Below are 57671 nucleotides of genomic sequence, written 5' to 3' on the forward strand. Positions count from 1 at the left end.
CCCGACGGCAGTATCGTATCCCCGTATTATGTGTATGAGTTCCCCGAATGGGTCACAGCCCTGGCCATTACAAAAGACGGGCAGGTGATACTGGAAAGACAATACCGTCACGCGCTGGGCCGCACCGATCTTGAATTACCCGGAGGCTGTGTGGATCGTACCGATGCTTCTTTCGAAGCCGCTGTTGCGCGGGAACTGCTGGAAGAAACCGGGTTTCGTTTTGAGCGGTTTGTGTTCCTGGGACAAACATCCGCCAACCCTTCCACCAATACCAACCTGATGCATATGTACCTGGCCACCGGCGGCGAAAAAGTGCAGGAGCAGGAACTGGATGCCGGCGAAGACATAGACATCGTACTGGTGAGTATGGACGAACTGGTGGAACTGTTCCGCAAACAGCAATTTATCCAGTCGATGCATATGGTGGCCATCAGCCTGGCCCTGCAGCATCTGGGGCGGATACATATTCAATAAGCCGGTATGCTGTGTTCAAACCGGCAATCAGCATCAGCCTCTAATAGTTCAGTTCACCCACAAGAAATACGCTGCCGCAAATAAGGATAAGGTCTTCTTTGTGAGCGCGGGCAAGCGCTTCCTGGTAAGCGGCGTTAACCGTGGGATATACATCACCGTGCAAACCATGCGCAGCAGCATGCCGCTGCAGGCTCGCCGCATCCAGGGCGCGCGGGATCTGTGCCTGCGTAAAATAATAGGTGGCATATTTGGGCAGCAGGGCCAGTGCGGCGTCGATGTCTTTGTCCTTTGCCATTCCGGTCACGATGTGCAGGTAGGTGTAATCGCAGAATTCCAGTTGCCGGATAAGCTGTTTTATGCCATCGGTATTATGCCCCACATCGAGCACCGCCATCGGGTGCTGCCGTATCACTTCCCACCGGCCATGCAGGCCGGTCAGTTTTTTTACGTGTGACAACCCGTGTTTCAGCTGTTCGTCGGTGATCTGCCATCCTTTCAAACGCAATTGCCGCAGAACTTCCAGCACGCCTACAATATTTTTCAGCTGGTAAATGCCCGTCAGGTCAAGCGAAATATGCTCATGGGTATCCTGTGTTTTATCGGCAATTTCCACCTGCAGCAGGTGCTGTTCGTTTCGCCAGTCGGCGATGTATTTTTTTTCTTCGGCAAAAACCAGCGGTGCGTTAACCGACAGGGCCTTGTTGCGGAACACCCCTTTTGTTTCCGGTACAACCTCGCTGACAACAGCAGTGATACCCGGTTTGATGATACCCGCTTTTTCAAAGGCGATTTTTTCCAGCGTATCACCCAGTATGTTCATGTGATCCCAACCGATATTGGTGATCAGGCTTAGTTCGGGTGTAATGATATTGGTGCTGTCGAACCTGCCGCCAAGTCCCACTTCGATCACGGCTATATCCACTCCCTGCTGCGCAAAATAATCAAAGGCCATGGCCACGGTGATCTCGAAGAACGAAGGCGATATTTCTTCGATCAGCGTTTGCATGCGCTGTGTGAAATCGATCACGAAACCGGGCTCGCACATATCACCGTTCACTTTGATCCGTTCCCTGAAATCTTTCAGGTGAGGAGAGGTGTACAACCCCGTTTTATACCCCGCCGCCTGCAGCACGGCCGCCAGCATATGACTCGACGAGCCCTTGCCGTTTGTTCCGGCGATATGAACCGATCTGAATCTGGTATGCGGGTTACCCAAAGCCTCGCAGAGGCGCAGCGTATTTGTCAGGTCTTTCTTAAAAGCATCCGCACCCACCCGGCTGAACATCGGCAACCGGGTGAACAGGTAGTCGAGGGTTTGGGGATAGTCCATGGTGCAAATTACTATCGAAAATTGAACGGAGGAACAGATGAACGGAGGAACAGATGAGCAAGGAACAGGGGAGCAAGGAACGGATGAGCAAGGAACAGAGGAGGCAGGGGTGTTTAGCCGCGGAGTTTGAAATTAAATACCAGGGTGCCTGTCTGCTGGTCTTCGGTGCCGCTGTTGAGTTTGAGGCTACGGGCTTTGCGGAGGGCGATGGCGCGCATGCTCTGGTTGGTGGTGGTGGTGCCGCGTGGGTTTACCACTGCCGCAACCACATTGCCCGCACGGTCAACGGTAATGTCAACGGCCACTTTTGCGTTCTCGTTGAAATCATCTTCAAACGATGGCAGTCTGGTGATCCTCCTTCCATCCAGTCCGCTGCGTATGCTTACGCCGCCTGTTCCACCGCTGCCGCCATTGCCGCTGGCTGCATTGCCCCGGTAGCTGTCTGAATTGGGGTTGCCGTTGGGATTGCCTTGGTCGCCTTTGCCGCCCGCTATGCCCTGGTTTTTGACACCGTTATAGCTGTCTGCACGGTTGCCGCTTGTGGTGGTGCTGGTACCGCCCTTGAAAACCGCCTTGGGTTTGGGTGGCGCGGGCGTAGGGTTGACAACAGGTGCGGGATTGGTTTTCCTGGCGGTATGCGTGGGTTCGATAACCGGTTTTGCAACAGGTTTGTTTACGGGCTTATGAATGGCGGGGGCATCGCCATCGTCGTATGCATCGGCCTGTACCTTCTGCTCGGAAGACTGGGTGCTGCTTTTCGGTGTGGCGCTCTCGGTTTCCTGTGTGGCAGAAGGTTCGCCGGGACTCTGCGGAGCCACATCCCCCGAACCGGTTTCACTGTTACCGAGGTTCACTTCAATGCCTTCGCCAAAATCAGGAGGGGGTATGCGGGGCAGTGTCCACTGCAGAAAAAAGAATAACAGGAAGAGCAATACACAGATCACCGCCGTATACAACGACGCCTTCAGGTTCTTTTCCTTTTCAAAGCTGCCCGTCATGGAAACTTGGTTATTCATATCAAATGTAGCTGTTGAAAAAACACACCCCTACGGATGTTGAAAATTATGCCAAAGCCAGGCCGTAATCCACTTTTTGGGGTATAAAGCTTAGTTAAAAGGATGGTCTGCTGGTTTACCGGTGTTTTGGCCTATGGGGTTGCCATCTTACTTAATTCTTCACAAACACATCATACGCCAGCCGCAGCAAAGTGGCCGTAACGATGCATAAAAAGAATAGGCGGATAAAATGATTGCCTTTGGCGATGGCAAGACGGGCGCCGATGATGCCGCCCAGGCCATTGCAGACGGCCATGGGCAGGGCAACGGACCAGAGTATGGTGCCTTTGAGGAGGAACAGGGCGATGGACCCGCTGTTGGTGGCCATGTTTACGAGTTTGGCATTGGCGCTGGCATGCAGGAAATCGTAACCGAGCAGCGCGATAAAGGCAAGGATCAGGAAGCTGCCGGCACCCGGGCCGATAAAACCATCGTAAAAACCAATGACCAGGCTGATCAGGAATGCATACCACAGCTGCTTTTTCCGGGAATAGGGTTTGGTGGTATGCTCTCCGAAATTCTTTTTCGTATAGGTATACACCGCCACGCCGGCCAGGATGAAAAAGATAACGGGTTTCATAAAACGGCTGCTTACCATGGTCAGCAGGGCTGATCCCGCGAAAGCGGCGCCAAAAGCCGTGATACACATCAGCACCGCCGTTGGAAAATGCAGCCGAACACGACGGATGTATTGCCCTATGGCAAGACCGGTGCCGGTAAAAGAAGGGAGCTTGATCGTGGCGATGATGGTGGCCACCGGGTATTGGGGCAGCAGTACCAGCGCAGCCGGTGTTTGTATCAGACCGCCGCCGCCGGCAATTGCGTCAACTAACCCGGCGGTGAAGGCAAACACGCAAAGAAGCATCAGCGTAGAAAGATCCATGGTACAAAGACATTGAGGTTAAGGTACAGGATGCAGGAAGATCGGTCAGGTGGCGGTTTTCAGGCGGAACGAGGTGTTGGCAATAATCAGTCCGCCGATCACCAGCACACCGCTTACCAGGTGAATGGTGGATACTTTTTCACCCAGCAGCAGTACGGCTTCCCATACGCTGAAGACCGGTATCAGGTTTCCGAACAGTACGGTGGTGGCTGCCCCCAGTTTCTGTATGGCCGTATTCCAGCAAAGAAAAGAGATCACCGAAGCGCCGGCGCCCAGGTACAGTATAATGCCGATCAGCTTGGCATCCCATTGTGTAACCTGTCCTGCCAGGCTCTCCCAGACAAAAAACGGCAGCAGCATAACCGTTCCCGACAGAAAAACCGCAAACAGGAAACTGATGGTCGAGATTTGCTGCGGTTTCTTTTTGACTAGCACACTGTACACCGCAAAAGCAACCGCGCCCGCTATCACCCAAAGATCGCCTTTTGAGAAGCGGAAGGATGCCAGTATCTCCCAACGGCCGTTTGACAACAGCAGCAGGACACCGGCGATGCAGCATGCAAAACCGATGATCCGGGCAGGTGTCATACGTTCTTTCAGAAAGACCACGGCCATGATCGTGGAAAAGATCGGAGACGAAGTGGTGCCGATCAGCGCCAGGTTGATGGCACTGGTATAATGACCGGCAATGTATACACAGGTATTGAACAGCGCGACGCCGGTGAGTGCCGCCCAGAACACATATTTTTTGTACTGAAGGATATAGCCGGATTCTGCGCGGAACTGCTTCCAGGCAAGCGGCGCCATAATGACCGTAGCCGTAAGCCAGCGGTAAAAAGCCAGTCTCACCGGGCCGATATGTTGCGAAACGCCCCTGGCCACCACAAAATTTCCTGACCAGATAATCGTAGCGAGAATGGCGAGTCCTATTCCGAGATAGCGGTCGTTTTGTTTTACGGACATGGGCAAATATACGATTGGGAGAAATGGTAAAGGGAGCCGCTGGAGTATGTCTGGAAGGTGAGCGGGCCGGTGAAATAAAAAGGGACTTCGCAAAGAAGCCCCTTTCAGTATGGTTACCCGGACGGGAAATTACATGATGTCCAGGCCTTTTGCAAAATAAGTGCATACACCAGGCAGGGCGAGCCAGAACCACTGGCGGTAGAATACCAACAAAAGGATCATGATCGCCAGCCATAAAAAACAGAGGAACCAATATTTACCTGTAGATTTTTGCGCTTCCATGTATGCTGATTTTTGGCAAAGATAGGGGTGGGGATTGATTTTACCGAATGGATGACGGTCCGTTACGGCATTTTTTCTCTGAGTCAGGATAGCGGGTTATTTCTTTCCGGGTCGTGCTGCGCCATATCCGGCTTGCCGGTTGAGGCGGTGCTTTTATCGAAGAAAAGCATTTTAACCGCGAGCACCAGCATAACGATGGCGAATACCTTTTTCATTTTCGCGTCGCTGATCAGCAAAGCCAGTTTACTGCCAAACAAACTGCCCAGCACAAATGCCGCCGCCACGATGGCCACGTATTTGATATCGAGGTATCCCTGTTTATAATACTGCATCACGGCCAGTATGCCTACTGGCAACAGCAGTATTCCCAGCGATGTGCCCTGCGCCTGTTTCTGCGAAAATCCCATCAGCATAACCAGCGCGGGAACGATGATGATACCGCCCCCGATGCCAACAAGCCCGCTCAGAAAGCCCGCCGCCAGGCCGATCAGTACAAGCAGTAGAATAGTGGTGAGGTTCATGGGTGGTGGTTTAGATAGATGGATGGGTTGATGAGTTGATGGAATGATGAGAGCGATTACAGGTACAGGTTTACCGGTACTGGTTTTCGGCCGCGATCAGGCCATCAGCCTATTTGTCTCCGAATGTTTTCCGGTAATACAGGACCGCCTCTTCCACGATAGAGAGGGCCTGCGCCTTGTCGCCGATATCCTCCACTTTCACGGTCTTGTTCTCAAGTTTTTTGTATTCCTCAAAGAAATGCCGCAGTTCGTCAAAGAAGTGTTTGGGCAGTTCTTCGATATTGTTGTAATGGTTAACACCGGGGTCTGTGGCGGCTACTGAAATGATCTTGTCGTCAGGATCTCCGCCATCGATCATCTGCATCACACCGATCACTTTGGCTTCCATCAGCGTAAGCGGCTGTACGGGAAGGGAGGTGATCACCAGTATGTCCAGCGGGTCTTTATCGCCGCCATAACTCTGGGGGATAAAACCGTAGTTAACTGGATAGTAAAAGGAGGAATAGATCACCCGGTCCAGCTTCAGCAAACCCGAATCCTTGTCGATCTCATACTTGCACCGCGAACCCTGGGGGATCTCGATGATGGCGTTTACGACTCTGGGGGCATGATCGCCCGGCGGTACTCCATGCCAGGGATGTAATACAGTTTGTTGCATATGCTTATTTGGTTAACCAGTATCCGATCGCCACGCAAAGCAGTCCCAATACAATGGAACCGCCCGTGTACAGAACGAAAGCCTGGTATCGTTGCTGTTGTAAGAACTGCCAGTTCTCCCAGGCAAAAGCCGAGAACGTGGTAAAACCGCCGCAGATACCCGTTGCCAGGAACAGCCGCCAGTCGCCGAAGCCCTCCGTTTTTGCTGCATATCCCATCACCGAACCGATCACCAGTGATCCGAGCAGGTTTACCATGAGCGTTGCATACGGAAACGCACCATGCCGTATGGCAACCCCCGTCAGGTAACGGAGTATGCTGCCGATCATACCGCCCAGTCCCACCATCCATATATGTTTGAATAGCATCAGCGAACAGTTTTCAGATCGGTTATCGTTACCAGCCACTGCCGGTCAAGGCGTATCGCCATCAGCGAATCCGGTGTTTTGTCAAATGAATTGCTGTAAAAGATCAGGGTGGTATCGGCAGAGATTTCCCTTACCTCGTGCAGGTTGATCGATGCCAGCCTGTATTGCTGCCGCCCCTCCTTGTCTTTCTGCCGGTACAAACCTTCTATCAGGTCCAGTTTTTCCCTGTTCTTTTCTCCGGGAGCAAGATAAAATGCCGCTTTCTGAAAATCGCCCCATAAACAGGATTCAATAAACTGTCTTCCCGCATCCAATGCATTCTCTGCAGGAAGGTGTTTCTGCTTTGACCCGCAGGCCAGGATCGTTATCAGTAAAATAAAAAGAAATAGGCGCATACGCTGTTACGAAGTTACACAGTCACCGGTGAAAACCATCATCCTGCTGTTGTATAATAAAAGTTTTTGCGATACCCGCTTTACCCTAAATTACTGTTTATGGATGATGCTGCCGGTTATTCTTTTCTGAAACCGGCACGGCGCAGTTGGCTTTAGTGCGCTGACACCATTTTCAGTCCCACGATGGAAGCAATCAGCGTGCAGATAAAGAACAGCCGCCAGAAATCAGCCGGTTCTTTAAAAAAGATAATGCCGATGATCACCGTACCCACGGCGCCTATACCCGTCCATACCGCATAGGCCGTACCCAGCGGCAGTGTCTGTGTGGCACGGTACAGCAGGTACATGCTCAGCGTAAGACAAACAAAAAATCCGCCCAGCCACAGGTAGGAATCGGTGCCGGTGGTGGCCCTTGCTTTGCCGAGACAGGTGGTAAAACCCACTTCAAATAAACCTGCAATGACGAGGATGATCCAGTTCATGGTAGAAAATTTCGCTAAATAAGTGCATTGAGTTTGAGGTGCTGAAGCAGCAGAATGGTTTTTGCGTCTTTGATGCCGCCATTGGTTGTCATGCGCATGGCTTCGTCAAAAGCGATTTCCAGCACTTCGATGTGTTCGTGTTCCTCTTCCAGTCCGCCGCCTTCGGCCATCTTCATGGAGGCATTGTATTCGGCGATAAAGAAATGCAGTATCTCGGTAACCGAGCCCGGCGACATATACGCTTCGTACACTTTCCGGATGCCGGTTAGCCGGTAACCCGTTTCTTCCTCGGTTTCGCGACGGATGCAGGTTTCCGGGTCTTCCCTGTCGAGCAGGCCCGCACAGGCTTCCACCAGCATGCCATCGGTATTGCCGTTCAGAAAACTCGGCAAGCGAAACTGCCGCGTAAGGATCACCGTTTTTGATACCGGGTTGTACAGCAGAATGACCGCGCCATTGCCCCGGTCGTATACCTCGCGGGTATTGACCATGGGTTTGTCGTTGTTACTGTAACCGTAGGTGATTTTCTTCAGGCTGTATTTGTAATAGGAGAGAAGGGTTGTATCAAGGATATGAACATCGGTTACCATACTAATTAATCGGTAAGTAGGAATAATGAATGATACCGCAAAGGTACATTAATCCGTTGTCACGGAAGCGGAGCAGTCCTGCGGATACGATGCTGCGCGATCCGGCAGCCGATGGCGGTGCCGAGTGTGTTCAGCAGCACATCGTCGATATCCACAAACCGGTAAATGCCGCAGAGCCGCGATACCCATTGCGTGGATTCTATAATCACGGATACCGTCATGCCCGTCAGCACCACCCGCCGGAATCGCTGTATGTTTGAAAAAACCAGCGGCAGCAGCAATCCCATCGGTATGAACAGGATGATATTGCCCACGATGTTCTGCAAAGCGTGCAGTGTCACTGTCTGGTTGTCTACCCGGAGCATGGCTTTTACCTCGAGCCAGGTATTTTTTATGGGAACCAGGTTAACACCGCGTGTCCGCAGGTTGTTGTACCGTGCAAAAGGCATGGGAAAAACGGTTACCGCCGCAAGAAACACGGTATAGGCATACAGCAGAAAGTATTTCATCTCCTGTTGCCTGGGAAATCCGTGTTGTTTTCCCGACCGGAAAAACAACCTGATCAGTATCCAGCACGGAAGTGTACACAGGAAAAGCAGCAGCGCGGGTCTCAGGAATGCGGTTGGCATACCTGATAAAAATAATCATTCGGATCAATTTTTCAGCGGATGGTTTATAATTTGTACACCAGCGCCAGTCCTTTGTAATCCCTGCCGGCCTGCGGTACCAGGCTCAGGTTCCGGAAAGTTTTGCTGCGGTGCAGTTTGGGAACCAGTATGCCCGTGGCCATTCCGATACCATATCCCAGGATGATATCGCTGAGAAAATGCTGTCCTGCCTCGTAACGGAAATAGCTTACCAGCGCGGGTAATGCGGCCGCCGCTATCCATACATAGGGTTTTGCCTTTGAGTCGGGGTTGAAATCACTGAACACCTGCGCTGCAAAAAAAGTGGCCGAGGCGGTGGCGGATACATGTCCTGCAAAAAAAGAACGCTGCGAGTTATTGCTTACGCGGCGGTCGTACGGCGCTGCAGGATTGTATACCAGCGGTCTGCTGCGCGAAATGGCGCCCGCCGACAAAGTGTAGAGCGCCCCGCTGATGGCCATGGTTTCGAGGTACAGTGAAGTTACCTGGAAAAAATGGCTTCTTTGTTTCTTATCGATCAGCGAGGCCACCAATGGCGTGGCGAAGGAAGCAAAGAACGGCAGATAGCTGGCATCGTTTGCCTTATCGTTAAAATAACCCACATTGCCCCTGTCGAACCAGGGAACATTCGATTCTTTTTTTGCGGCCAGTTCGGTGGCGGTAAGTCCCGCTTTGTTCACGATCATATTATAGCCAAGCAGCGTAAGACCGATACTGCCGAGTATGATCGGCCCGTCTGCACGAAAACTGGTTTTGTAGGGCGAAGCATAACTGTCGTACCTGGCCGGTGCAGCAGAACGCGGCGGTGTTGCAGGAATAGCCGGTGGCGACAGGCTCTCCGAAGAAAGCAATGCAGCGGAATCTTTTGCACGTGAAGTGGTATCCTGCGCGTATATCAGCGAAACAACAACAAAGGAACCCATCAGCAGGGATAATTTTCGAACCATAGCGATTGTATTTTGTGTAAAAAAATACACAGTTCATAAGCTGTTGCCGTTCAGTACAAACAACCGAAGTGCGTGAAGGCTTATAAAAAGTATTTCAACACATATCCATGCAAAAGCGATACCCGCCGCATGCCTGTGCGTGGGCAATCACAGATGCGGGATTACTGTTCCGGCTGAATAAAAAGCGGATGTTGCTGAGATTTCTACAGGAATGTATTGCCCCTGACCTGACGGTGATGGGTGGCGTTCGGTTATTTTTCGGGCAGCAGTACCAGTTTTATCAGGTTGTTTTCATTGAGGAAGCTATTGGCTGTTTCCTTGCTTTTTTCCACTGAGAATGCGCGGATACGTTTGTCTGCCGTAAGTATCGATAACGGATCGTTGTTGCGGAAGAACTGCTGTTCCAGGCGGTACCGCCAGTAGCTGTTTTCTTTTACGCTGTTTTCCAGCGAACGGGTCTGCTCCGCGATCACTTTGTCTACGTTCTGCTGCGATACCCCTTCCTGTCTGGTGCGCCTGATCTCTTCGGTTACGATCGCAACCAGTTTATCAACATTTGCGGGTGCGCAGCCAAAAGAAACACCTATGCTGTAACTGTTCACCGGTTCGCGGCTTATTCCGCCGTTTACCGATACGCCGTACACGCCGCCCGCATCTTCGCGCATCAACTCCCGCAAACGGATGGTCATTGCGGCACATAGCTGCCCCAGCAGCCGGTCCTGGTCTTCCTGGTAAGCAGAAAGCGTTCCTGTAAAGAACAACCGTACGCTGGCTTTGTTCTCTTTGCCTTTGTAAAACAGTTTGCTGATGGGGCCTGCCGGGTACCGGATACCCACATCGCGCCAGCTATCGCCTGTGGCGGTCGCGGGTAAGGACGCAATGTATTTTTCCACCAGGGGTCTGATGCTGTCCAGGCTGAAATTGCCCACAAAGGTGAAAATGAACTGTCCCGCATTGCTGAACCGCTGGCGGTAGATACCGTAGGCTTTGTCGAGGTTGAGTCTGCCGATATCGTTTACCGTAAATGGTTTTCGCAGCGGATGGTAATTGCTCATGATATAATTCACGGAATCGCCGAACACAGAAGCCGGATCCTTATCCTTGTTCTGCAACTGGGCCTGCACCTGCTGCCTGATCACTTCAAACATCTGCGGGTCTTTCCTGGGTGCGGTAAAGCTGCCGTTCAGCAGTTCAAATGCCGTGGCAAGGTCTTTCTGCGTACTTCGTCCATTCAGTCCCTGCATATAGGTGTTGATACCCGGCCCCACAAAACAGTTCTTGCCGCTGAGCGCTTTCTGCATGGCCTGCATATCCATATCTCCCATACCGCCCGATGACACGATCATGGCGGCATTGGATGCGTTCAGGAAATCATCGCCATCGTACAGCGATGCGCCGCCCCAGCTGATGGCAGAAAATTCGATCTCGTCGTTCTTGAAATCGGTTGGCTTGAGTATCACCCGGGCGCCGTTAGACAATGTCCACTCGGTGGTATTGATCGCTTCGTATTTTTTTTCTGCAAGTGTCTTTCCGGCAACAGGGGCCACAGGCAATAACGGACTGCTGCTTATTTTGTCAATATACCTGTCGAGTTTGCCAAAAGGCTTGTTCAGTAAAGCAATAACGGTTGCCTGTGCGGGCAGGTTGTTTTTTTCCTTTTCGGGTGCGGTGATCACCACCGAACGGTCTGTGGTTCTGATCCAGTCTGCGATCAGACCATTTATCTCCTTAAGGGTAATACCGGGCAGGTATTGCCGGTACAGTGCGTATTCATAGGCGATACCGGGGATGGCTTCCCCATGCAGGTAATTGTTCACCAGTTCCTGTACATGTTCCGCAGATTTGGTTTTGTCTCTTTCGCGGTACCTATTTTCTATGCGCGACAGCATATTCTTCACGGCCCTGTCGAGCTCGCTCTGCTGGAAGCCGTATTGTTTTACGCGTTCGTTCTCGGTGAGCAAGGCGGTAAGCGATGCCTGTATTTCCCTGCCCGATTTGGCAACCGATAACAAACTGAATGCATCGAGGTTACCAATGAACTTTCCATAGCTGCTGCTGCCAAACAAAAACGGCGCCTCGGGCTTCTGGGCAATCTCGTCCAGTCTTGCACTCATCATTTCATTGAACAGACTGCGCACCAGGCTCTGCCGGTACTGTGTTTCCGTTTTGATAACGGGCAGTTCGGGTCTTGTGTAATATACCTGTATGATGCTGTAGGGCTGCTCGGGGTCGGTAAGTATCGCCGTCCGGGTATCGGTATGCGAAGGGATCAGGAACCGGGTTCTTTTTTTCGGCGCAATCGCTTTGGGTATTTTCCCAAAATGAGCCATGATCAGCTGCTCCGTTTCCGCCACATCAATATCGCCAACCACCACCACGGCCTGCAGATCGGGGCGGTACCAGTCTTTGTAAAACGAGGTCAGTGTTTGGTAGTGCGCCGTATCGATATTCTGTTTGGTGCCGATAGGAATCCTTTTCGCGTACTGCGATCCTTTGAGCAGGATGGGAAAATAACGGTCGCGCAAACGGGCGTCCGCACCACGGCCCAGTCGCCATTCTTCCACGATCACGCCTCTTTCCTTGTCTATTTCGGTATGTTCGAAGCTTACTCCCTGCGCCCAGTCCTCGAGTATCTGCATACCCTGTTTGAATACCAGCGGACTATCGGTGGGCACCTGCAGTTCGTACACCGTTTCGTCAAACGAAGTATAGGCATTCAGATCAGCGCCGAAGTGTACACCGCTTTTCTCGAGGAAATTGACCAGCTCATTCTTTTTAAAATGCGCTGTGCCGTTAAAAGCCATATGTTCTACAAAATGCGCAAGACCTGCCTGCTTATCCGTTTCGAGAACGGACCCGGCGTTCACCACCAGCCTCAGTTCCGCGCGGTTACGGGGCTCCAGGTTCCTGCGGATATAATAGGTAAGGCCATTGGCCAGTTTGCCGATTTTGATATCCTTGCTCACCGGCAGCGTTTTAGCAATGGTCTGCGCTTCTGTATGACTGATAACCGCCGCTGCGATAAATAACGTGAGAACGATGTATTTCATAAGAGTAATTGTGTCGCTTCATTAAACGGTGTCGGCAAAACAGTTGCTGCCGGAATACTATACATGAAATCCGAGATTGGCAATCAACGCAGCCGGTAGGGCGGGCAGTTTTCTTCTTTCGATCAGGTAGGTCGACAGTCCCGAAAGATCTTTGTATACATAATGTTTGCTGAGTGCGCCCTCGAGATAGCCTGCGCCCGATGTGTTGCCCGTCCCCACGCGCATGCCGATCATTCTTCTTACCATGATCAGGTGTTTGTGCCGCCAGTTGCTCATCAGGTGGTCTATCTCTATCAAGGCATCCAACACCTGGTACGAGGTCTGGAAAACGGGGAAATCGCGGTACAGCATAATGAACAGGGCTGCCCGCAGCGCCGCCGGCGAGAAATTGCTGCGCAGCAGATCAAGCTGTTCCGCAGCGTAGCCTTCGGGCTTTTTTTCAAAGAATACATAGTCAAAGTCGTGGATCTTGCTCTGTTCCCGCTCGGTAAGTCCGGAGAGATAGATATGGCGGTAATCGTTCCAGAAAGAATGACCGGTTAACGGGGATACCGAAGTGGCCGCATATTGTTGCCAGTACTCGTCGCGGAAGAATGGCATACGCTCCAGCCAGCGGTTCACCAGCTGCAGCAGGTTGGGTTTTGCCTCGGTTTGCGTAATGGTATGGTAGTCTTGCTGCGTAAACCCGCCTTCGTTGGTTCTTTTGTAATAGTCTTTCTGGTGACGCGCATCGATCTGCAGTCCCAGCTTGGCTTCAAGCAAACGGAACTGTTTGCTCTGGAAACCCGAGGAGGGTGTAAGCAGGTTGCGGAACTCGAGAAAATCGAGCGGTGTCATCGTATCAAGTATCTGTACCTGCTGGTTCAGCAGCTGCAGTATCTGTATCACCCGGTTGAGGCGGTGTCTTACCAGGTTAAGGTCTTCCGAGTTATCGTTGATCTGTTCTTTCGAAAAAACACCGGTCACGTAGTCCAGTTCAAAAAGGATCTGCTTAAACCAGAGTTCATAGGCCTGGTGGATGATGATGAACAGCATTTCATCGTGCGCAGGCTCATTGCCCTCGCGAAAACTCACCGGATGCTGCGCATCGAGTATCTTTTCTATCTGTAAATAACTTCCGTAGTATCTGGGTTCTTCCATGGCAGCAAAAATAAAATGTCAGGTGGGACCAAATGTAGAGATTCGGCAGCATTCATGTATGTAATCGTATAGTTAATATGTGTATCTTACACATTATTCAATCCTAATCATTGCCTGCCATGCAACTGAAACAATTCCTTCCGTATATGCTGCTGTTTGCAGCGTTTTCGTGTAAGAACAGTGACCTTCAGACAAACCCCGCCGATTCAACAGCCCATATAGACGGGCATCCCGCCTGGATCATGCAGGGTAATATCTATGAAGTGAATGTGCGCCAGTATACAAAGGAAGGCACTTTCCGCGCATTTGCGCAGCATCTTGACCGGCTGAAAGAAATGGAGGTACAGACACTCTGGTTCATGCCGATCAACCCCATCAGCAAGCTGGAGAGAAAGGGTACGCTGGGCAGTTATTATGCGGTTGCGGATTATACTGCCATCAATCCCGAATACGGGAATATGGAAGACTGGAAGGAACTGGTTCGCCAGGCACATGAAAAAGGGTTTAAGGTAATGATCGACTGGGTGCCGAACCATACGGGTGCGGATCATTACTGGCTGCAGAAACACCCCGACTTCTATGTTAAGGACAGCACGGGCAAACCCGTTTCGCAATTTGACTGGACAGACACCCGCAAACTTAATTTTGCCAATGCAGAGCTGCGCGATACGATGATGGCACAGATGAAGTTCTGGGTAACGGAAACGGGTATCGACGGGTTTCGCTGCGATTATGCCGTGGGACCGAGCCGCCAGTTCTGGAAAGAATGTGTTAAGCAGTTAAAAGCGGCCAAACCGGATATTTTCCTGCTGGCCGAAACAGACAGCGCCTGGCTGCACGATATGGGTTTTGATGCCACATATGCCTGGCCCGAATTCGGTATGATGAAACTGATCGCCGCGGGAAAACGCAAAGCTGCCGCCTTCGACAGTGTGCTGCATTTTACAGACAGTGTGCTTCCCGCCAACGCGCTTCGGCTGTTCTTTACCAGCAACCACGACGAAAACAGCTGGAACAAGGCCGATTATGCCACCATGCCCGGCGCTTCCCACGAACCTTTTATGGTGCTTACACAAACCATGAAACGGAGTATACCGCTTGTATACGGCGGTCAGGAAGAGCCGGTATTGCGTGCCATACCTTTCTTTGAGAAAGACAGCATGGGCTTTGGCAGGTACCTGCGCGCGCCTATGTACCGGCAGTTGCTGGCACTGCGTAAAAACAATCCGGCGCTGGCGGGTAATGCATCCTTCACCAAACTGGTTACCGATAAACCCGGCGAAGTGTATGGGTATTACCGCAGGGCAGGCGATCACCTGGTATGGGTATTGTTGAACCTGTCTGGCACCGCCCAGAAAGTTTCGATGGATAGAACCGGTATGTCGGCGATCGGAGCCGAAGGCGATTACCATTTGCTTGGTCAGAATGGTACGCTCAAAACCATACCGGCGTCTTACGACCTAAAACCCTGGGGTTGGGTGGTGATCAGCAAGTGATCTTCTGAGAGGGTATTGCCACAGATTACACAGGTTATTTTCTGTGCCAATCTGTGTAATCTGTGACAATTTTCTCCCATCCCTTCCTGTCCTTTATCTTTGCCGCATGAACCGTTCCGAACTCGTCTCGCGCATCCATGCTCAGAAAAATTATCTCTGTGTTGGGCTCGATACCGATATCACCAAACTGCCCAAACACCTGCTGTCAGGCCCTGATCCGGTGTTTGCTTTTAACAAGGCCATTATCGATGCCACCAAAGACCACTGTATGTCGTATAAGATCAACACGGCATTTTATGAATCGCAGGGACTGAAAGGCTGGGAGTCTATGGAAAAAACGGTTCGGTATATTCCCGATACGCATTTTAAGATCGCCGATGCCAAACGCGGAGATATCGGCAATACCTCTGCACAGTATGCCAAGACCTTTTTCGAAACACTGCCTTTTGACGCAATAACCGTTGCCCCGTATATGGGAGAGGACAGCATACGCCCCTTTCTTGCCTACCCCGATAAATGGACGATCGTGCTCGGTCTTACCTCCAACGCCGGCAGCAATGATTTTCAGCAGCTGACCCTGGGCGATGGTGCAAAACTCTACGAACGCGTGCTGGCAACAACCGCCTCCTGGGGAACCGCGGGCAACCTGATGTTTGTTGCAGGCGCTACACGCGCCAGTGATTTTGCCCATATCCGCACCATCATTCCCGACCATTTTCTGCTGGTGCCGGGTATCGGCGCGCAGGGTGGCAGCCTCGAAGAAGTGTCGCGTTACGGTCTGAACAAAGACTGCGGCCTGCTGGTGAATGCCAGCCGCGCGGTGATTTTTGCAGGCAGCGGGGAAGATTTTGCGGAGAAAGCAGGGGAGGCAGCCAAAGACTATGCCGGCGCAATGGCCAACTACCTTACCGGCGTTAGGGGTTGAGTACAGCACGCAAGCCGATTACCTGTGCAGCTGCAACTGCACGATGCGCGCAACTTTTTCGGCCCATACCATATGCGCTTTACCGGAATAATGCAGTTTGTCCGAAGCCAGCAGTTCCCTGTCGTTCGCGGCTTTCCTGGTATCCGCGGTGATATCGATAAAATGCGCGTGCATTTTTCCTGCCTCCGCTTCACAGATGCGGTTGAATGCATCGATTTCGGAGGCGATCCTGCTGCGGTCTTTTTTATCCGCAAAAGGCGTTATGCCCCAGTCGGGAACCGATAGTACGATCACCCGGTTGCTGAGTTCCCCCGCAAGATGGATGGCCTTGCGGAGAAGGAATTCGAAATCCGTTCTGAATTCAGCCTGCGGCAATCCCCTGTACTGGTTGTTCACCCCGATCAGCAGGGTCACAAAATCATAACTCTCATCGAGCCGGGTATGCAGGATATGTTCAGCCAGTTCAAAACTTGTCCAGCCGGTTTTGGCAACGATCTCGGGTGCATGAAAAAGCGATCCCTGCTTCCGCAACAGCTGCACCGCCTGGTAGGGAAAGCTCTCGTGCAGCGGCACGGATTCCCCGATCGTATACGAATCGCCTAACGCGAGATAGGAATAGTGGTGTTTGCTCATGGGCGGATGGATTGATAAACTAATGAGGCGGCCGTGCAGCCATTTACGCAAATCCCTTCAGCAGTTCATAAAAACGGTACACGTCTGTAAAACTGCAATACAACGGGGCAGGGGCTACGCGTATCACACCCGGTTCCCGGTAATCAACAATGATGCCATTGGCGATCATCCTGTCGTGTATCTCCCTGCCTTTTTCCCTGAAATACAAAGACAGCTGCGCACCGCGGGCCTCGCTGTCGGCGGGCGTGATGATCTCAAACGATAAGCCGGGCAACTGTTGCAGCAGGTATTCGAGGTAAGCCGTCAGCCGCAGGCTTTTCCTTCGTATGGCCTGCATACCCGTTTTGCCGAATAACTCAAGCGATGCTTTCAGCGCCACCATATTGAATACCTGGGCCGTGCTGATGTTCCAGCCGCCTGCATCGGGTTTGGGTACAAAACCTTTCTCCATTTTGAAACGGGTCTTTTCATCATTGCCCCACCATCCGCCAAGTCGCTGCATACCGGTATTGCCTGCATGTGTTTCATGAACAAAAACGCCGCCGGCAGCGCCCGGCCCTGCATTCAGGTATTTATAACTGCACCATACCGCAAAATCAACCTGCCAGTCGTGCAGCTGCACCGGCACATTTCCGGCCACATGCGCCAGGTCAAAACCTGCCACCGCATGCACACTGTGGGCCGCTGCCGTTATCGCCGCTATATCGTATAACTGCCCGGTATAGTAACTGATGCCTCCGAACAGCACCAGGGCAACGCTGTCGCCATATTGCCGGATAACATCGATGATATCCGGTGTGCGCAACAGTTTTTCGCCGTCTGCGGGATGCACTTCGACGACGGCGTCTGCGGGGTCAAAGCCATGATGCCGCACCATGGTTTCCACCGCATACTGGTCCGAGGGAAAAGCACCCGCTTCCATAATGATCCGGTAACGTTGTTTGGTGGGCCGGTAAAAACTCAGCATCATCAGGTGAAGGTTCACCGTCAGGGTATTCATCACCGTTACCTCGTTTTCTTTTGCACCCACGATACCTGCCATCACCGGCCGCATATAGTCCTGGTAATACAGCCAGGGATTGGCCCCGCCGAAATAACCACCCACCGCCATGTCTCTCCAGGTAGTCAACTCAATATCGATCGCCTGTTTGGTATGAATAGGCTGCAACCCAAGGGAGTTGCCGCAAAAATAAATCGCATCCTTACCGTTGTGCTGCGGAAAATGGAACTGCTGTTTGCACCAGGCCAGTGCATCCTTTTGATCGGCATCTTCGGCAAAGCCGGCGTCCGTATGAAAGATTTCCTGCATGGGTATGTTTGCTGCAATGTAAACAATCTCCGGCTGCAGGCAACCCTTCGCCGAATTTTTGACCGCCGGTTTTCCGTATAACGGTGTTTGCTTTATATTCACCCACTTAACACCAAAATAACTGTCATGAGAATTGCCTGTTTATGCTGTTTGTTCTTTGTGATTACCGCAACTGCACAGCATGCGCCTGTTATGAAAGCCAATTACCAGCAGGCCTCCCGTTTTGCACCGCGTAAACTGGATAAACTGATCTTCAGCACCAGCGTGGATGCGCACTGGCTGAAAAAAAGCGACCGTTTCTGGTATGTATACGAAACCACCGACGGGAAGAAATGGTATATCGTTGATCCGGCCAAAGGCGAAAAGAAAACACTGTTCGATAATGCCGATCTCGCCGCCAAGATCACCCGTATTGTGAAAGACCCGTTTGATGCGCAGCACCTGGGCCTGGACAGTATGCGTTTTGTAAAAGATGAGAACTGGATCCAGTTCGAGGTAAAAAGCACGCAGGAAATAGAGAAAAAAGATTCTGCCGCAGGCAAAAGAACAGGCCCGCCGGTGCGTGAGAGAAAAGTGTTCTATTTCGAGTACAATATCAATACAGGCGAACTGGTGGAACTGACCGATTTCAAAAAGCCAAAACGCAGACCCGGCTGGGCTTCGATCTCGCCCGACGGCAATACCATCGTATTCGGCCGCAACAACAACCTGTACTGGATGGATAAGGCCAATTATGAAAAAGCGTTGAAGAACGAAGACGATTCCACCATCGTTGACCGTGCGCTTACCAGGGACGGCGTTGAGTATTTCAGCTATTTTTCAGAGGGAAATCTTTCGGGCAACGGCGACAATAACGTGGATAAGGAAAAGAACCGGAACAAACGCAAACCGGCATTTATTCTCTGGTCGCCCAACTCCAGGCATTTTGCCATGACGCGTGTTGACAACCGCAGGGTAAAAGACCTTTGGGTGATCAACAGCATTTCCGATCCTCGTCCCACGCTGGAAACCTACAAATACTGGATGCCGGGAGAAAAAGACGCACCTGTTGACCATGTATACCTGTTCGATATAGCAGCAGAGAGCGGTAAAGAGATGCAGGTGTCTATGTTCAAAGACCAGAACATCAGTATCTGGGCCGATCCGGGTTTGGCAAATACAAGAGACGATGACTGGCGGCCTGCAAAATGGCTGGGTAATAACGATAAATTTTATTTCAGTCGCACCGGCCGCGATCTGAAGAAAGTGGATGTGTGCCTGGTGGATATCAAAACCGGCACGGTAAAGCCGCTGATAGAAGAACGCTTCAATACCTATATTGAAATCAGAAGGGTAGGACTGGTTAATGAGGGAAAGGAAATGATCCACTGGAGCGAGCGCGACGGCTGGGCGCACCTGTACCTGTACGATGAGAATGGCAGGATGAAGAACCAGATCACTTCCGGCGCATGGCATGTGGAGAACATACTCGGCATCGACGAGGCAAAACGCGTGGTGTATTTTTCAGGAAATGGCCGCGAACCCGGCGAGGATCCCTATTACCTGCATGCCTATCGCGTAAATTTCGACGGCAGCGGTTTGAAACTCCTGAACCCCGGCGAATTTGAACACGCCATGAGTGTGAACGATGCCAAAACGTTTTTTGTCGATAACTATTCGCGTGTAAACACCGTTCCGAAATCCGCTTTGTATGCAGCCGACGGGCGCAGGATCATGGATCTTGAAACCGCGGATCTTTCGTCGCTGTTTGCAACGGGATACAAGTTCCCGCAGCCCTTCAAACTCAAAGCCGATGACGGCATCACGGATATCTATGGGGTGGTGTACAAACCGATGGATTTTGATTCAGCCAAAAAATACCCGGTTATCGAATACGTCTATCCCGGTCCGCAGACAGAGGCCGTGAACAAGGCTTTTGGCAGGGGTATGGACAGGACCGACCGCCTCGCCAACCTCGGTTTTATCGTGGTGACAATGGGCAACCGCGGCGGACATCCCTCGCGCAGCAAATGGTACCATAATTTTGGTTACGGCAATCTCCGCGATTATGGCCTGGCCGATAAGAAAGCCGTTGCGGAACAACTGGCCGACCGTTATTCCTGGTTTGATGTAAGCAGGGTGGGTATTCACGGGCACTCGGGCGGTGGTTTTATGAGCACGGCTGCCATGCTGGTATACCCCGATTTCTTTAAAGCGGCAGTTTCCTCTTCGGGCAACCACGATAATTCGGTGTATAACCGCTGGTGGAGTGAGCAGCATCATGGGGTAAAGGAAACCATCGGCGACAAAGGCGATACCAGTTTTACCTATAATATTGAAAAGAACCAGGACCTGGTAAAGAACCTGAAAGGGCACCTGATGCTCTCCACCGGTGATATCGACAACAACGTGCACCCCGCCGGAACCATCCGCGTGGCCAATGCACTCATCAGGGCCAACAAGCGTTTTGATTTGGTGATACTGCCCGGACAGCGTCATGGATACGGTGATATGACCGAATACTTTTTCTGGCGCATGGCCGACTACTTCACCGAACACCTGATGGGAGATACAACCCCCAGACCGGTTGATATGGAACAGATGAACCGCGAGATAGAACAGAGCGGTGCAAAAGGCGGCGGAGCTGCAAGAAGAGCGCCGGAGGAGGATGATTACTGATTGTTGAATGGCTGTATGATTACATGACTGAATGGTTGATTGTTTAAGTCCCCAAAAACAATATAACCATTCAGCCATATAGCTATTGTCCCCTACAGCACCCGCACATTCCCGAAACTGCTCCTGATGCTGATTTTTGTACCGCCGCCTTTTCCGATGCTGCCGGTGTAATGGTGATTGGGAGAATAGTAAACTGCACGCATATGGCTGTTTTCTGCGCCGGTTTTTGTCTCTTTGATTGCGATGTCGTTCTTGCCGCTGGCGCTGGCATTATGGGTGGTGATATCGTAATCGGCCGAGAGGTCTTTGGCGGTAAGCAGGTACATGCTGGTATGATTGCCGCTGATATTGATCTCCTTCAGCGAATTGTCAATTGGCAGGTCGATGCTGTTGCAGAACTGGAATTCCGCTCTGGCAATACCGGATAGTTTGCTGATGTCGGCCCTGGAATATTTGAATACCAGCCGGCTGCTGTCGCTCAGGACGCCCGTCACCGCTTTTCCGAATTCAACCTGCAACACCTTCCTGTTGGAGAGATTACCGGTGGTGAGTGTGCCGTACCTGCATTGCAGTTCCACCACGCCTTTGTAATCGCCGATGGTCAGCGGGCCAAAGCGGTTTTCTGCATACAGCATGGGCGTGGAAGGCATATGCACCACCCAGTCGATACGCATTTCATGCCCACCGTTTTCCTCTGTCCAGCCGGTATTGCCATCGCCAAGCGTTGTCCGGAACTGGACACTGCCGTCTTTGCTTTCGTCCTGTATGGTTATCCTGTCGAGCATTTTCTGCGCAAACCCTTTGTCCTGTGCGCCAATGAAGATCCGGGCTTCCACTTTCACTTCGTCCTTATCCCAGGTTTCGATCGCCATCTTCCCGTATTTATTCATCAGCGCCACCATCTGGCTGCCTACGGGGTAGGATTTGCTGTATTCTTTCTGAAGGTTCACGGCCCATTCTTTTTTCTCCTGGGAGAACAGCTGGGTATTTGCCAGCAGCAACGCGGAAAGCAGGTATGTTTTGAAGCGGATCTGTTTCATAAGGTATTTGTTGTGGTTGTGAAGAAGAGTATTCCTTCCCCAAAAGGTTGGAAGCGCTGAAACAGTTATTTTTGGTATCCAAACACCTTATCTCAAAACGATTCCAATGGCTGCCAGAACCGATCAATTTCAATCGCCCGACTATTACCTGCTGGATGAATTGCTGACGGAAGAGCATAAACTCATCCGCGAATCGGTTCGCAGTTATGTCAAAAAAGAAATATCGCCCATCATAGAGGAATATGCGCAGCGCGCCGAATTTCCGCAGCAGATCGTACGGCAGATGGGCGACCTGGGCTGCTTCGGACCCACGGTTCCCGTGGAGTACGGGGGAGGCGGACTGGATTATATCAGTTACGGACTGATGATGCAGGAACTTGAAAGAGGCGACAGCGGCGTGCGAAGCACGGCCAGTGTGCAGGGCAGCCTGGTGATGTTTCCCATTCATGCCTATGGCAGCGAGGAGCAGAAACGCCGGTTCCTTCCCAAACTGGCAAGCGGCGAGTGGCTGGGCTGTTTCGGGTTAACGGAGCCCGATCATGGCTCTAATCCCGCGGGCATGCTCAGTAATTTCAGGGATGCGGGGGATCATGTGGTGCTGAACGGCTCCAAGATGTGGATCAGCAATGCACCTTACGCCCAGGTGGCCGTGGTATGGGCAAAGAACGAGGAAGGAAAAATACAGGGTTTGATACTCGAAAGAGGAATGGAAGGGTTTTCAACCCCAACCACCCACGGCAAATGGAGCCTCCGCGCAAGTGCCACCGGCGAACTGGTATTTGATCATGTAAAGGTTCCGAAGGAAAATATACTGCCGGGTGTTAGCGGGGTAAAAGGGCCGCTTAGCTGTCTCACCAAAGCCCGTTACGGCATTGCGTGGGGAGCGCTCGGGGCAGCGATGGACTGTTATGATACCGCATTACGCTATAGCAAGGAAAGGGTTCAGTTCGACAGGCCTATAGGCGGTTTTCAGTTACAGCAGAAAAAATTGGCCGAGATGATCACCGAGATCACCAAGGCGCAACTGCTGGTTTGGCGTTTGGGGGTGCTGATGAATGAAGGAAAAGCCAGCCCCGAACAGGTAAGCATGGCCAAACGCAACAGCTGCGAGATTGCCGCAAACATAGCCAGGGATGCCAGGCAGATGCTTGGCGGTATGGGTATCACCGGCGAGTACAGCATCATGCGTCATATGATGAACCTCGAGAGCGTGATCACCTACGAAGGAACACACGATGTTCACCTGCTGATAACAGGGATGGATGTGACGGGGTTGAATGCTTTCAAATAATCATTTGTTCTTCATTCTAATTGCTCAACTTTTAATTTCTTTTTGGTGAAACTTTTCCTACTCGGCATGATGGGTACCGGTAAAACCTACTGGGCAAAAAAACTGGCAAAGAAATGGAAGACCGGTTGTTATGATCTCGATTTCCTCATCGCATCCCACGAGGAGAAATCTATCGGGGAATTGTTTTCGGAAGACGGGGAGGACTATTTCCGTAAATCAGAAGCCAAAGTGCTGCGCTGGTTTGCCGAGAAAAAAAATTTCGTACTGGCGGTAGGAGGGGGCACGCCTTTCTATCATGAAAATATGAACTGGATGAACAAACACGGTGTTACGGTATGGATAGATGAACCGGTACCTGTATTGTTCGAGAGGTTGAAAGCAGAAAGGGCGCACCGGCCCGCCATAAAAGAACTGGATGATGCAGGGCTGCTGCAGTTTATCCAGGCAAAACTGTTGCAGCGGATGCCTTTCTACGAAAAAGCGCAATACCATTTACAGGGCGCAGATATCACCGATGCCGCATTCACCAAAATACGCAAAGAACATGCATAAATCATTTCTGGTAACCGCCGCCTTACTGGGCGCACTTTCCGTGGCGCTGGGTGCGTTCGGGGCGCATGGTTTAAAACAAATGCTGAGCGAACAGTCGCTGTCTGTATTCGAAACCGCCGTGCGGTACCAGTTCTACCATGTATTTGCGCTGGCCCTTACAGCGGTGCTGTATAAAGAAATACCCGTGAGAACAGTGGTATACGCAGGCCGACTTTTTATCGCAGGCATGGTTTTCTTCAGCGGTTCGCTGTACCTGCTGGTAGCCTTACCCCATCTCCGCTGGCTGGGCGCCATCACCCCCCTCGGCGGTATCTGCTTCATCACCGGCTGGATCGCCCTGGCAGCAGCCCTAGCCAAATCCAGGTAATTCCCCGACGATCGACATTCGATATTCCTTGTTCAATATTCATTATTCCCTGCTCCTCTGTTCCTTACTCATCTGTTTATCTGTTCCCTTCATTGGGGAAAACTGTGGCTTCTCCACCCAGTTTTGCACATAGGCGCCCGGGACTGTCTGCGGTTTACCGGTTAACTTATATTTGTTGACATGGCTAACAGACTCAGGAAGAAAACGCCACCACCACCTGATCCGGAGAAACTCACTGCAGACAAGCCAGCGGAAGTAACGGTGGTGGAAGTGGTAAAGGATGAACGCACCGCCAAAATAGCGGGGGCTGTATGCCTCTTACTCACTGTTTTCTTATTTGTATCACTCACCTCGTATTTGTTTACCTGGCAGGAAGACCAGGATAAGGTGCACCAATTCGGTATACGCATCTTTGCCACCGATGATGTGAGGGTAAATAACCTGCTCGGTGTTCTGGGAGCCTATGTGGCGCATGCGCTCGTATACAAAGGATTTGGCCTGGCTTCCTATCTTTTCTGCACCAGTTTTTTTGTACTGGGGGTAAACCTGCTGTTTGGTAAAAAAATATTCAGCCTTGTCCGTAACCTGAAATATGTGGTAACCGGATTACTGGTGATAAGCATGGCATTCGCTTTTGGCGCACGCGGGTCGGCTTTCTCCTGGGGAGGCGCGGTGGGTGAACTGCTGACGGAATGGTTTGTGAAATGGATCGGCAATGTAGGTACCGGCGCTTTGCTTGCCATGGCAGTGTTCGCCTATGTGATCTGGCGTTTCAATCCCGTGTTTAAACTGCCCGAATGGAAATGGGGAACTGATAAAAAAGCGGCCGAGGACGTTCGCATAAACGGGGACGATGAGCTACCGGTAAGACAGGAATGGAACGAGGAGGAAGAAGCAGCCGGTGAAGAACCGGACCCGGAATTGCCCGTCAGCAATAACCGGATGAAAAAAGACGGAAAAGGCGTGGTGGTCATCATGCCGCAGTCAGAAACCGGGGATGATCCGATGAACGAATTCGATATGGTGGAGAAAGAAGGCGGGGAAGAAGCGGACGACGAAGAACCTGATGAAGAAGCGGAAGAGGAACCAGAAGAGATCATGGCGCCGGCATTCAGCGAAGTGGTTGCACCGGTAAAAAACAGGGCTGCCGCATCTAACCTGGAACTGGAAATAAACGAATCGCCCGAGGAAGAAGAAGAGATACCGGCCGCTGTTGCGCCAGGCAAAATAGGGTCTAAATACGATGTTACGCTCGATCTGAAGGATTACAAATACCCTTCGCTTGACCTGCTCGAACAGCATGGCAGCGAAAAGATCGTACACGATCCGCAGGAACTGGAGACCAACAAGAACCAGATCATCGCCACCTTAAAGAACTACGATATCGCCATACAGCGTATCGCCGCCACGGTAGGTCCCACGGTTACCCTCTACGAGATCGTACCCGCCCCCGGTGTGCGCATCAGCCGCATCAAGAACCTGGAAGACGATATCGCGCTCAGCCTTGCCGCGCTGGGCATACGCATCATTGCGCCGATACCCGGCAAGGGAACCATCGGTATCGAAGTGCCGAACGTGCGCAAGACCGTGGTAAGTATGAAAACATTGCTGGGGTCTGAAAAATTCCAGTCGGCCGCTTTCTCTCTTCCCATCGCCATTGGAAAAAAGATCGATAACGAGAATTTTATCGTTGACCTGGCCACCATGCCGCACCTGCTGATGGCGGGCGCCACGGGGCAGGGTAAATCGGTCGGACTGAACGCCATCCTGGTATCGCTGCTGTATAAAAAACACCCTTCCCAGCTGAAATTTGTGCTGGTGGATCCTAAGAAAGTGGAGCTGAGTCTTTACCGCGTCATCGAAAAACATTTTCTTGCCAAGTTGCCGGGCGAAGAAGAGTCCATCATCACCGACACAAAAAAAGTGGTGAACACACTCAATGCGCTTTGTATAGAGATGGATAACCGCTACGACCTGCTGAAAGAAGCCGGTTGCAGAAATATCCGCGAATACAACGACAAATTCACGGCAAGAAAACTCAATCCCGAAAAAGGACACCAGTACCTGCCCTTCATCGTGCTGGTGATCGATGAGTTTGCAGACCTGATCATGACGGCGGGTAAAGAAGTGGAAATGCCGATCGCACGCCTGGCGCAGCTGGCCAGGGCCATCGGCATACACCTCATCATCGCCACACAGCGGCCTTCTGTCAACATCATCACCGGCACCATCAAGGCCAATTTCCCCGCGCGTATCGCGTTCAAGGTATCGAGCAAGATCGACAGTCGCACCATCCTCGATGCAGGCGGTGCGGAACAGCTGATCGGAAAAGGGGATATGCTGGTCAGCTATAACGGCGAACTCACCCGTTTGCAGTGCGCATTTGTAGACACACCTGAAGTGGAGAGCGTCTGCGAATTCATCGGCGACCAGCGCGGCTACCCACAGGCATTTTTGCTGCCGGAATATGTAGATGAAAAAGACCTCGAAGGCAGGGATTTTGACGCCAACGACCGCGACCCGTTATTTGAAGATGCGGCCAGGCTTATTGTGCAGAGCCAGATGGGGTCTACCTCGCTGATACAACGCCGTATGAAACTCGGCTATAACCGAGCCGGGCGACTGATGGACCAACTGGAGGCGGCCGGGGTGGTGGGTCCCAACCAGGGCAGCAAAGCCCGCGAAGTGCTGTTTAAAACCGATGGGGAGCTCCAGGAATTCCTGGATTCCTTTGGGTAGGCACGGTATTTTAGCCGATTATTAACAGGCTTAGGCCGGCATCTGCTAAACCATCCCTGTGATAATGCAGTCATACCCAATGGCAAACACTTATCTTTGCCGGCATTAAAAAATGAAAATGAAGAATGTATACCTGGGCTTGTTCCTGTTACTAGGCTTTTCACTGTCTGTCAATGCACAAAACGATCCTGCAGCCAAAAAAGTGCTGGATGCTGTCGGTGCCAAAGTAAAAGCGGCAAAAGGCATCAGCGCCACCTGCGTGCTGGCCTCCTTTACCAGCAAGGGAAAATCCAACGGAACACAATCGCTCAGCCTGCAGATGAAAGGAGAGAAGTATTTTGTGAAACAGGGCAGGACCGAGATCGTGTGCGATGGAAGGGATGTATACCGCTACGACGGCGATAAGACCATCACCAAATCATCGGTGGAAGAAAGCAGCCAGACCCTGAGTCCGCAGAAACTGCTGGCCGGCGCTTACGACCGCGACTTTACCTACAAACTGGTTTCATCCCGCGGCTCATTTCAGGAGATAGAAATGAAGCCCATCGACAGCAGGAAAAATTTTCAGAAAGTGAACCTGTTTATCGATAAAGCGAAAAACACTTTTGCAAAAGCAAGGATACTCGACAAAAGCAATAACGTAACCGAATTAAAGATCACCAAACTGAACCTGAACGCCAAAGTGGCCGATAACAGTTTTGTATTCAACCGCGCCAAGTACCCAAAAGACGCAGAGATACTCGATTAACCGATTTTGTTTTTTTAACTGATATAACCAAATGACAAAGCCCCGGCGAAGGGGCTTTGTCATTTGGTTTTAGAAAAGATGAATAGGATAGTCGGTCGGGTTAATTGACCTGCTTGTTAAAAACCTCGTGGCTTATCAATTTGCCCTTCCAAAAACGCTTATGGTCATAAAATAATAGCCTCCCTGACTGACAGACATATTTGGAAATGGTTGAATCGGTGCCGCTCGTGATCTTATACTTATGAAAACTTCTGTTGTATATCGTATCGCCGGTCTGCGTGATGTTGCTAAATATGAAATTCGTGTCGTTTCTGACTGCTTTTGTATAATAGCCAAAAACAAACTTTTTGCTCCTGTAATCACGAACCTCAGTCATTTCCGCCATTAGCTTTTCATATTGTTTGTTGCAAAAAGTCAATGTGCTATCTGGTGCCTGGTCATTGAACAGTATGGATATCGCAAGTAGTAATATAGATAGTAAAGACGACATAAACAATTTACTGAGTTTCCAATTTAGATGAATGCAACGTTTGATAACCAATTTGCACTGCCAGATAAACAATGATATCGTTATTTACCAGATTCAGTAGTTTTAAACATGAAACAACTCATTCTGTCTGTATTGCTTTTGTCAGGCATTGCGGCTCATGCACAGTTCTCTGTCCGGCTTGTGGTAACGAATGTAGCCACCCGAAAACAGGAAGCTATCTATGTAATGGGCAATTTCAACAACTGGAATCCCCAGGACGAGAACTATAAACTAAAGCCTTTTGTGGGAGGAAGGCAGGCCGTGGTACTCAAAAACCTGGCCGCGGGCACCTATGCGTTCAAATTCAGCAGGGGCGGACAGGACAGGATCGAAAGCACCGCCGACGGACGCGATATCAGCGATCGCATACTTGAGGTAAGCGCCGACGACGCAAAAGAGCTCAGTATTGCCGGCTGGAAAGACGATTACCCCGATAAACCCAAACCGTATACGGCCAGTCCCCAGGTGCGCATCATCGACACGGCATTTGCCATGCCGCAGCTGAACCGCAAAAGAAGGGTATGGGTGTACCTGCCCAAGGGATATGCCACATCCTCCAGAACCTATCCCGTTATGTACATGCACGACGGGCAGAATCTTTTCAACGAGCAAACCGCTCCCTACGGCGAATGGGGTGTGGATGAATGCCTGGACACCCTGCAGCAGAAAACGGGAAAGGAATGTATTATTGTCGGCATCGATAACAGCGGGGAACATCGTCTAACGGAATACAATCCCTACGATAATGCGGCCAACGGCAAAGGAGAGGGAGTGCAGTACCTGTCTTTCCTGGTCAATACACTTAAGCCCTATATCGATGCGAAATACCGGACAAAAAAAGGGCCTGAAAACACGTTTATCACCGGCAGCAGTATGGGCGGCTTTATCAGTTTTTATGCCCTGATCAAATATCCCGCCGTGTTTGGCGGGGGCGGTATTTTATCCGCTTCGTTCTGGATAGCGCCCGAAATATTTACAGACGCGGAAAACTACCAGCCGCCCAAAAACCTGGTGCCCAGGTTTTACCTGTACGCGGGTAAACTCGAGCCTGCCAATATGGTACCCAACAACGAAAAGACAGCGGCCATCATGCAAAAGAAAACCGGCGTGTACACCCGCGTGGTAACCGACCCGCTGGGCAGGCACCGCGAAACCACCTGGCGCCAGGAATTCCCCGCGATGTATCGGTGGTTGATGGGGGAGTAGTCTATTTGCCGCGTCCTTCAGGGGTGAATAAGGATATATTATTTTCTTTCGGAGGGGCTTTGGCACATCGTGTTAAAACTGTGGGTTAAAACCCAATAATATTTTTCTATAGACTCTTTGTCCACACCCTGAAGGGCGCGGCAATCTGTCTGTAGAAAATAAATCATTGCCGTCTAAGTTTATAAAACATGCAGGCACTGCAAATTTTCGTAGCTTGTAAGCGTAACCATCATCGTCATGAAATACAGTTTTTATCTCCTGGTAGCAGCCTGTATTTGCTCATTCACCACAGATAATCCCAAAGCCGCTTTTGAAAAACTAAAACAACTTGCCGGCGGTACATGGGTCATGCAGGGCAGGAGCAAACTTATCTGTGAGCAATGGAAGATAAAAGATAACAACACATTATCCAGCAATGGTTTTTCCATCCGCGCAAAAGATACCATCTGGCAGGAGCGGGTAGAACTTGTGCTAAAAAGCAACCATCTTTCCTATATCTCCGCTGTGGCCAATCAGAACGAGGGCAATGCTGTAGCATTTAAATACACGGGAGAAGACAATGGCGTATTTACTTTTTCCAATGCTGGTCATGATTTTCCCCAGCACATCAACTACGAGTTCATCAATAAAGATTCCCTTCACGCCTGGATCAACGGTAAACAGGAAGGTAAAGAAGCAAGGGTAGATTTTTACTATCGAAGGAAATGATGTGAAATGTGAAACGTCACTCCTTCAATCGCAAGGTCTGTATTCGGAAATAGTTCTCTTGCTTCTTCTAGGAATGCATCGAGTACTTCATACTTGCTGCTGAAATGTCCGATTAATAAACGGTTAGCACCGGCTTTTGCGGCAATGGTTGCAGCTTGTATGGTAGTGGAATGAAACCGCGCCAAAGCCCTTTCTTCCAGGTCTTTCAGGTAAGTGGCTTCGTGGTAGATCAGCGTTACGTTTTTTGTTTTTTCGGCGATCGGCTCGTGGTATTTTGTATCGGCGCAATAGGCATAACTCAGCGGCGGGGTATTGGCCAGCGTTACGGTTTCGTTACCGATCACCAGGCCATCCCGCTCATAATCGAACCCCTGCTTCAGCCGCTCAAAAAAAGCGGCGGGAATGCCCTGTGCCACGGCTTTGTCCTTATCCAGTTTACGGGGATTCTTTTTCTCGCGTACGATAAATCCCCAGCAGGGTATGCGGTGCTGGGTCTGGAAGCATTCCACGCTGAACCGGGGTTTGTCAACAAGCAGGCCTTCGCCGGACAGTGGATGAAAAACCAGTTCGAAGGGAAGATGGGTATCGCCCACTTTCAGCTGCAGTTGCAGGATGGCTTCCAGCCCGGCGGGTGCATAAATATGCAGTTCCTGCTCCCTTCCCAGCAGCCCCATGCTGGTTACCAGGCCGATCAGCCCGAAGTAATGGTCGCCATGCAGGTGAGAAATAAAGATATGGTTGATGCGGCTGCGCCTGATCTTATACCTGGACAGCTGCATCTGCGTACCTTCGCCGCAATCGATCAGCAATACCTGCTCGTTCAGCGTTACCGCCTGCGCCGTGGGATGCCGGTCATACGCCGGAAGGGCCGAATTGTTGCCTAGGATCGTTACACCGAACATGGATAGCGAAGCTAAGGAAGAAAGTTTGTAGTGGGTGGTCTGTGGTTTGCAGTCTGGGGGTGTTCTGAAGATCCTGTCATGATTTGTCGGATTAACCGGTTACGCTCTGCAAAACTCCCCTGACTCCGCGCCTCTGCGATAACCCCCCTTTTGCCTTAACCGCTGAGATGCAGAAGGCAAGAGATAACTGCCGGAAATTCGTTTCTCCAAATCCAAAATTTCCCCTACCTTTGCCGCCGATAAAAAAAGAAAGAAAAAATTCGGAGTCATTAAATTTTTCGAGAATGCCTTATTTAACCATTGAAAAAAAAGCGAGCATTTTTGCAGAGTTCGGCGGAAATGCAGCTAACACGGGTTCTATCGAAGGTCAGGTAGCACTGCTGACTGAGCGTATTACCCAGATTTCCAGCCATTTACAGGCCAATAAACACGATCATTCCACACAGCGCGGACTGATGAAACTGGTAGGTCAGCGCAAGCGTCTGCTGGCTTATATGCAGAAGCACAACCTCCAGGGGTACCGTGCTTTGATCGAGAAACTGGGTCTGAGAAAATAAGTCGAACACCATGACAGATGCTGTTCCCAACTGGTAATTTACAACGGTTGGGAACAGTTGTTTCTGTACGTTCCTGTTTTTTCCTTCTCATTACCTAACAGGGAAAAAGGCAATCCCCTTGCCATATCCCATATTACCAACTGTATGTTATCACAACCTATTAGTGTGAGTTTTGACCTCGGCGGCGGACGCCAGGTTAGCATAGAAACCGGCAAACTCGCCCGCCAGGCCGACGGCGCCGTTACGGTTCGCCAGGGAAACTGTATCCTGCTGGCCACTGTTGTTGCCAATAAAGAACCCAAGGAAGGACAGGATTTCTTCCCGCTTTCCGTGGATTACCAGGAAAAATTCGCTTCAGCGGGCCGTATACCCGGCTCTTTCTTCAAACGCGAAGCCAGGCTGAACGATTATGAAATTCTGACCAGCCGTCTGATCGACCGCGCCCTGCGCCCCCTGTTCCCCGAAGATTATCTCTGCGATGTGCAGGTGCTTGTCAGCCTGGTATCTTCCGACGACGAGGTATTACCCGACTCACTCGCCTGCCTGGCTGCCTCTGCGGCACTGGCTGTTTCGGATATTCCCATCAAGGAGATCATCAGCGAAGTGCGTATCGGCCGCGTGGATGGCAAATTCGTGATCAACCCCAGTCGCTCGGAACTCGCAAAATCCGACCTGGAATTCCTGATCGCCGCTACGGAAAAGAACCTGATGATGGTGGAAGGCGAATCAAAGGAATGTTCCGAAGCCGACCTCGTAAAAGCGCTGGAAATTGCACACGATGCGATCCGCGTTCATATCAGGGCACAGCAGGAACTGCGCGATAAAAAAGGAGTCGCCACCAAACGCGATTACAAAAAACCCGAACAGAACGAAGAGATCCAGGCAAAAGTGACCGCTTTCGCCAAACAAAGGATCTACGATATTTCCCGCAAAGGCTCTTCCAAACACGAGCGCTCAGACGCCATCAGCGCGCTGAAAGACGAACTGGTTGCCAGTCTTGGCGAAGAAGCCACCGATCTGGAGAAAAAACTCGCCAAAAAATACTACGCCGACCTGCAGTGGGAAGTGGTAAGGGATATGATCCTCGACGACCGCATCCGTCTCGACGGCCGCAGCCTCGACCAGGTTCGTCCTTTGGCCATGGAAACCGAGCCATTGCCTACACCGCATGGCTCTGCCCTGTTCACCCGCGGGGAAACACAGTCGCTGACTACCGTTACATTCGGTACCAAACTGGATGAACTGCTGATCGAAAGCGCAGCGAAATCCGACTACAGCAAATTTATCCTGCACTATAATTTCCCTCCATTCTCAACCGGCGAAGTGAAAATGATGCGCGGTCCGGGCAGAAGGGAAGTGGGTCACGGTAACCTGGCCCTGCGCAGCCTGAAACAGATGATGCCGAACGCGAGCGAATATGCCTACACCGTACGTGTGGTGAGCGATATCCTCGAGAGCAACGGTTCTTCATCCATGGCCACGGTTTGTGCCGGTTCACTGGCCCTGATGGATGCAGGCGTACCTTTCAAAAAACATGTGAGTGGTGTGGCCATGGGCCTGATCACCCGCGGCGATGGTAAATACGCGATCCTGACAGATATCCTCGGCGACGAAGACCATCTCGGCGATATGGATTTTAAAGTAACCGGTACACGCGATGGTATCTGCGGTGTGCAGATGGACATCAAAGTGGACGGTCTGAGCATGGATGTGATGCGTGAGGCGCTGGAGCAGGCGAGAAAAGGCCGTATGCATATCCTGGATGCGATGTACGTATGTATGCCGGAACACCGCGCCGATGTGAAACCGCATGCACCGCGCATGACCAAACTGATCATCGACAAGGAATTCATCGGTGCCGTGATCGGACCGGGTGGTAAAGTGATCCAGGAGATCCAGCGCGAAACAGGCGCCACCATCAATATCGAAGAAGTGGGCAATACCGGCGAGGTAAGCATCTTCTCTGCATCCAAAGACAGTCTCGACGCAGCCGTACGCTGGATCAAAGGCATTACAGCCGTTCCGGAAGTGGGAGAGGTATACGAAGGACCGGTAAAAGGCATCAAGGAATTCGGCGCATTTGTTGAATTCATGCCGGGTAAGCAGGGACTGCTGCATATCAGCGAAATCAGCTGGAAGCGCCTCGAAAGCATGGAAGGATTGTTTAAAGATGGCGATATAGTGAAAGTGAAACTCGTAGGACTCGATCCGAAGACAGGTAAATTCAAACTCAGCCGCAAAGCGCTGATGCCGAAACCTGACTTCAAACCCCGCGAAAACGCACCAAGGCCTGAAGGCGGTGAACCGCAAGGCGAGAACGCATAAATCCAAAGGCCCCCACGGTACCGTGGGGGCCTTTTACTAAACAGCAGTAAGTGAACCGGGTGAATTATATAGAAATCATATTGACCTGCCCGGATGAAGCGCAGCGGGCATTGCTGGTTGCCGGCTTATCCGAACTGGGATACGAAGGCTTTGAAGAAACCGATGACCAGCTCAAAGCCTATGTGCCGGAAAACCGGTTTGCGGAAAACGGTCTGCAGCAGTTTTTGAAAGAATATGACTTGCCATATTCAAAATCAGTCATCAGACAGCAAAACTGGAACGCCCTCTGGGAAGCCGGTTTCGAGCCCGTACAGGTAGACGATTTTGTGGGTATCCGCGCCGCATTTCACCCACCCATAAAAGGCGTTATGCATGAACTGGTCATTACCCCGAAAATGAGTTTTGGCACCGGCCACCATGCCACAACCTGGCTGGTGATGCAGCTGATGCGCGGGATCGATTTTTCCGGTGAGACCGTGTTTGATTTCGGAACGGGCACCGGTATCCTCGCCATACTGGCCGAAAAACTCGGCGCCTCGGAACTGCTGGCCGTGGATTACGACGATTGGTGTATAGAAAACGCCACAGAAAACCTGCTACTGAACGGCTGCCGCAATATAACCATTGAAAAACTTGACAATGCCGACGCCGGCAGGATATTCGGGATCGTTCTTGCCAATATCAACCGGCACATTGTGCTTGATAACCTGGGTGCTATCCGGCGCTCACTTGCCCCCGGGGGTGATCTGCTGCTGAGCGGGCTGTTGACGGCCGATGAAAATGATATCCTTTCTGCCTGCCGGGCACAGGATTTTCACCATGTGGAAACCCGCGAAAGGAATGGCTGGATCGCCATCCGCCTCAAGGGCTAAGCAGCAGACAGGAAATACATAGATAAAATTTTATATAATATAAAATGATGAATTTTCGATATTAAGAAATCATTATCTTCGGATTGGCTATCTTTGCCCCCAACTTCAACCGCCCCCTGATGAACGAATTGTTGCTCATTGTAATGGCTTATTTGATCGGATCAGTGCCAACGGCTGTGTGGATCAGCAGATCAGTTTTCGGTATCGATATACGCGATTACGGAAGCGGCAATGCCGGCGCCACCAATACATTCCGGGTACTGGGACCCAAATGGGGCACCATCGTAATGGTGGTGGATATCGCCAAGGGTGTGGCGGCCACATCGCTCTATGTATTTCTTCCTTACCTTGTTCACGACGAGTTACACCGCACCAACCTGATGATCGGCCTGGGACTTGCCGCGGTAATCGGGCATATTTATCCGATCTGGGCAGGATTCAAGGGCGGTAAAGGAGTGGCTACCCTGCTGGGTATGGCGGTGGCCATCCAGCCGCTGGTGGCGGTTTGCTGTATCGGCGTATTCCTGCTGGTGCTTTACCTTACCAGGTTCGTATCGCTCAGCTCCATCCTCGCGGGTGTTTCTTTTATGGTGTTCATTCTTTTCATCTTTAATGAGAAAGAAACCCTCTACCGCATCTTTGCCGTGCTGGTTGCCCTGATGGTGGTACTGACCCACCAGAAAAACATCGGCCGCATTCTCAAAGGCACAGAAAGCAAAGTGCCCATCTTCAAGCACAGAGACAGGCGCCGCCAGAGAAGAAGCGGAGAATAGGGAACAGGGGAACAAGGAATAATGAATTTCGATCGGAGTTTTCGATGGGTATTATTACAATTTAACAGATGATCGGATAGTTACCAATTACCTCGATATTCGACATTCCTTGTTCGATATTCGTTATTCACCCATTCACTCTCCGTTCCTTGTTCCTCTGTTCCTTGCTCCCTCCCTTTCTTCGGCACAGTTTTTTTATTTCCGTTTCTGATCATTACTTTAACCTAAAAGAACGGATATGAAACAATTTTTCGCGGTTCTCGCTTTTGCGGTGCTGGCTTTTGCCTGTTCGCGCAATGCCATTACGGGCCGCAGCCAGTTAAGCCTGGTGTCTGAAGCCGACCTGCAAGCCATGGCAGAGACACAATATGCAGACTTCCTTAGTAAGAACAGGGTCATCAGTTCCGGTGCGCCGGCGGATATGGTGCGACGTGTGGGCAGCCGTATCGCCTCCGCCGTGCAGCAATACTATCGTGATAAAAACATTCCGGCCGATGACCTCAACAATTATCGCTGGGCTTTCAACCTGGTTGAAAATCCACAGGTAAACGCCTGGTGCATGCCCGGCGGAAAAGTGGTGGTGTATACGGGGATACTGCCGGTTACCCAAACCGAAAGCGCACTGGCCATCGTGCTGGGTCACGAGATCACCCACGCAGTGGTGGGACATGGCCGAGAGCGCATGAGCCAGGAGCTGGCGGCGCAGGGACTGGGCGCGCTGGGTGGCGCGGCATTGGGTTCCAGCACCAAAGCTGCGGGTATTTTTAATTCGGTGTACGGTATCGGTGCGCAGTACGGGGTATTGCTTCCCTTCTCCCGCAAACAGGAGCTGGAAGCGGATCACTACGGACTGATATTCGCCGCTATCGCGGGATACGACCCCCGCGTGGCAATCGATTTCTGGACCAGGATGGCCAGCATGAAAAACGGCCAGGCGCCACCTGAAATACTGAGCAGTCACCCCAGCGATGCGGAGCGTATTCAGCAGATACGCGATATCATGCCTGAGGCGCTTACCTACTATGCAGGTAAATAATCCGGGCACGGATACAACAGAGATACAGGCCAAATGCGTATGTTTATGCATCCGTTTTTGGCTTTTTTATTGTTGATCCACTTGTTCCTGTATGAAATTCTCGGTTTTGCTGACCGGATGTCTGTTATCCGCTCGTCTTGTATCCTCGCAACCGTCGCTTGTTACGGAAAACGATCTTAACGAACTTGCCGCATCGGAATTTCTCTCCTTTTCAGCCATGAAAGATACCAGCCTGTCCGAGGCTGCGGCCCGTTTGCAGAAAATAAACGGCAGGCTGGTGGCTGCTGTTAGGGTGTATGCCAGGGAGCGGCGTTTGCCGCAGCTAAAAACCTTTACCTGGGAGCTGGTGCTGGTTGATAAAAAAGATATCAATGCTTTCTGTCTGCCGGGCGGCAGAATGGTGATAGGCGTACCCATGTTCCGCTGGGCCCAGAGCGAGGCGGCGCTGGCAGCAGTGATGGCGCACCAGCTGGCGCATGTGCTGCTTGGCCATGGAGAGCAGCGGCTCCGCCAGGCGTTGAAAGATATGCTTGGCGGCAGGCGTTTTGCAGAACTGCGTACCTCTAAGCCGGCCGATGCCCGCGATCTGTTACTGGCGGCCTATGGCGGGGGCAATGTGGCACTGTTGTCGGCTTTCGAAACAGAACAGGAAAAGGAAGCCGATAAGTTCGGTATGGTACTGATGGCGATCGCAGGCTTTGACCCGGGTGAAGCCATTGTTTTCTGGCAGCGGATGGCCTACCTGAGCACGGGCCCCGAACGCCCCGTATTGCTGAGTGCCCACCGGTACGCGGTTGCGCGTAAAGAGCAAATGGAGCTGGAAATAGACCCCATTACCCGCAAATACTACCGCCAGACCCCCTGAAAACGGCTTAAAACCTCAAAAATTAACGCCGCAGGCCTAAAAAACGCTCATTTTCTTGCGAAACTCCGGTAACAATTTTTTAACTTTGCACTCCCTATAAATCCTGAAATTTTTTTTAGGCATGTCGAATCAGACTTTACTTGAAAAGTTACAATTGAAGGACGAAAAAAACCTTCTTATCCAGGGCTTACCTTCCTCAATCGAAAAACAGTTTGCCAAGCTTACCTACGCCAAGAACGTAACGCCTTTGCTGAAGAGTAGGAAAGTGGATTTTACGCTGGTATTCGCTATCAGCCAGAACCAGTTGAACAATGTGCTCAGGGATGTTTTCCCCGCGCTGCATGAGGATACCAAGCTCTGGGTTGCCTATCCGAAAACCACCAGTAAGATCGTGAGCGACCTGAACCGCGACTGCAGCTGGGAAATGCTGACCAGGAACGAATACGAATGTGTTCGCCAGGTGGCGCTCGACCATGTATGGACGGCCATGCGTTTTAAGAAACTGGATAAGATACCCAACCGCACCCGTGCTTTTTCGGAAATGAAGAGCAACGAGCGCAACGGCATCGATTTCGAAAAAAGACTGGTGGTGCCGCCGGTGGAACTGGGTAAACTGTTCACCAAACACAAAGAAGCACACGAATTTTTCAGCTCCCTGTCTTTCACCAACCAGAAAGAATACGTAACCTGGATCGAAGGCGCCAAAAAAGAAGAAACGCGCCAGCGCCGCCTGGAAACTGCGCTTGAAAAATTGCTGGCCGGTAAGAAAAATCCTTCCGAAAAGTAGGTCGCAGACGGATTGTTGCATGTTACCTTGTTGAATTGTTCCATGGTCAGCCAGGTCTTAACCATATAACAATATAACCGTTCAGCCATTCAACCAATTAACTCCGATGTCCCATATCAATATTGAGATCAAGGCAAAATGCTTCCATCCTGAAAAAGTGGAAGCATTTTTGTTGGCAAACGGCGCAAGGTTCGCCGGGCTGGATCACCAGAAAGACACTTATTTTCATGTACCCGCCGGTCGTTTAAAACTGCGCCAGGGAAATATCGAGAACAGCCTGATATTTTACAACAGACCCAATCAGTCGGGCCCCAAGCAATCCGATTTTCTGCTCGCAAAGATCGGTGACGGGCAGGCGCAGCAAGCCTTGCTTGCAAAAGCGCTCGGCATAAAAGTGATCGTTGAAAAACACCGGAAGATATTCTTCATAGACAATATCAAATTCCATATCGACGAGGTTCCCTGTCTTGGCGCTTTTGTGGAAATAGAAGCGGGCAACCTGCAGGATCCTTCGCTTACTGTGGAGCAACTGCATGCGCAATGCGCGCAGTATATGCAGGCGTTCGGGATCGGCGAAGCAGACCTGGTGGAGAACAGTTACAGTGATATGCTGTTGAACGGGGACCGCCCATAAGCGGCGCTGCTTTGGGTCATTTAATAATGACAGTATGCATCTGGTTGGTAATGCTTGTCTCGAGCTGTTTCAGGTGGTTGTGGACTTCGTGCAGCATTTTGAAGTCGTCGTAGCTTGCATGCTCCATATCGCGCTGGTTCTGTTCGATCAGTTTCTTGATCTTCTGGAGTTTGAAGAAATTAACGCTTGACGAAACATCCTGCCTGCTGTTATCTACGCCTACGATCTTCATTTCCATCACTTCGTCCCAGTTCTGGCTCAGTTCGAAAGGCACCACGCTGATATTGACCACGGCCTGCCTGATCTGTTCGTCTTCGTGGTACAGCAATGTCCGGGTGGTGGGTTCCAGTCCGCGCTGGTACCAGGAACGGTATTCTTCAAACAGCTTCTCCAGCTGCTGGTTTTCGAAATGGAAATCCTGCAGCTCTTCGAAAATATGATCCGCCATTTTCTGTGTATCGTCCCAGTCGCGCAGACCGTAATCGAGCAGTACGCGCAGCAGGTTGCGTTCATGCGCTTCGTCCTGCTGAAGCAGTAATTGCGTTTCGTCCAGCACGTCCTCGGGCTGGCCCTGGAATTCTTGCGGTGGCAATGCTGCCTGCTCCTGGCCTGCGGCACGTTTCTCTTCCTTGGTTATCCGGTCGCGTTTGTACTTATTGACAAGATTGGTCAGTCCCGACTCATCTATCCGCAGCAGGGAGGAGCATTGCCGGATATAATCCTGCTGTTTGGTAAAATCCTCGGCCCTGCTGATCTTGCTCAGCGTTTCGGCAACCTGGTTTACCACATCGCTTTTCTTTGTTACATCGTTACCTGCTTCTTTCAGCATCACTTCCAGCTGGAAGATGATAAAGTCTTTTTTGGAAGCGGCAACAAACTCGTTGAAGGCGCGGGTGCCCACCTTGTTAACATAGCTGTCGGGATCCTCGTTATCGGGGATCAGCACCAGCCGTACATTCAGGCTTTCTTCCAGCGCCATATCAAGTCCGCGTAACGCTGCTTTCACACCGGCGCTGTCGCCATCGTAAATGATGGTGAGGTTATTGGTGTATTTCTTGATCAGCCGCAGCTGGTCGGTGGTCAGTGAAGTGCCGCCGCTGGCCACCACGTTCTCGATACCCGCCTGGTGCAGGCTCACCACATCGGTATATCCTTCCACCAGCAAACACTCGTCTGCCTTATCGATGGCCATACGGGCAAAATAAGCGCCGTACAGGATCTTGCTTTTTGTGTAGATCTCGTTCTCGGGTGTATTGATGTACTTGGGACCGCGGTCGCTTTTGCCGATCACGCGCGCGCCAAAACCGATGATCTTACCGGTGATGCCATGAATGGGGAAGATGATGCGTCCCCGGTAATTGTCCACCAGTTCCTCGTTGCGAACGGATACAAGTCCGGTTTTCGGCAATACCTCGCGGCTGAACTGGTTGGTGAGCAGCGCACGTGTAAGGGTGTCCCTTGCCTCGGGATTATAACCCACCTGGAATTTCTGCAATACCTCGTTCCGGAAGCCCCGCTCTTTGAGATACGACATGGCGATGGTTTGCCCTTCGCTGCCCTCGAACAGCTGTTCCGAAAAAAAACGCTGTGCAAAATGATTGATGGCATACAGGCTGTCGGCCGTTTGCTGCTGCAGTTTCTGTTCAGGGCTGGTTTCGGTTTCTTCTACCTCTATATTATACCTGGCCGCCAGCCACCGCAATGCTTCCACATAACTGCATTTCTCGTGTTCCATCACAAAGCCGATGGTATTGCCGCTTTTACCGCAGCCAAAGCATTTGTAGATCTCCTTGGCGGGCGATACGGTGAAGGAAGGCGTTTTTTCGTTGTGAAAAGGACAAAGCCCCAGGTAGTTGGTGCCTCTTTTTTTCAGTTTCACAAATTCTCCCACTACATCAATGATGTCGATGCGATTGGTGATCTGCTGTATCGTGTTGGGAGAGATCATGCTGTACAAAATGCAAAATACGAAGGTAAGGGGATAGGGGAAGAAATGGGTGACAGATTGAAATGTTGCCGGGCGTACTGGCTAAATTGCTATATTGTTCCGGGATCAATGCCATACAAACGACGGTCACCTGACCATTTAAAAGACACGCATGCTAAAAAAAGAACGCCAGGCTTATATACTGCAGCAGATCAATATTCACAACAAGGTATTGTCGTCCGACCTGGGCACCCAGCTGGATGTATCGGAGGATACGGTGCGGCGCGACCTGCAGGAGCTGGCGGAAGAAGGCAAGCTGATCAAGGTGCATGGCGGCGCTTTGTCCAAATCCTTTCATTTTACCCTCGAAAGCAATACCATTTATTCGCAGCCGGAGAAAAAAAGCATCGCCTACAAAGCCATCGAACTGATCCGTGACGGGATGATGGTGGTACTGTCGGGCGGCACCACCATACGCGAAATGGTAAAAGCGCTGCCTCCCGATCTGAATGCCACTTTTATCACCGTAAGCGTGCCGATAGCGCTTGAGCTGCTGGAGCATCCCAGCAGCGAAGTCATCTTTTTCGGTAACAAGCTGTCAAAGAACGCCCAGATATCGGTGGGGGCCGAAGTGGTGCAGCGGCTGGGTGAGATAAAGGCCGATCTCTGCTTTCTCGGCACCAACAGTATCGACGCCACCTACGGTATCACCGATCTGGAATGGGAGATCATCGAGGTAAAAAAAGCGCTGATCAAATGCGCTAATAAGACCATATCGCTCGCCATCTCCGAAAAACTGAATACGATCCAGCGCCTGCAGGTATGTAAGCCCGAGGAAATCGATATCCTGATCACCGAACTGGCCCCCCAGGACCCGCTGCTGTCGGCCTACCGCCAGCAGGGCATGCAGGTTTTGTAGGGGCTTTGCCAGTATAAAAAACGCCCAGAGTGCGGTTTTTTGCGTTTTTAGACAGCCCTCCCCGGGCTTTTAAAGCGCCGTAAAGAATTGTGATTAAATAAATTCGTTTATTTCAAAGACAAATTTTAACATTGTTCTACCAATAAGAACCTGCCTCCATTCCATTTTTTGCGGCTTTTTGCGTAAAGAAAAGTCCCGAATGGTGCAATGTTTTGCAGGATTCTGATGTCTGTAGTCCTGTGAAAACCCGGGAGCCCTGTTCCCATCTGTTACAAGTACGTATTGATTTAAAACAAAAAAACTGTTATGAGAAAACTCGTTTCCCTGATGAAAGCGGTGTGCCTGCTGCTTTTCATTTTCTCGCTCCCTTCCTACGGGCAAAGCCAGACCGTTAGCGGTACGGTTACCGATGACAAGGGTGCACCTGTTTCGGGTGCCACTGTAAGGGTGGTGGGAACAACCGCGGTTACCCAAACTTCAGACAAGGGTAGCTTTACCGTTAGAGCCAATAACGGCCAGACGCTCCAGATCACCAGCGTGGGTTTTGAAAGCACCAAGGTGACGGTACGCGGCTCTTCTGTTTCGGTATCGCTGAAGCCGGATGTGAATGAACTGGAAGAAGTGGTGGTGGCGATGGATATCAAAAGAAAACCGAGAGAGCTGGGTTATTCCACGCAGACAGTAAAAGGTAAGGAGATTGCCGAAACACAGCGCGATAACTTTGTTAACAGTTTACAGGGACGTGTATCGGGTCTGACCATTACGCCTACCAACGGACAGGCGGGGGCTTCTTCGCAGATCGTATTGCGCGGCTTTAACTCGCTTTCGCTGAGTAACCAGCCGCTGTTTGTGGTGGATGGTGTGATCCTTGATAACCAGACCATGGATGAAACATCGAATGGCGGTACACAGCTGGGTCTGGCTTCTGACCGGCCTAACAGGAACAATGACTATACCAACCGTATTGCCGATATCAACCCCGCCGATATCGAATCGGTGACGGTGCTGAAAGGACCTGAGGCCACGGCGCTGTACGGCAGCCAGGCCAGTTCCGGCGCGATCGTGATCACCACCAAAAAACCCAAACTGGGCAGCAGCGTTAAACTGGCTGTGAACTACGATAACAACTTCAACTGGAAAAGCGTAACCCGTTTTAACGATATCAACAAGACCTATGGTCTTGGCAGCAACGGTGTTTCTTCCAATATATTCAATACCGGTTCGGGCTCTTATTTCGGAGCGCCTTACCCTACCAATACACCCGACTACGACAACGTGCATCATTTCTTCCGGAATGCGTTTGCACAAACGCATAACCTGGGGATCGATTTTGGTGGCAAAGTGTCTACCTTCCGCGCCTCGCTTTCCTATCTTGACCAGGACGGTATCGTTCCAGGCAACAACTATAAAAAATATTCTGTGCGCATCACCAACCAGACCAAGATTGCGTCCTGGCTGGACATCAATCCTTCGATCACCTACACCAGTTCTGTGCTGAACAAACCGCTGCGCGGTGCGGGCGGTTACCTGCAGACATTATATGTATGGCCAAAGGATAACGACATGCAGAATTACCTCAGCCCCAACGGCAACAAGATTGCTCTGTTCGCTGCTGATGGTAATGCCGAACTGGATAACCCCCTGTTCAGCTCGCTGAAGAACAAGAGTCAGGATAACCTTTCCCGCTGGGTGGCTACCCTGGGTGTTAACCTGAATCCAACCTCCTGGCTGTCTATCGCAGGCCGTTTTGGTTACGATACCTATAAGATGGACGGCTTTATTTTTGTACATCCCGGTTCTTTCCAGAACGGCAATACCAGGGCGCTGGGCGGTACCCTGGACAACTACTGGAGAAATTACGAAGGTTATAACCACACCATTACCGCTACCGCACGCAAAACCGTTGGCGATTTCGGCTTTCGCCTGATGGGCGGTACCATGTGGCAGGACTACCAGACCAGGCAGTACGCCATTTACGGAACGGGTCTGAGTGATTCAAGCCGTACAGACAGCAGCAATACGAAACCCAATACACGTGTGCGTTTGCTGAAGAACGGCCAGGGTGAATACAACAGGTACATTACCCGCCAGCTGGCTTATTTCGGCGAGTTTGCCGTAAGCTATAAGAACCTGGTGTTCCTGAACTATACGCATCGTTTTGAAGCAGCTTCTATCTTCCCCACCAAGAACCGTAACTATAATTACCCCGGCGCCAGCCTTAGTGCGATCGTTTCCGATATCTTCCCCGGTCTGAAAAAGAACGGTGTGATCAACTACTGGAAACTGCGTACCTCGCTGGCGGGAACGGCGCGCTTATCGGATCCGTACAGGAACCAGTCCGTATTCGTGAACAACTTCGCCAGCAATACGGGCGGCGCGTTTTCTTACGGATTTGACAACAACAACCCCGATCTGAAACCCGAGCGTCAGAACACCTACGAAGTGGGTACGGAACTGAAGATGTTCGATAACCGCGTATCAATCGACGCGGCCTATTACAACACCTATTGCTACGACCAGATCAGTCAGGGCTTCCGTAACAGTTATGCAACGGGCTTTGTACTGAATACACAGAATGCCGCCACCACCCGTAACCAGGGTGTTGAGGTCAGCCTGGACGTAACGCCGATCCGCAAAAAGGATTTTGACTGGAACATCCGTTTCAACTTTAACCATATGTGGAGCAGGGTGATCGATCTGCCGCAGTCTATCATCTATGAATACTATATCGCCGATACCTGGCTGTACGGTAATGCAAGGGGAGGCCTGGTAAGAAACAATTCAACCGGTACCATGACTTCTTACGGATATATGCGCAACAACAACGGCGATATCCTGATCAATCCGGCCAACGGCTTGCCGGTGATCGACCAGACCTTCAAGATACATGGCGACAGAACTCCCAAGTTCACACTGGGTACCAACAATAGTTTCCGTTACAGGAACTGGAACCTGAGTTTTCTCTGGGACCTGAAAGTGGGTGGCGATGTGTTCAATGCAACCGAAATGTTCCTTACCTACCAGGGTAAGAGCCAGCGCACTGCTGACAGAACTACTCCGCGTGTGGTACAGGGCGTGCTGAACGATGGTTACCAGAATACGGCTACGCCAACCAAGAACACCATCGCAATCAACCCTTACTACCTGCAGACCTATTATACCACGATGCCGGAAGAAGAGTTTATCCAGAAGAATGTAAACTGGCTGCGTATGCGTGATATTACGCTGAGTTACCAGTTATCGGAAAGAATGCTCAGGAAACTGAAACATGTAAAATCGCTGAGCGTGTTCTTTACGGGTAACGACCTGATCCTGATCTCCAATTATAAAGGAGCGGATCCGGCCTCGAATGGTAACACCGCAAGCTCCAAAGGTGTGGGTGGCTTTGGTTTTGACTACGGAAACGTACCAACACCGATCAGCCTGAACTTTGGTTTGAGGGCCAATTTTTAATCGATAAACTATCAGACAATTTCTAAATAAGTTCGTATGAAACATACATTCTTTAAATCAGTTCTTGCGCTGGCTGCCATCTGTTCCATAGCGATGGTATCGTGTAAGAAAAAACTGGATGAGGCATATCCCAACCCCAATGCCTCCACCAAGGTTCCGGTGGAAACACTTCTGCCGAGCCTGATCGGTAACTTCCTCGGCAGTTCTTCCGCCGCGGGCAGCAGCTACGGCCTGGGCGGCGACGGTCTGCTGGTATCCCGTTATATTCAGTATTATGCCACCAGCTCTACGCTGAATGCATTTGACCAGATGAGCGGAGCCACAGGCGCCAGCGACAATATGGGTTCTATCTGGGCCATGCATTACTATGGCCAGGGCCAGAACCTGAACCGGATGGTGGAATGGGCCGCCGACGATAAAAAATGGGATTATGTAGGCGTGGGTTATGCCATCAGGGCCTGGTCCTGGTTTATGCTCACAAATGAATACGGAGACGTGATCCTGAAAAACGCTTTCAACACCAGCCTGCAGTCATTTCCGTACGATACGCAGCAGGATGTATACGACACGGTACGCGCTACCTGTTTTAAGGCGCTGGATTACCTGAACAGAACGGGAGACGGTGTAAACCAGGCCAACCTGGCCATCGGCGACGCGTATTTTTACAAGGGGGACGTGACCAAGTGGAAGAAATTTGTGTACGGAGTGTTGGCGCGTTCTTATGCTTACCTGCATAACAAAACCAGCTACAGCGCCGATTCGGTGATCAAATACACCAACCTGGCCATGACCAGCAACGACGATAACGCCACCTGTAAGTTTGCCAACACGGGTATCTCCGGTACCTCCAGTTACCTCGGCATTCTGCGGTCCAATATGGGTGCGTTGAGGCAGACCGAATACATTGTAAACCTGATGACCGGCAAGAACTCTGTTGCCTTCACCGGGGTGGAAGACCCAAGGGCCTGGTACCTGTTGCGTGAGAATCCTAATGGTACCCTCAAAGGGATCAAGCCCAACAAAGGCGCTTCCGGACTGTCTACCGCCGATCAGCCGAATAATTTCTGGGGAGGCAGTTTTGCTACAACGGCAACACCGGCCAACGAGAACAACTGCCGTTACCTTTTCCTGAACGATGCGGAGTTCCCGATCATGACGGCAGCTGAAATGCAGTTCCTGAAAGCGGAGGCGCTGCTGCGTAAAAACGATAGGGCGGGTGCACTGGCGGCCTATTCAAATGCCATCAGCCTGAACTTTGATATGCTGACCACCAAATACGCCAGGAACATTCCTCCCGGCAAGGAGATCACCCCTTCTGTAAAAGCGGCCTACCTTGCCCAGGCGGCAATCGTTCCGGCAGCGGCCAATCTTACGTATACACATATCATGCTGCAGAAATACATTGCACTGCATGGATATGGTTTCCATGAAACCTGGACAGATATACGCAGGTACCACTACGACAAAGACCTGGACCCTGTTACGGGTAAGCCGGTATATGCAGACTTTGTGGTTCCTTTCGGTTCAGATCTGTACATAGACAACGGCGGCAAACCTGTTTACCGTGCAAGACCAAGGTATAATTCTGAGTACCTGTATAACATTCCCGAACTGACAAGGATCGGCGCCTACCCGGGTGCGGATTACCATACCAAGGAATGCTGGTTCTCTCAGAAATAAACTGACTGTTAAACGATAAGTATCATGAAAAAAATAACGTTCTATATATCCCTTTTTGCTGCGGGTGTGATGGCCATCACCGCCTGTAAAAAGGAGGCCAAGGTACTGGCCACTTACGACGACAGCGAGAACAACGCGTTTCTCCGCATCGTACATGCTTCTCCGAATTTTCGCCAGGTATTCAACCTGCCGGATTCCTTTAACGTGTATGTGAACGGAGGAAAGGTTAACTCTCCCTACCTCACCTACGGAACAGCGGCAGGCACCATTTTTCCTGCTTCAACCACCAGCTTCGGTTATATGGCCGTAAAGCCCGGTCTGGTGCAGCTGAAACTTTCTGTAAACGGCTTTGCTTCCAATAACCCCGATTCAACACTGCTGCTGAACCTGAGCAAAGTGATGATTGCCGGTGGTACCTATACCCTGATGATAACGGACTCCATTCAGAGCACGCGCGATTCTTCGCAGATTTTCCTGCCCGATGCGTATGCAAAACCGGTTGGTACCAATGTGGGATTGCGTTTTGTACATGCTGTCTGGAACGATACCGCCACCAAAACGGTTGATATCTTCTCCTATGCCCGTAATGCGACCATTTTCTCGAATATCAAACCCGGCGGAGCTACCTCATTCTCCAATTTTGGCTACAATGCAACGGTGGATACCCTGTATGTAACCCGCCCCGCTGCGGCAGGCACGCCCATTTCCGGAAGGATCGTACTGGCTAAGATGGCGTTTTCGCCCACGGTGCAACGCGTATACACTTTGTATTACCGCGGCGATGGTAACCTTACCACCGGCACCAAGGCAAGAACCCTGCTTACCTATGTGCACAACTAAAAACGACCGAACCAGATTTACCCGGGGCCATCAGACATGATGGCCCCGTTTTTTTGCCGACAGAAAAAGCCAGAGGCAAAACAGCAGTGGCTTATCTTTTTCCTGCCAGGTAGATTAGCATGCAGAAGAGAATGGTTATGACAAGCGCTATCCATATCTTATACCGGTTCCAGTGGTAAGTCCACCTGATCTCTTTCAGCAATGTGTTAACCTCGGCGGCAAGCAGCTGATTGCCTGCAGTAAGCAACTGCATAGGCGCCAGTATTTCCCGCACCATCGGTAAAGGCAGGAGCCGCAACGCGGGTTGCAGGTGTTGCAGCAGCAGGTGCTGCGCTGCCTGTTTTCCGGGCTGATCAAACAAAGCGATATTGCCCGGCGAAAGAATGGCGGTAAGTTCAAAAGCAAGCCGGTCCATATCGAGCCGGAACGGGTCGATATGCCGCGCCCTGTCAGAAAATTTCCCGGCCATCAGCAGCACTTCCTCCGTGTTTGCCGGCCGCGTTTTTTTCCTGTGGGATGGATCTGCCCGGTAGCGCTGGCAGTTGTAGCTGGCACGTTTGACCGGATCTCTCAGAACGGCATATGCTTCCTGTATCTCTGTAAACTGTTTCACCGCGGCAGGATCATCGTTCTTGTCGGGATGGTACTGCAAAGCCAGTTTTCTGAACGCCCGCCGGATGTCTTCGGGTGTGGCCGTGGGTGGGAGGTTAAGTATTTGGTAAAGGTCTTTCAGAACGGCAAGTAACAATTAATCATCGGTAAGTAAACAGTCGGGTATCGAAGTAAATACAGCCGCAGGCCGGTGCCCGATAATCTGCGGATCTGCGGCTGCCTGTCCCGGTCAGTAATTGTCATTATCTATTACTAATGATTAATTCTTAACTGGTTATATCCAGGGCTATCCCGCCGCAAACTCCATATCCTCCCCGTCCAGCAGTTCCCGCTCGATCTCCTCCATCTGCACTATATCCCATGCCTCGCTTTCCGTAGGGGTGGTATTCATCATTTCCAGCAATGCAAGACCCGAAAAACCGGCTTCCGCCGAGGGCTGCATACAACAGATCACGAATGAGGCATTGTTTTCGTAGAAGTACTGTTGAAGCTCCGACAGCAAACTGGCTGCCGCATCTTCCACAAAAGCAACCCCGGAGAGGTTTAGTATGATATTTTTAACAGGTTGATAGAGCTGTTTTGACGCTGTTTCCCGTATCTCTGCTGCTATATTGGCAGTTAGTTCCGGCTGAATTGGCGTTACAACGGTAAATTTCTCCTTGGTATCAATTTTGACCTGCATAACTGGTTGAATTAGATTAACAGTTGTGTATAAATGCCGCACAACACCGCTCAAAAATATTCGTTATAATTGTATAAATCCAAATAAGGCCATGGATAATAATTTCTCAGCACAGGTTAAGGAGATTATTTCCTTCAGCAGGGAAGAAGCTCTGAGGTTAGGCAATGATTTTATCGGCACAGAACATTTATTGTTGGGTTTGATCAGGGATGGAGATAACACCGCTATCAAAGTATTGAAACAACTGAATGTAGACCTTTATGAATTGCGCAAGGAAATAGAACTCGCAGTTAAAGACAAAACCGGTAAGAACATCGCCAATATCAACAGTCTGCCATTGACCAAACAGGCAGAAAAAGTGATCCGTGTAACGGTTCTCGAAGCAAAGGCACTCAAAAGCCCGCTGGTGGAAACAGAGCATCTGATGCTCAGCATACTCAAAAACAAGGAGAACATCGCCACGCAGATACTGAACCAGTTTGATGTGGACTACGATCTGTTCCGCAACGAACTCGGTATGGTTGGCACCACCAACCCGCCTCCCAGAAGTGAATTCACCGACGGCGACGACGATGATTTCGACGAGGAAAAAAGAGGTGCGGGCTACCAGCAGCAGCGTGGAAGCAAACAGGCCGGCGCTACCAAAAGCAAGACCCCGGTGCTCGATAACTTCGGTCGCGATATCACCAAACTGGCGGAATCGGGTACACTCGATCCGATCGTGGGACGTGAAGAAGAGATCGAACGCGTAAGCCAGATACTGAGCCGCCGTAAAAAGAACAATCCCATCCTGATCGGCGAACCCGGCGTGGGTAAAACCGCTATTGTGGAAGGACTGGCGCTGCGTATCGTGCAGCGTAAGGTGAGCCGTGTATTGTTCGACAAACGCGTGATCTCGCTGGATCTTGCCGCACTCGTGGCAGGCACCAAATACCGTGGTCAGTTCGAAGAACGCATGAAAGCGATCATGAACGAACTGGAAAAGAACCGCGACGTGATCCTGTTTATCGACGAGATACATACCATTGTAGGCGCAGGCGGTGCCAGCGGTTCGCTGGATGCATCCAATATTTTCAAACCCGCGCTGGCAAGGGGAGAACTGCAGTGCATCGGCGCATCCACACTCGACGAATACAGGATGTACATCGAAAAAGATGGCGCACTCGACCGTCGTTTCCAGAAAGTGCTGGTAGAGCCGCCAAGCGTGGAAGAGACCGTGCAGATACTGAATAACATCAAATCCAAATACGAAGACTTCCATAACGTAACCTATGGCGATGACGCCATCGAAGCCTGTGTGAAACTCAGCGACAGGTATATGACAGACAGGCTGCTGCCTGACAAGGCGATCGATGTACTGGATGAAGTGGGCGCACGTGTGCACCTGAAAAACATCAATGTACCGCAGGAGATCGTGGAACTGGAGAAGAAGATCGAGGACGTTAAGAACGAGAAGAACAAAGTGGTAAAGAGTCAGCGTTTTGAAGAAGCGGCTTCCCTGCGTGATACGGAAAAACGTTTGGGTGAGGAACTGGAGAAGGCAAAAACGCAGTGGGAGGAAGACAGCAAACACAAACGCTATCCCATTACCGAAGAGCATATCGCCGAAGTGGTAAGCATGATGACCGGCATACCTGTAAAACGCATGGTACAGGCCGAAACAGAGAAGCTTCGCCGTATGGGCGAGGATATGAAGGGCATGGTGGTTGGACAGGACGAAGCCATTCAGAAAGTGGTGAAAGCCATCCAGCGTAACCGCGTGGGACTGAAAGACCCGAAAAAGCCGATCGGGACCTTTATTTTCCTCGGACCTACCGGTGTTGGTAAGACCGAGCTGGCGCGCGCCCTTGCGAGGTATATGTTCGATTCGGAAGATGCACTGATCCGGATCGATATGAGCGAATACATGGAGAAATTCACCGTGAGCCGTTTGATCGGCGCACCTCCGGGATATGTGGGTTACGAAGAGGGCGGACAGCTTACAGAGAAAGTGCGCCGTAAACCTTACTCCGTGATCCTGCTCGACGAGATAGAAAAAGCGCACCCGGATATCTACAATATCCTGTTGCAGGTGCTTGACGACGGACAGCTGACCGACGGTCTCGGACGCAAAGTGGATTTCAAGAATACGATGATCATCATGACTTCGAACATCGGTGTACGCCAGTTGAAAGAGTTTGGCGACGGTGTGGGTTTTGCCACTGCCAACCGGATCCAGAACGCGGAGGAAAACAGCAAGGCGGTGATCGAGAAAGCGCTGAAACGCACCTTCTCTCCCGAGTTCCTGAACCGGATCGACGATGTGGTGGTGTTTAACGCGCTTACAAAAGAGAATATCTTCAACATCATCGATATCCTGATGAAGGGTGTATCCAAACGCCTCAACAACCTGGGTTTCTCACTCGAGCTGACCAACGAGGCCAAAGAGTTCATAGCCGATAAAGGGTATGATGCCCAGTTCGGTGCACGTCCGCTGCACAGGGCCATCCAGAAATACCTGGAAGATCCGCTGGCGGAAGAAATTCTAAACCTCAACATCAAGGAAGGTGATCTGCTCACGGCCGACCTGGACAAAGAGTCCGGCAAACTCACCTTCAGCTTTCACAAGAAAGCCGAAGAAGGCGCCGGCGCAAACGTATAGACTTAGTAAGTACAGTTAAAAGGATCCCTGCGAAAGTGGGGATTTTTTTTTTGAACAATAGAACAAGGAACAAGGAGCAGGGAACAAGGAGCGGGGGAAGGGGAATATCGAATATTGAATAAGGAATGTCGATATTGAAATAACTCCGATCGTTATTCGATATTCCTTGTTCATCTGTTCATCTGTTCCCACCCCCCCCAACGAAATGTTTTCACGTCGATGCCTGCCAGGTCGAGGACGCGGTCTACGACGGTTGCGGCGAGTGCTTCGATGGTGGTGGGCTTGCTGTAGAACGAGGGACTGGCGGGGCAGATGATGCCGCCGGCAAGAGTGATGGTTTCCATATTGCGGATATGGATCAGGTTGTACGGTGTATCGCGGGCCACCAGTACCAGTTTCCTTTTTTCTTTCAGGATCACATCGGCGGCGCGGGTCACCAGGTCGTCGCTGATACCCGATGCAATACGGCCCATGGTTCCCATACTGCAGGGAACAACGATCATGGTCTGGTACCTCGCTGAGCCCGAAGCAAATGGCGCCGAAAAATCGTATTTGTCAAAATACCGGAACGGATAGTCTTTGTATGAATCGTTGCCCAGTTCCGACCGCCAGATATCTTTGGCGTTGTTGCTCATCACAATGCCGAGTTCTTCGTATTGATCCCGGCATTGCACCAGTTTATCCAGAAGCAGTTTTGCGTATAGGGCGCCGCTGGCGCCGGTAATGGCAATGGCTATTTTATGGGGTTGCAACATAACCAAAGATACTTATCCCTGCCGATTACTGCCTTGTTCAGCGTGCCAGCCAGGCAACGTCTTGTTTTTCGGGAGGAAAAATATAAAAACCGTTTTCCCAGATCATATAGCGTTTGTGGCCGTCCTGTATGACCATATCGATCAGCGATACGATATCGTCGTAACGGGTACCTGCGGTGAGGTTTACCCTGATATAGTTTTTCGAAGCGGGATCGGTTTTCATCGTCCATGCGGCCGACCGTACAGGCAGTATGGCGGCTTGTTGTCCGGGCGGCAGGTCAAAAACCAGCAACTGCTTATCGCGGTATTTTTCCAGCGTCCGCCACCCATACACAAAAGATTCGCTGTTATCGGAGGGAATGAACTGCCTGATCGACAGCTGCCGCCCGGGGTGCGTATGCTGCCGGGTGTAAAACCAGGCGAAAACGATCAGCCAGGCATTCAGCAGGGCAATAATGGCCGGTGCAAACCAGACCTTGCCGGTAATGTTCCGTTTCATAATGCTAAGATGCAGGTGGCCGCTGTTTCCATAAAAAAGCGCCTGCCACAAAGCAGGCGCCGTAATTACGGGCTTGTTGCGGATATAACTACCCGTTGTACATGATCTCGTAATACTCATTTGCCATCCGGTTGCTGTCGAACTGGAAGCGAACATCGCGCATACCGTTCTTCTGGATTTGCCGCCAGGTATCAGGGCTCTCGTAATAAAGCGGTAATATCTGCTGCTCGAGTATTTCGTATACTTTGTTCAGGTCGTATTCATCCTGCTCGTGTACCGACATGTTTTCGTAATCGGCTTTGGGCACAACAAAACCATTGTTGCCATGGTTAATGAACTCGGGTATCCATCCATCATCGGTGGAAAAATTCACGGCGCCGTTCATGGCGGCGGTCATGCCGCTGGTGCCCGAGGCTTCTCTGGGTACACGCGGGTTGTTCAGCCATACATCAGCAGCCTGCTTCATCCGTTTGCTCAGTCCCAGTTCGTAGCCGATCAGCACTGCCACATTCTTGTATTTTTTGCTGAGATGCACCAGGTTGTTGAACTGCGAGATGGCCGGATGGTCTACTGGATAGGGTTTGCCTGCCCAGATGATCTGTACGGGATATTTGGGATTGCTCAGCAGTTTTTCAAAGCGATCCATATCATAGGTGAGCATATCCGCGCGTTTGTATCCTGCAAAACGGCGGGCCCATACGATGGTAAGTATATGCTGGTTGAAGATCTTGCCCGTTTGATCGGCAACGATCTCGAAGGCTCTTTTCTTCAGGTATTTTTTGCGGTCGTCGTAAAGGAAATCGTTGCCGTCTTCCATGGAACGATACAGCTGTTTATCGGCCCAGTAACTCCAGTTCTGCGCGTTGGTGATGGAAGCGATGGGACAGATGCCTTCGTGATTCTTCCACATTTCATTGCTCACGCGGCCATGCAGGGCCGATACGCCGTTTGCTTTCCTGGCAAAACGCAGGGCGGCCAGTGAATGGTTGAACTGGTCGTCTTTTATGCCGGTAAGCCTGCGCACCTCGTCGATGCTGAGTCCGTAGAAATAACTCATTTTCTGACAGAGATAAATATCATGCTTTTCATTGCCCGCTTCTTCGGGTGTATGGGTGGTGAATACGAGTTTCTCTTTCAGTTTTTCAACGCTCTTGAATTTATCGAGCAGGTAGAATGCAGAAGAAATACCGTGCGCCTCGTTGAGGTGGTATACTTCAGGATTGAAGCCCAGCTCGTCAATCAGTTTGGCGCCGCCGATACCGAGCAGGATGAACTGCGCCACTTTGGTGGCCACATTGGCGTCGTATAAACGGTGAGTGATGGTCTGCGATACATAATCGTTCTCGGGAAGATCGGTGCTCAACAGGAACAAAGGCGCGCTCCTGAAAATATCCGGCGCCAGGTAATAGGCTTTTACCCAAACAGGGTGTTCGTGAATAGGTATCTGGAATTTGATGCCCGTATCTTCCAGAAAGCTATAGTTTTTTTCCATGAACGAAACCTGCAGGGTCTGGTCCTGGTTGCGGGCCTGGTCGTAATAGCCGTATTTCCAGAGGATGCCGATACCGATCAGGTTCTGTCTCAGTTCATAGGCGCTGCGTAAATGCGATCCCGCGAGGAACCCCAGTCCGCCGCTGTATATTTTCAAAGGCTGGTGAATGGCGAATTCCATGGAGAAATACGCCACTTTTTTTTCATACTTCTCACTTACCTGGTAAGGCACATTGTAATGCGAAAAATTCATTGGTCAGGGTTTGGTTAAACGATTGCTTGGCCTGCAATATAGGGAAAATGTATTTTGTACACGAAGAGGGGAAATAAGGAGCAGATGAACAAGGAACAGGGAACAGGGAACAGGGAGCGGAAGAACAGGGAAACCTGAATGGGGTGGGTTGCGATCGGGAATACAGCCGTCAATAACTTTCCGATCATCTGTTCATCCGTTCCTTGCTCCTTGTTCATCTGTTCACTTCTTTTTCCTAAGTTCTTTTTTCCGGGTAAACGAATCGTCGAACAGGCATTTCATGCCGCGGCGGTTGCCGCAAGTGCCGGTTTCTTTGATGGTGATTTCGTTGCCTTCGAAATTGAAATCGATCACACAGGGATCGCCTTTGGCGGTATACCGGGCGCTGTTATTGCTTTTCATCGTCATCTCGCCTTTCAGTTCGCCGTTGCAGCCGCCGTCTTTTTCAAAATGCACAAAAAATAGGTAGGTATTGGGCTTGCTGTTGTCCCGGACAGAGATAAAATTCCTTTTATCGCGTACATAATCGCCGCTGAATTTGTTTTTCCGAGGCAGCGTATCGAGCGGATTAACCACGGGAGCCGCTTTGTTAAGACCTTCGTTCGAATCATTTACCACCACCATAAACAGGCCCGCGTCATTGTATACCCAGCCCGCTCTTGAATAAAGTGTGGTGTTTTCCTCTTTTCCTTTTTTCTCGCGTCCGATAAAAAAAGTGGGTTCGCGGTTGATGGTTACACTATGCAGGTAGCCATCGCTGCGGTCGGCATCGAGCAGTTTTTTGGCCGCGAGAAATTTGTGTTTTTTATCGAGCACGAAAACGGCAAGCTGAGAGATTTTTTTTCTGTTGGTGAATTTCAGCAGCAGATAGGTCTCGTTGTCTTTCTCGATCTTTCCCACGGCATGTATTTTTTGCCGGTTGTCCTTACCCACCATATCCGTCAGTGCGCTGTCGGGAAAAAACTGCTGCAATGCCCGGTACCCAATGGTGGTGGTATCGCCAAGCCTGGCAAGATTGGAGTCTGCGGCACTGAACGAGCCAACCAGCGGCGGAAATACTGCCAGGAAATCCGCGGTCTTCACCGGTTTTTCCCCCGACAGATCAGGCTTCTTATCCGAACAAGCCACCAGCCACAAACACAGCAACACGGGCCACCATCGTTTCATACAGGATCTTTCGATAAAAGTAGGGATTTTGAAGGAAAGGGCAGGAGATGGCAGTAAGCGAAGCGGCGGCGTAAAAACCACCAGGCGGTGGCCACCGGTGCCCGAAAGGATTTCTTGGGCAGCTGCGGGATGTAAAAATTATTTAGATTTGCCTAAAAATAAATTTAGTCATTATGCATTTTTCCGTTACGGAAGAGAATTATATCAAGGCGATCTTTCATTTGCAGCAGGAAGACGGAACCGTGTCTACGAACGAGCTGGCGGCGGTGCTGGCTACCAGGCCGGCATCGGTTACCGATATGCTCAAAAAACTGAAAACCAAAAAACTGCTCAGCTACGAGAAATACAAAGGCGTGCGGTTAACCGCCGAAGGTAAAAGACTGGCGCTGGCAGTGGTGCGCAAGCACAGGCTCTGGGAATATTTTCTGGTGCATACGCTTCAGTTTGGCTGGGACGAAGTGCATGAAGTGGCCGAAGAGCTCGAACACATCACCAGCAGAAAACTGGTGGATAAACTGGACGTTTTTCTCGGTTATCCCAAGTTTGATCCGCACGGAGACCCCATACCCGACAGCCAGGGAAAAATGCAGCAGCAGCAGCAGGTAAACCTCATCGATCTGCCGCCCGGCACCGCGGCCGAGGTGAGCGCGGTGGGCAGCCAGTCTACCGAGTTACTGGAGTTGCTCCGTCATAAGAGCATTGGCATCGGCACCAGGCTCGAGGTAAAAAAGAAATTCGGTTTTGATCATTCGATCGAGATCAAGATAAAAGGACAAACCGCTTTCATCATCAGCCAGCAGCTGGCGCAGGCGCTGTTTGTAAAACTGATATAGACCATGGCCAGGCAACTGCATACAGAACATTCGCTGAGCGATGTACATGAGTCGGTGGATACCACCCGCCCGAGAAAAGGCTTCAGGCGTATTCTGGCCTATATCGGCCCGGCCTACCTGGTAAGCGTGGGCTATATGGACCCGGGTAACTGGGCCACTGACCTGCAGGGTGGCGCGCGTTTCGGATACCAGCTGATCTGGGTATTGCTGATGAGCAACCTGATGGCGCTGTTGTTACAGAGTCTCAGCGCAAGACTGGGTATTGTACGACGAAGGGACCTGGCGCAGGCCAACCGCGAAGCCTACCCGCCTTTTGTGAATTTCTGTTTATATATCCTTGCCGAACTGGCCATAGCCGCCTGCGACCTGGCCGAAGTGCTGGGCATGGCCATCGGTATTTACCTGCTGACGGGATTGCCGCTGATCTGGGGCACGCTGATCACCGTGCTCGATACCTTCCTGTTCCTGGTATTGCAGCGCTATGGTATACGCAAGATGGAAGCATTTATTATTTCCCTCGTGGCCATCATCGGTTCCTCATTCCTGACCGAGATACTGATCGCAAAACCGGATATGAGCCAGGTGGTGAAAGGGTTTGTGCCATCCGCGCTGAACGATGCGTCTCTGTACATCGCGGTAGGCATCATCGGCGCTACGGTAATGCCGCATAATCTCTACCTGCATTCGGCGCTGGTGCAGACGCGAAAGATCAGTAACGATACCAAGGGCATTAAACGCGCACTCAAATACAACCTGATCGACAGCACCATCGCGCTCAATGCCGCTTTCTTTGTGAACGCGGCGATACTGGTGCTGGCGGCAAGCGTATTCTTTACCTCGGGCAATACCGGCGTGGCCAGGATCGAAGACGCGCACAAACTGCTGCAGCCGCTGCTGGGAAGCCGGCTGGCACCGGTGCTGTTTGCCGTTGCGCTGATTGCTGCGGGACAAAGCTCCACGTTAACAGGCACGCTGGCCGGGCAGATCGTGATGGAAGGATACCTGCAGTTACGGATCAATCCCTGGCTGCGGCGGCTGCTGACGCGGCTGATCGCCATCGTTCCTGCGGTGATCACGATATTGCTCTATGGCGATGAAAAGATCGACGACCTGCTTGTCTTCAGCCAGGTGATACTGAGCCTGCAGCTTGGGTTCGCCATCATTCCGCTGATCCATTTTGTGA

Annotated in this window: 52 protein-coding genes (2 of these 52 cut by a window edge); 26 read left to right on the forward strand and 26 right to left on the reverse strand. The window is 51.1% G+C overall.

Annotated features, from left to right (window positions below; translation table 11 throughout):
- On the forward strand, positions 1–474 hold the 3' portion of the coding sequence (locus tag GWC94_RS05175) for an NUDIX hydrolase (RefSeq protein WP_161833970.1). The gene continues 90 nt to the left of window position 1, outside the view; 474 of the gene's 564 nt are visible here — the last part of the coding sequence; its start codon lies beyond the left edge, outside the window; its stop codon occupies positions 472–474.
- A gap of 40 nt (positions 475–514) precedes the next feature.
- Here GWC94_RS05175 and GWC94_RS05180 read toward each other — a convergent pair whose 3' ends face one another.
- The 15 genes from GWC94_RS05180 to GWC94_RS05250 all read right to left on the reverse strand — a co-directional run bounded on the left by GWC94_RS05180 (position 515) and on the right by GWC94_RS05250 (position 13784).
- On the reverse strand, positions 515–1804 hold the full coding sequence (locus GWC94_RS05180) for a bifunctional folylpolyglutamate synthase/dihydrofolate synthase (protein ID WP_161833971.1): 1290 nt from the start codon (positions 1802–1804) through the stop codon (positions 515–517).
- 113 nt (positions 1805–1917) lie between these two features.
- Positions 1918–2820, reverse strand: a complete 903-nt coding sequence (locus GWC94_RS05185) for a hypothetical protein (RefSeq protein WP_161833972.1) — start codon at positions 2818–2820, stop codon at positions 1918–1920.
- 151 nt (positions 2821–2971) lie between these two features.
- A complete protein-coding gene (locus tag GWC94_RS05190; protein ID WP_161833973.1) occupies positions 2972–3742 on the reverse strand; it encodes a sulfite exporter TauE/SafE family protein in 771 nt (256 codons plus the stop codon).
- A gap of 45 nt (positions 3743–3787) precedes the next feature.
- Positions 3788–4705 (reverse strand): DMT family transporter, encoded by a 918-nt coding sequence (locus GWC94_RS05195; RefSeq protein WP_161833974.1) that lies wholly within the window; start codon positions 4703–4705, stop codon positions 3788–3790.
- A 129-nt stretch (positions 4706–4834) separates the two neighbouring features.
- Positions 4835–4987, reverse strand: a complete 153-nt coding sequence (locus tag GWC94_RS05200) for a hypothetical protein (protein ID WP_161833975.1) — start codon at positions 4985–4987, stop codon at positions 4835–4837.
- Between the two features lie 83 nt (positions 4988–5070).
- On the reverse strand, positions 5071–5508 hold the full coding sequence (locus tag GWC94_RS05205; RefSeq protein WP_161833976.1) for a sulfite exporter TauE/SafE family protein: 438 nt from the start codon (positions 5506–5508) through the stop codon (positions 5071–5073).
- Between the two features lie 109 nt (positions 5509–5617).
- Positions 5618–6166 (reverse strand): inorganic diphosphatase, encoded by a 549-nt coding sequence (locus GWC94_RS05210; protein ID WP_161833977.1) that lies wholly within the window; start codon positions 6164–6166, stop codon positions 5618–5620.
- Positions 6167–6170: 4 nt separating this feature from the next.
- Positions 6171–6533 carry a fluoride efflux transporter CrcB gene (gene crcB, locus GWC94_RS05215; RefSeq protein ID WP_161833978.1) on the reverse strand — a complete coding sequence of 121 codons (363 nt, stop codon included), beginning with the start codon at positions 6531–6533 and terminating at the stop codon, positions 6171–6173.
- Positions 6533–6928, reverse strand: a complete 396-nt coding sequence (locus tag GWC94_RS05220; protein ID WP_161833979.1) for a hypothetical protein — start codon at positions 6926–6928, stop codon at positions 6533–6535. Before GWC94_RS05220 ends, crcB begins: the two co-directional genes overlap by 1 nt.
- Before the next feature lie 152 nt (positions 6929–7080).
- A complete protein-coding gene (locus GWC94_RS05225; protein ID WP_161833980.1) occupies positions 7081–7410 on the reverse strand; it encodes a DMT family transporter in 330 nt (109 codons plus the stop codon).
- A 14-nt stretch (positions 7411–7424) separates the two neighbouring features.
- Positions 7425–8000 (reverse strand): NUDIX domain-containing protein, encoded by a 576-nt coding sequence (locus tag GWC94_RS05230; protein WP_161833981.1) that lies wholly within the window; start codon positions 7998–8000, stop codon positions 7425–7427.
- A 59-nt stretch (positions 8001–8059) separates the two neighbouring features.
- A complete protein-coding gene (locus tag GWC94_RS05235; RefSeq protein WP_161833982.1) occupies positions 8060–8629 on the reverse strand; it encodes a VanZ family protein in 570 nt (189 codons plus the stop codon).
- A gap of 44 nt (positions 8630–8673) precedes the next feature.
- Complete coding sequence (locus GWC94_RS05240; protein WP_161833983.1) at positions 8674–9594, reverse strand: phosphatase PAP2 family protein; 921 nt, start codon at positions 9592–9594, stop codon at positions 8674–8676.
- A gap of 251 nt (positions 9595–9845) precedes the next feature.
- Complete coding sequence (locus tag GWC94_RS05245) at positions 9846–12644, reverse strand: M16 family metallopeptidase (RefSeq protein ID WP_161833984.1); 2799 nt, start codon at positions 12642–12644, stop codon at positions 9846–9848.
- Between the two features lie 57 nt (positions 12645–12701).
- The gene (locus tag GWC94_RS05250) at positions 12702–13784 is read right to left on the reverse strand and encodes a tryptophan 2,3-dioxygenase family protein (RefSeq protein WP_161833985.1); all 1083 of its coding nucleotides are present in this window, start codon (positions 13782–13784) and stop codon (positions 12702–12704) included.
- 119 nt (positions 13785–13903) lie between these two features.
- Between GWC94_RS05250 and GWC94_RS05255 the strand changes: the two genes are divergently transcribed.
- On the forward strand, positions 13904–15280 hold the full coding sequence (locus tag GWC94_RS05255; protein WP_161833986.1) for an alpha-amylase family glycosyl hydrolase: 1377 nt from the start codon (positions 13904–13906) through the stop codon (positions 15278–15280).
- Between the two features lie 106 nt (positions 15281–15386).
- Positions 15387–16205, forward strand: coding sequence for an orotidine-5'-phosphate decarboxylase (gene pyrF / locus GWC94_RS05260; RefSeq protein ID WP_161833987.1), 819 nt, complete (start codon positions 15387–15389; stop codon positions 16203–16205).
- 18 nt (positions 16206–16223) lie between these two features.
- On the opposite strand, the gene GWC94_RS05265 is transcribed toward pyrF, so the two are convergent.
- Together GWC94_RS05265 and kynU are read right to left on the reverse strand one after the other, a co-directional pair.
- Positions 16224–16838: an SGNH/GDSL hydrolase family protein gene (locus GWC94_RS05265; protein WP_161833988.1), complete on the reverse strand. Its 615-nt coding sequence runs from the start codon at positions 16836–16838 to the stop codon at positions 16224–16226.
- A gap of 43 nt (positions 16839–16881) precedes the next feature.
- Entirely contained in the window at positions 16882–18147 is a 1266-nt protein-coding gene (kynU, locus tag GWC94_RS05270; RefSeq protein ID WP_161833989.1) for a kynureninase, read from the reverse strand.
- Between the two features lie 126 nt (positions 18148–18273).
- Between kynU and GWC94_RS05275 the strand changes: the two genes are divergently transcribed.
- Positions 18274–20805, forward strand: coding sequence for a S9 family peptidase (locus tag GWC94_RS05275; protein ID WP_161833990.1), 2532 nt, complete (start codon positions 18274–18276; stop codon positions 20803–20805).
- A gap of 92 nt (positions 20806–20897) precedes the next feature.
- On the opposite strand, the gene GWC94_RS05280 is transcribed toward GWC94_RS05275, so the two are convergent.
- On the reverse strand, positions 20898–21845 hold the full coding sequence (locus GWC94_RS05280) for a hypothetical protein (RefSeq protein WP_161833991.1): 948 nt from the start codon (positions 21843–21845) through the stop codon (positions 20898–20900).
- Positions 21846–21951: 106 nt separating this feature from the next.
- Between GWC94_RS05280 and GWC94_RS05285 the strand changes: the two genes are divergently transcribed.
- The 7 genes from GWC94_RS05285 (at position 21952) to GWC94_RS05315 (ending at position 29985) form a co-directional block, all read left to right on the forward strand.
- Positions 21952–23136, forward strand: coding sequence for an acyl-CoA dehydrogenase family protein (locus GWC94_RS05285; protein WP_202628644.1), 1185 nt, complete (start codon positions 21952–21954; stop codon positions 23134–23136).
- Between the two features lie 45 nt (positions 23137–23181).
- Entirely contained in the window at positions 23182–23688 is a 507-nt protein-coding gene (locus tag GWC94_RS05290; RefSeq protein WP_161833992.1) for a shikimate kinase, read from the forward strand.
- On the forward strand, positions 23681–24055 hold the full coding sequence (locus GWC94_RS05295; RefSeq protein ID WP_161833993.1) for a DUF423 domain-containing protein: 375 nt from the start codon (positions 23681–23683) through the stop codon (positions 24053–24055). The genes GWC94_RS05290 and GWC94_RS05295 overlap by 8 nt, the downstream gene beginning before the upstream one ends.
- 180 nt (positions 24056–24235) lie before the next feature.
- The gene (locus tag GWC94_RS05300; protein ID WP_161833994.1) at positions 24236–26794 is read left to right on the forward strand and encodes an FtsK/SpoIIIE family DNA translocase; all 2559 of its coding nucleotides are present in this window, start codon (positions 24236–24238) and stop codon (positions 26792–26794) included.
- A gap of 118 nt (positions 26795–26912) precedes the next feature.
- A complete protein-coding gene (locus GWC94_RS05305) occupies positions 26913–27542 on the forward strand; it encodes a LolA family protein (protein WP_161833995.1) in 630 nt (209 codons plus the stop codon).
- 598 nt (positions 27543–28140) lie between these two features.
- Positions 28141–29277, forward strand: a complete 1137-nt coding sequence (locus GWC94_RS05310) for an alpha/beta hydrolase (RefSeq protein ID WP_161833996.1) — start codon at positions 28141–28143, stop codon at positions 29275–29277.
- A 237-nt stretch (positions 29278–29514) separates the two neighbouring features.
- Complete coding sequence (locus GWC94_RS05315; protein WP_161833997.1) at positions 29515–29985, forward strand: DUF6265 family protein; 471 nt, start codon at positions 29515–29517, stop codon at positions 29983–29985.
- Here the strand turns inward: GWC94_RS05315 and GWC94_RS05320 are convergent.
- A complete protein-coding gene (locus GWC94_RS05320; RefSeq protein ID WP_161833998.1) occupies positions 29970–30887 on the reverse strand; it encodes a ribonuclease Z in 918 nt (305 codons plus the stop codon). The genes GWC94_RS05315 and GWC94_RS05320 overlap by 16 nt on opposite strands.
- A 167-nt stretch (positions 30888–31054) precedes the next feature.
- Between GWC94_RS05320 and rpsO the strand changes: the two genes are divergently transcribed.
- From rpsO to GWC94_RS05360, 8 genes are all read left to right on the forward strand, one after another.
- Complete coding sequence (rpsO, locus tag GWC94_RS05325) at positions 31055–31444, forward strand: 30S ribosomal protein S15 (RefSeq protein ID WP_235918464.1); 390 nt, start codon at positions 31055–31057, stop codon at positions 31442–31444.
- A gap of 165 nt (positions 31445–31609) precedes the next feature.
- The gene (gene pnp / locus GWC94_RS05330) at positions 31610–33769 is read left to right on the forward strand and encodes a polyribonucleotide nucleotidyltransferase (protein ID WP_317163437.1); all 2160 of its coding nucleotides are present in this window, start codon (positions 31610–31612) and stop codon (positions 33767–33769) included.
- A gap of 59 nt (positions 33770–33828) precedes the next feature.
- Positions 33829–34641 (forward strand): 50S ribosomal protein L11 methyltransferase, encoded by an 813-nt coding sequence (prmA, locus tag GWC94_RS05335; protein WP_161834000.1) that lies wholly within the window; start codon positions 33829–33831, stop codon positions 34639–34641.
- Between the two features lie 119 nt (positions 34642–34760).
- Positions 34761–35414 carry a glycerol-3-phosphate 1-O-acyltransferase PlsY gene (gene plsY, locus GWC94_RS05340; protein ID WP_161834001.1) on the forward strand — a complete coding sequence of 218 codons (654 nt, stop codon included), beginning with the start codon at positions 34761–34763 and terminating at the stop codon, positions 35412–35414.
- 238 nt (positions 35415–35652) lie between these two features.
- A complete protein-coding gene (locus tag GWC94_RS05345; protein WP_161834002.1) occupies positions 35653–36450 on the forward strand; it encodes a M48 family metallopeptidase in 798 nt (265 codons plus the stop codon).
- Positions 36451–36541: 91 nt separating this feature from the next.
- Positions 36542–37315, forward strand: a complete 774-nt coding sequence (locus GWC94_RS05350; RefSeq protein WP_161834003.1) for a M48 family metallopeptidase — start codon at positions 36542–36544, stop codon at positions 37313–37315.
- Between the two features lie 154 nt (positions 37316–37469).
- Positions 37470–38102 carry a YdeI/OmpD-associated family protein gene (locus GWC94_RS05355; RefSeq protein WP_161834004.1) on the forward strand — a complete coding sequence of 211 codons (633 nt, stop codon included), beginning with the start codon at positions 37470–37472 and terminating at the stop codon, positions 38100–38102.
- A gap of 106 nt (positions 38103–38208) precedes the next feature.
- Complete coding sequence (locus tag GWC94_RS05360) at positions 38209–38736, forward strand: class IV adenylate cyclase (RefSeq protein ID WP_161834005.1); 528 nt, start codon at positions 38209–38211, stop codon at positions 38734–38736.
- Positions 38737–38752: 16 nt separating this feature from the next.
- On the opposite strand, the gene dnaG is transcribed toward GWC94_RS05360, so the two are convergent.
- Entirely contained in the window at positions 38753–40684 is a 1932-nt protein-coding gene (gene dnaG / locus GWC94_RS05365; RefSeq protein ID WP_161834006.1) for a DNA primase, read from the reverse strand.
- 151 nt (positions 40685–40835) lie between these two features.
- On the opposite strand from dnaG, the gene GWC94_RS05370 reads away from it, so the two are divergent.
- From GWC94_RS05370 to GWC94_RS05385, 4 genes are all read left to right on the forward strand, one after another.
- The gene (locus GWC94_RS05370) at positions 40836–41582 is read left to right on the forward strand and encodes a DeoR/GlpR family DNA-binding transcription regulator (RefSeq protein ID WP_161834007.1); all 747 of its coding nucleotides are present in this window, start codon (positions 40836–40838) and stop codon (positions 41580–41582) included.
- Positions 41583–41888: 306 nt separating this feature from the next.
- Entirely contained in the window at positions 41889–45035 is a 3147-nt protein-coding gene (locus GWC94_RS05375; RefSeq protein WP_161834008.1) for a SusC/RagA family TonB-linked outer membrane protein, read from the forward strand.
- Positions 45036–45071: 36 nt separating this feature from the next.
- Positions 45072–46715: a SusD/RagB family nutrient-binding outer membrane lipoprotein gene (locus GWC94_RS05380; protein ID WP_161834009.1), complete on the forward strand. Its 1644-nt coding sequence runs from the start codon at positions 45072–45074 to the stop codon at positions 46713–46715.
- Positions 46716–46739: 24 nt separating this feature from the next.
- On the forward strand, positions 46740–47555 hold the full coding sequence (locus GWC94_RS05385) for a DUF4397 domain-containing protein (protein WP_161834010.1): 816 nt from the start codon (positions 46740–46742) through the stop codon (positions 47553–47555).
- A gap of 91 nt (positions 47556–47646) precedes the next feature.
- On the opposite strand, the gene GWC94_RS05390 is transcribed toward GWC94_RS05385, so the two are convergent.
- Together GWC94_RS05390 and GWC94_RS05395 are read right to left on the reverse strand one after the other, a co-directional pair.
- Positions 47647–48303, reverse strand: coding sequence for a J domain-containing protein (locus GWC94_RS05390; protein WP_202628645.1), 657 nt, complete (start codon positions 48301–48303; stop codon positions 47647–47649).
- A gap of 150 nt (positions 48304–48453) precedes the next feature.
- Positions 48454–48849 carry an STAS domain-containing protein gene (locus GWC94_RS05395; RefSeq protein ID WP_161834011.1) on the reverse strand — a complete coding sequence of 132 codons (396 nt, stop codon included), beginning with the start codon at positions 48847–48849 and terminating at the stop codon, positions 48454–48456.
- 91 nt (positions 48850–48940) lie between these two features.
- Here GWC94_RS05395 and GWC94_RS05400 point away from each other — a divergent pair, with 91 nt between their 5' ends.
- A complete protein-coding gene (locus tag GWC94_RS05400) occupies positions 48941–51490 on the forward strand; it encodes an ATP-dependent Clp protease ATP-binding subunit (RefSeq protein WP_161834012.1) in 2550 nt (849 codons plus the stop codon).
- A 170-nt stretch (positions 51491–51660) separates the two neighbouring features.
- Here GWC94_RS05400 and GWC94_RS05405 read toward each other — a convergent pair whose 3' ends face one another.
- The 4 genes from GWC94_RS05405 to GWC94_RS05420 form a co-directional block, all read right to left on the reverse strand.
- Positions 51661–52245: a UbiX family flavin prenyltransferase gene (locus tag GWC94_RS05405; RefSeq protein WP_202628646.1), complete on the reverse strand. Its 585-nt coding sequence runs from the start codon at positions 52243–52245 to the stop codon at positions 51661–51663.
- 37 nt (positions 52246–52282) lie between these two features.
- On the reverse strand, positions 52283–52744 hold the full coding sequence (locus GWC94_RS05410; protein ID WP_161834013.1) for a hypothetical protein: 462 nt from the start codon (positions 52742–52744) through the stop codon (positions 52283–52285).
- An 88-nt stretch (positions 52745–52832) separates the two neighbouring features.
- Positions 52833–54488, reverse strand: a complete 1656-nt coding sequence (glgP, locus tag GWC94_RS05415) for an alpha-glucan family phosphorylase (protein WP_161834014.1) — start codon at positions 54486–54488, stop codon at positions 52833–52835.
- A gap of 222 nt (positions 54489–54710) precedes the next feature.
- A complete protein-coding gene (locus GWC94_RS05420) occupies positions 54711–55655 on the reverse strand; it encodes a hypothetical protein (RefSeq protein WP_161834015.1) in 945 nt (314 codons plus the stop codon).
- A 173-nt stretch (positions 55656–55828) separates the two neighbouring features.
- On the opposite strand from GWC94_RS05420, the gene GWC94_RS05425 reads away from it, so the two are divergent.
- Together GWC94_RS05425 and GWC94_RS05430 are read left to right on the forward strand one after the other, a co-directional pair.
- Positions 55829–56488 (forward strand): metal-dependent transcriptional regulator, encoded by a 660-nt coding sequence (locus tag GWC94_RS05425; protein WP_161834016.1) that lies wholly within the window; start codon positions 55829–55831, stop codon positions 56486–56488.
- 3 nt (positions 56489–56491) lie between these two features.
- On the forward strand, positions 56492–57671 hold the 5' portion of the coding sequence (locus tag GWC94_RS05430) for an Nramp family divalent metal transporter (protein WP_161834017.1). The gene runs 704 nt beyond the window's last position; only the first 1180 of its 1884 coding nucleotides appear in the window; the start codon lies at positions 56492–56494; its stop codon lies beyond the right edge, outside the window.

The sequence above is a fragment of the Sediminibacterium soli genome, from assembly GCF_009939225.1.
GTDB classification, from domain to species: domain Bacteria; phylum Bacteroidota; class Bacteroidia; order Chitinophagales; family Chitinophagaceae; genus Sediminibacterium; species Sediminibacterium soli.

Excerpts from the sequence above, each read along its gene's own strand:
- GWC94_RS05180 (WP_161833971.1), bottom strand. The coding sequence starts at position 1,804 with ATGGACTATCCCCAAACCCTCGACTACCTGTTCACCCGGTTGCCGATG.
- GWC94_RS05185 (WP_161833972.1), bottom strand. The coding sequence starts at position 2,820 with ATGAATAACCAAGTTTCCATGACGGGCAGCTTTGAAAAGGAAAAGAAC.
- GWC94_RS05190 (WP_161833973.1), bottom strand. The coding sequence starts at position 3,742 with ATGGATCTTTCTACGCTGATGCTTCTTTGCGTGTTTGCCTTCACCGCC.
- GWC94_RS05195 (WP_161833974.1), bottom strand. The coding sequence starts at position 4,705 with ATGTCCGTAAAACAAAACGACCGCTATCTCGGAATAGGACTCGCCATT.
- GWC94_RS05200 (WP_161833975.1), bottom strand. The coding sequence starts at position 4,987 with ATGGAAGCGCAAAAATCTACAGGTAAATATTGGTTCCTCTGTTTTTTA.
- GWC94_RS05205 (WP_161833976.1), bottom strand. The coding sequence starts at position 5,508 with ATGAACCTCACCACTATTCTACTGCTTGTACTGATCGGCCTGGCGGCG.
- GWC94_RS05210 (WP_161833977.1), bottom strand. The coding sequence starts at position 6,166 with ATGCAACAAACTGTATTACATCCCTGGCATGGAGTACCGCCGGGCGAT.
- crcB (WP_161833978.1), bottom strand. The coding sequence starts at position 6,533 with ATGCTATTCAAACATATATGGATGGTGGGACTGGGCGGTATGATCGGC.
- GWC94_RS05220 (WP_161833979.1), bottom strand. The coding sequence starts at position 6,928 with ATGCGCCTATTTCTTTTTATTTTACTGATAACGATCCTGGCCTGCGGG.
- GWC94_RS05225 (WP_161833980.1), bottom strand. The coding sequence starts at position 7,410 with ATGAACTGGATCATCCTCGTCATTGCAGGTTTATTTGAAGTGGGTTTT.
- GWC94_RS05230 (WP_161833981.1), bottom strand. The coding sequence starts at position 8,000 with ATGGTAACCGATGTTCATATCCTTGATACAACCCTTCTCTCCTATTAC.
- GWC94_RS05235 (WP_161833982.1), bottom strand. The coding sequence starts at position 8,629 with ATGCCAACCGCATTCCTGAGACCCGCGCTGCTGCTTTTCCTGTGTACA.
- GWC94_RS05240 (WP_161833983.1), bottom strand. The coding sequence starts at position 9,594 with ATGGTTCGAAAATTATCCCTGCTGATGGGTTCCTTTGTTGTTGTTTCG.
- GWC94_RS05245 (WP_161833984.1), bottom strand. The coding sequence starts at position 12,644 with ATGAAATACATCGTTCTCACGTTATTTATCGCAGCGGCGGTTATCAGT.
- GWC94_RS05250 (WP_161833985.1), bottom strand. The coding sequence starts at position 13,784 with ATGGAAGAACCCAGATACTACGGAAGTTATTTACAGATAGAAAAGATA.
- GWC94_RS05255 (WP_161833986.1), top strand. The coding sequence starts at position 13,904 with ATGCAACTGAAACAATTCCTTCCGTATATGCTGCTGTTTGCAGCGTTT.
- pyrF (WP_161833987.1), top strand. The coding sequence starts at position 15,387 with ATGAACCGTTCCGAACTCGTCTCGCGCATCCATGCTCAGAAAAATTAT.
- GWC94_RS05265 (WP_161833988.1), bottom strand. The coding sequence starts at position 16,838 with ATGAGCAAACACCACTATTCCTATCTCGCGTTAGGCGATTCGTATACG.
- kynU (WP_161833989.1), bottom strand. The coding sequence starts at position 18,147 with ATGCAGGAAATCTTTCATACGGACGCCGGCTTTGCCGAAGATGCCGAT.
- GWC94_RS05275 (WP_161833990.1), top strand. The coding sequence starts at position 18,274 with ATGAGAATTGCCTGTTTATGCTGTTTGTTCTTTGTGATTACCGCAACT.
- GWC94_RS05280 (WP_161833991.1), bottom strand. The coding sequence starts at position 21,845 with ATGAAACAGATCCGCTTCAAAACATACCTGCTTTCCGCGTTGCTGCTG.
- GWC94_RS05285 (WP_202628644.1), top strand. The coding sequence starts at position 21,952 with ATGGCTGCCAGAACCGATCAATTTCAATCGCCCGACTATTACCTGCTG.
- GWC94_RS05295 (WP_161833993.1), top strand. The coding sequence starts at position 23,681 with ATGCATAAATCATTTCTGGTAACCGCCGCCTTACTGGGCGCACTTTCC.
- GWC94_RS05300 (WP_161833994.1), top strand. The coding sequence starts at position 24,236 with ATGGCTAACAGACTCAGGAAGAAAACGCCACCACCACCTGATCCGGAG.
- GWC94_RS05305 (WP_161833995.1), top strand. The coding sequence starts at position 26,913 with ATGAAGAATGTATACCTGGGCTTGTTCCTGTTACTAGGCTTTTCACTG.
- GWC94_RS05310 (WP_161833996.1), top strand. The coding sequence starts at position 28,141 with ATGAAACAACTCATTCTGTCTGTATTGCTTTTGTCAGGCATTGCGGCT.
- GWC94_RS05315 (WP_161833997.1), top strand. The coding sequence starts at position 29,515 with ATGAAATACAGTTTTTATCTCCTGGTAGCAGCCTGTATTTGCTCATTC.
- GWC94_RS05320 (WP_161833998.1), bottom strand. The coding sequence starts at position 30,887 with ATGTTCGGTGTAACGATCCTAGGCAACAATTCGGCCCTTCCGGCGTAT.
- rpsO (WP_235918464.1), top strand. The coding sequence starts at position 31,055 with ATGCAGAAGGCAAGAGATAACTGCCGGAAATTCGTTTCTCCAAATCCA.
- plsY (WP_161834001.1), top strand. The coding sequence starts at position 34,761 with ATGAACGAATTGTTGCTCATTGTAATGGCTTATTTGATCGGATCAGTG.
- GWC94_RS05345 (WP_161834002.1), top strand. The coding sequence starts at position 35,653 with ATGAAACAATTTTTCGCGGTTCTCGCTTTTGCGGTGCTGGCTTTTGCC.
- GWC94_RS05350 (WP_161834003.1), top strand. The coding sequence starts at position 36,542 with ATGAAATTCTCGGTTTTGCTGACCGGATGTCTGTTATCCGCTCGTCTT.
- GWC94_RS05360 (WP_161834005.1), top strand. The coding sequence starts at position 38,209 with ATGTCCCATATCAATATTGAGATCAAGGCAAAATGCTTCCATCCTGAA.
- dnaG (WP_161834006.1), bottom strand. The coding sequence starts at position 40,684 with ATGATCTCTCCCAACACGATACAGCAGATCACCAATCGCATCGACATC.
- GWC94_RS05370 (WP_161834007.1), top strand. The coding sequence starts at position 40,836 with ATGCTAAAAAAAGAACGCCAGGCTTATATACTGCAGCAGATCAATATT.
- GWC94_RS05375 (WP_161834008.1), top strand. The coding sequence starts at position 41,889 with ATGAGAAAACTCGTTTCCCTGATGAAAGCGGTGTGCCTGCTGCTTTTC.
- GWC94_RS05380 (WP_161834009.1), top strand. The coding sequence starts at position 45,072 with ATGAAACATACATTCTTTAAATCAGTTCTTGCGCTGGCTGCCATCTGT.
- GWC94_RS05385 (WP_161834010.1), top strand. The coding sequence starts at position 46,740 with ATGAAAAAAATAACGTTCTATATATCCCTTTTTGCTGCGGGTGTGATG.
- GWC94_RS05395 (WP_161834011.1), bottom strand. The coding sequence starts at position 48,849 with ATGCAGGTCAAAATTGATACCAAGGAGAAATTTACCGTTGTAACGCCA.
- GWC94_RS05400 (WP_161834012.1), top strand. The coding sequence starts at position 48,941 with ATGGATAATAATTTCTCAGCACAGGTTAAGGAGATTATTTCCTTCAGC.
- GWC94_RS05405 (WP_202628646.1), bottom strand. The coding sequence starts at position 52,245 with ATGTTGCAACCCCATAAAATAGCCATTGCCATTACCGGCGCCAGCGGC.
- GWC94_RS05410 (WP_161834013.1), bottom strand. The coding sequence starts at position 52,744 with ATGAAACGGAACATTACCGGCAAGGTCTGGTTTGCACCGGCCATTATT.
- glgP (WP_161834014.1), bottom strand. The coding sequence starts at position 54,488 with ATGAATTTTTCGCATTACAATGTGCCTTACCAGGTAAGTGAGAAGTAT.
- GWC94_RS05420 (WP_161834015.1), bottom strand. The coding sequence starts at position 55,655 with ATGAAACGATGGTGGCCCGTGTTGCTGTGTTTGTGGCTGGTGGCTTGT.
- GWC94_RS05425 (WP_161834016.1), top strand. The coding sequence starts at position 55,829 with ATGCATTTTTCCGTTACGGAAGAGAATTATATCAAGGCGATCTTTCAT.